56 protein-coding genes, 1 tRNA gene and 1 pseudogene (2 of these 58 cut by a window edge) are annotated in these 55,431 nt (G+C 61.5%); 18 read left to right on the forward strand and 40 right to left on the reverse strand.

Features of this window, described 5'->3' with window-relative positions; genetic code table 11:
• Positions 1-1,045 carry the 3' portion of an AGE family epimerase/isomerase gene (locus B5E41_RS05715; protein WP_088391773.1) on the forward strand. It extends 215 nt beyond the left edge of the window, so 1,045 of the gene's 1,260 nt are visible here — the last part of the coding sequence; its start codon lies beyond the left edge, outside the window; the stop codon is at positions 1,043-1,045.
• A 64-nt stretch (positions 1,046-1,109) separates the two neighbouring features.
• On the opposite strand, the gene B5E41_RS05720 is transcribed toward B5E41_RS05715, so the two are convergent.
• The 7 genes from B5E41_RS05720 to B5E41_RS05750 all read right to left on the reverse strand — a co-directional run bounded on the left by B5E41_RS05720 (position 1,110) and on the right by B5E41_RS05750 (position 7,522).
• Positions 1,110-1,604, reverse strand: coding sequence for a heme-degrading domain-containing protein (locus tag B5E41_RS05720; RefSeq protein ID WP_088391775.1), 495 nt, complete (start codon positions 1,602-1,604; stop codon positions 1,110-1,112).
• 88 nt (positions 1,605-1,692) lie between these two features.
• Positions 1,693-2,304 (reverse strand): flavin reductase family protein, encoded by a 612-nt coding sequence (locus B5E41_RS05725; RefSeq protein ID WP_085860073.1) that lies wholly within the window; start codon positions 2,302-2,304, stop codon positions 1,693-1,695.
• Positions 2,305-2,308: 4 nt separating this feature from the next.
• Complete coding sequence (locus tag B5E41_RS05730) at positions 2,309-3,052, reverse strand: aspartate/glutamate racemase family protein (protein ID WP_088391777.1); 744 nt, start codon at positions 3,050-3,052, stop codon at positions 2,309-2,311.
• Between the two features lies 1 nt (position 3,053).
• On the reverse strand, positions 3,054-3,875 hold the full coding sequence (locus tag B5E41_RS05735; RefSeq protein ID WP_085778834.1) for an ABC transporter permease: 822 nt from the start codon (positions 3,873-3,875) through the stop codon (positions 3,054-3,056).
• Position 3,876: 1 nt separating this feature from the next.
• Positions 3,877-4,782 carry an ABC transporter permease gene (locus B5E41_RS05740; RefSeq protein ID WP_088391779.1) on the reverse strand — a complete coding sequence of 302 codons (906 nt, stop codon included), beginning with the start codon at positions 4,780-4,782 and terminating at the stop codon, positions 3,877-3,879.
• A gap of 307 nt (positions 4,783-5,089) precedes the next feature.
• Positions 5,090-6,388: an ABC transporter substrate-binding protein gene (locus B5E41_RS05745; RefSeq protein ID WP_088391781.1), complete on the reverse strand. Its 1,299-nt coding sequence runs from the start codon at positions 6,386-6,388 to the stop codon at positions 5,090-5,092.
• A gap of 45 nt (positions 6,389-6,433) precedes the next feature.
• A complete protein-coding gene (locus B5E41_RS05750) occupies positions 6,434-7,522 on the reverse strand; it encodes an ABC transporter ATP-binding protein (RefSeq protein WP_088391783.1) in 1,089 nt (362 codons plus the stop codon).
• A gap of 268 nt (positions 7,523-7,790) precedes the next feature.
• Here B5E41_RS05750 and B5E41_RS05755 point away from each other — a divergent pair, with 268 nt between their 5' ends.
• A complete protein-coding gene (locus B5E41_RS05755; RefSeq protein ID WP_064822436.1) occupies positions 7,791-8,501 on the forward strand; it encodes a GntR family transcriptional regulator in 711 nt (236 codons plus the stop codon).
• Between the two features lie 28 nt (positions 8,502-8,529).
• On the opposite strand, the gene B5E41_RS05760 is transcribed toward B5E41_RS05755, so the two are convergent.
• Together B5E41_RS05760 and B5E41_RS05765 are read right to left on the reverse strand one after the other, a co-directional pair.
• Positions 8,530-8,940 carry a DUF4174 domain-containing protein gene (locus tag B5E41_RS05760; protein ID WP_041678707.1) on the reverse strand — a complete coding sequence of 137 codons (411 nt, stop codon included), beginning with the start codon at positions 8,938-8,940 and terminating at the stop codon, positions 8,530-8,532.
• A gap of 315 nt (positions 8,941-9,255) precedes the next feature.
• Entirely contained in the window at positions 9,256-9,639 is a 384-nt protein-coding gene (locus B5E41_RS05765; RefSeq protein WP_088391785.1) for a BRA0787 family protein, read from the reverse strand.
• Between the two features lie 349 nt (positions 9,640-9,988).
• On the opposite strand from B5E41_RS05765, the gene B5E41_RS05770 reads away from it, so the two are divergent.
• Both B5E41_RS05770 and B5E41_RS05775 read left to right on the forward strand, forming a co-directional pair.
• Positions 9,989-10,195, forward strand: a complete 207-nt coding sequence (locus B5E41_RS05770) for a hypothetical protein (protein WP_088391787.1) — start codon at positions 9,989-9,991, stop codon at positions 10,193-10,195.
• A 22-nt stretch (positions 10,196-10,217) separates the two neighbouring features.
• Complete coding sequence (locus B5E41_RS05775; protein WP_088391789.1) at positions 10,218-10,457, forward strand: DUF2934 domain-containing protein; 240 nt, start codon at positions 10,218-10,220, stop codon at positions 10,455-10,457.
• A gap of 781 nt (positions 10,458-11,238) precedes the next feature.
• Here B5E41_RS05775 and B5E41_RS05780 read toward each other — a convergent pair.
• Complete coding sequence (locus tag B5E41_RS05780; protein WP_020921837.1) at positions 11,239-11,433, reverse strand: hypothetical protein; 195 nt, start codon at positions 11,431-11,433, stop codon at positions 11,239-11,241.
• Between the two features lie 122 nt (positions 11,434-11,555).
• Here B5E41_RS05780 and B5E41_RS05785 point away from each other — a divergent pair, with 122 nt between their 5' ends.
• From B5E41_RS05785 to B5E41_RS05795, 3 genes are all read left to right on the forward strand, one after another.
• Positions 11,556-12,281, forward strand: a complete 726-nt coding sequence (locus B5E41_RS05785) for a LuxR family transcriptional regulator (protein WP_088392013.1) — start codon at positions 11,556-11,558, stop codon at positions 12,279-12,281.
• Positions 12,282-12,494: 213 nt separating this feature from the next.
• On the forward strand, positions 12,495-13,160 hold the full coding sequence (locus B5E41_RS05790; RefSeq protein ID WP_088391791.1) for an acyl-homoserine-lactone synthase: 666 nt from the start codon (positions 12,495-12,497) through the stop codon (positions 13,158-13,160).
• Positions 13,157-13,348 carry a hypothetical protein gene (locus tag B5E41_RS05795; RefSeq protein ID WP_088391793.1) on the forward strand — a complete coding sequence of 64 codons (192 nt, stop codon included), beginning with the start codon at positions 13,157-13,159 and terminating at the stop codon, positions 13,346-13,348. Before B5E41_RS05790 ends, B5E41_RS05795 begins: the two co-directional genes overlap by 4 nt.
• 132 nt (positions 13,349-13,480) lie before the next feature.
• On the opposite strand, the gene B5E41_RS05800 is transcribed toward B5E41_RS05795, so the two are convergent.
• Complete coding sequence (locus B5E41_RS05800) at positions 13,481-13,849, reverse strand: response regulator (protein WP_088391795.1); 369 nt, start codon at positions 13,847-13,849, stop codon at positions 13,481-13,483.
• A 199-nt stretch (positions 13,850-14,048) separates the two neighbouring features.
• Between B5E41_RS05800 and B5E41_RS05805 the strand changes: the two genes are divergently transcribed.
• Both B5E41_RS05805 and B5E41_RS05810 read left to right on the forward strand, forming a co-directional pair.
• Positions 14,049-14,124, forward strand: a tRNA-Ile gene (locus B5E41_RS05805).
• 170 nt (positions 14,125-14,294) lie between these two features.
• Positions 14,295-15,236, forward strand: coding sequence for a toll/interleukin-1 receptor domain-containing protein (locus tag B5E41_RS05810; RefSeq protein WP_064803930.1), 942 nt, complete (start codon positions 14,295-14,297; stop codon positions 15,234-15,236).
• 166 nt (positions 15,237-15,402) lie between these two features.
• Here the strand turns inward: B5E41_RS05810 and B5E41_RS05815 are convergent, their stop codons facing one another.
• The 3 genes from B5E41_RS05815 to B5E41_RS05825 form a co-directional block, all read right to left on the reverse strand.
• A complete protein-coding gene (locus B5E41_RS05815; protein ID WP_141098743.1) occupies positions 15,403-15,990 on the reverse strand; it encodes a hypothetical protein in 588 nt (195 codons plus the stop codon).
• Positions 15,991-16,279: 289 nt separating this feature from the next.
• The gene (locus B5E41_RS05820; RefSeq protein WP_088391799.1) at positions 16,280-16,906 is read right to left on the reverse strand and encodes an outer membrane protein; all 627 of its coding nucleotides are present in this window, start codon (positions 16,904-16,906) and stop codon (positions 16,280-16,282) included.
• A 139-nt stretch (positions 16,907-17,045) separates the two neighbouring features.
• Positions 17,046-17,240 carry a hypothetical protein gene (locus tag B5E41_RS05825; RefSeq protein ID WP_088391801.1) on the reverse strand — a complete coding sequence of 65 codons (195 nt, stop codon included), beginning with the start codon at positions 17,238-17,240 and terminating at the stop codon, positions 17,046-17,048.
• A 253-nt stretch (positions 17,241-17,493) separates the two neighbouring features.
• On the opposite strand from B5E41_RS05825, the gene B5E41_RS31615 reads away from it, so the two are divergent.
• Together B5E41_RS31615 and B5E41_RS05835 are read left to right on the forward strand one after the other, a co-directional pair.
• Positions 17,494-17,637: a hypothetical protein gene (locus B5E41_RS31615; protein ID WP_164517803.1), complete on the forward strand. Its 144-nt coding sequence runs from the start codon at positions 17,494-17,496 to the stop codon at positions 17,635-17,637.
• 316 nt (positions 17,638-17,953) lie between these two features.
• Positions 17,954-18,694: an SIMPL domain-containing protein gene (locus B5E41_RS05835; RefSeq protein ID WP_011426178.1), complete on the forward strand. Its 741-nt coding sequence runs from the start codon at positions 17,954-17,956 to the stop codon at positions 18,692-18,694.
• Positions 18,695-18,938: 244 nt separating this feature from the next.
• Here the strand turns inward: B5E41_RS05835 and B5E41_RS05840 are convergent, their stop codons facing one another.
• From B5E41_RS05840 to B5E41_RS05860, 5 genes are all read right to left on the reverse strand, one after another.
• Entirely contained in the window at positions 18,939-19,286 is a 348-nt protein-coding gene (locus B5E41_RS05840; protein WP_088391803.1) for a hypothetical protein, read from the reverse strand.
• Between the two features lie 172 nt (positions 19,287-19,458).
• Positions 19,459-19,764: a hypothetical protein gene (locus B5E41_RS05845; RefSeq protein ID WP_088391805.1), complete on the reverse strand. Its 306-nt coding sequence runs from the start codon at positions 19,762-19,764 to the stop codon at positions 19,459-19,461.
• 354 nt (positions 19,765-20,118) lie between these two features.
• Positions 20,119-20,541, reverse strand: coding sequence for a secondary thiamine-phosphate synthase enzyme YjbQ (locus tag B5E41_RS05850; RefSeq protein WP_088391807.1), 423 nt, complete (start codon positions 20,539-20,541; stop codon positions 20,119-20,121).
• Positions 20,542-20,640: 99 nt separating this feature from the next.
• Positions 20,641-21,240: a DUF922 domain-containing Zn-dependent protease gene (locus B5E41_RS05855; protein ID WP_088392015.1), complete on the reverse strand. Its 600-nt coding sequence runs from the start codon at positions 21,238-21,240 to the stop codon at positions 20,641-20,643.
• A 78-nt stretch (positions 21,241-21,318) separates the two neighbouring features.
• Positions 21,319-22,038: a Crp/Fnr family transcriptional regulator gene (locus B5E41_RS05860; RefSeq protein WP_088391809.1), complete on the reverse strand. Its 720-nt coding sequence runs from the start codon at positions 22,036-22,038 to the stop codon at positions 21,319-21,321.
• A 132-nt stretch (positions 22,039-22,170) separates the two neighbouring features.
• Here B5E41_RS05860 and B5E41_RS05865 point away from each other — a divergent pair, with 132 nt between their 5' ends.
• Positions 22,171-22,416, forward strand: coding sequence for a DUF6894 family protein (locus B5E41_RS05865; RefSeq protein ID WP_011426184.1), 246 nt, complete (start codon positions 22,171-22,173; stop codon positions 22,414-22,416).
• Positions 22,417-22,631: 215 nt separating this feature from the next.
• Here B5E41_RS05865 and B5E41_RS05870 read toward each other — a convergent pair whose 3' ends face one another.
• From B5E41_RS05870 to dnaG, 15 genes and pseudogenes are all read right to left on the reverse strand, one after another.
• A complete protein-coding gene (locus tag B5E41_RS05870; RefSeq protein ID WP_020921849.1) occupies positions 22,632-22,862 on the reverse strand; it encodes a DUF6894 family protein in 231 nt (76 codons plus the stop codon).
• 87 nt (positions 22,863-22,949) lie between these two features.
• A complete protein-coding gene (locus tag B5E41_RS05875; protein ID WP_088392017.1) occupies positions 22,950-23,348 on the reverse strand; it encodes a DUF427 domain-containing protein in 399 nt (132 codons plus the stop codon).
• A gap of 87 nt (positions 23,349-23,435) precedes the next feature.
• A pseudogene (locus B5E41_RS05880) lies at positions 23,436-24,125 on the reverse strand (B3/B4 domain-containing protein); the annotation flags it as partial.
• 2 nt (positions 24,126-24,127) lie between these two features.
• Entirely contained in the window at positions 24,128-25,018 is an 891-nt protein-coding gene (locus B5E41_RS05885) for a DMT family transporter (RefSeq protein ID WP_088391811.1), read from the reverse strand.
• A gap of 178 nt (positions 25,019-25,196) precedes the next feature.
• Positions 25,197-25,991: an AraC family transcriptional regulator gene (locus B5E41_RS05890; RefSeq protein ID WP_088391813.1), complete on the reverse strand. Its 795-nt coding sequence runs from the start codon at positions 25,989-25,991 to the stop codon at positions 25,197-25,199.
• A 60-nt stretch (positions 25,992-26,051) separates the two neighbouring features.
• Positions 26,052-26,837, reverse strand: coding sequence for an APH(3')-II family aminoglycoside O-phosphotransferase (locus B5E41_RS05895; protein WP_088391815.1), 786 nt, complete (start codon positions 26,835-26,837; stop codon positions 26,052-26,054).
• On the reverse strand, positions 26,834-26,995 hold the full coding sequence (locus tag B5E41_RS31620) for a hypothetical protein (RefSeq protein ID WP_176439342.1): 162 nt from the start codon (positions 26,993-26,995) through the stop codon (positions 26,834-26,836). The genes B5E41_RS05895 and B5E41_RS31620 overlap by 4 nt, the downstream gene beginning before the upstream one ends.
• Positions 26,996-27,096: 101 nt before the next feature.
• Positions 27,097-28,272 (reverse strand): DUF930 domain-containing protein, encoded by a 1,176-nt coding sequence (locus B5E41_RS05900; protein WP_088391817.1) that lies wholly within the window; start codon positions 28,270-28,272, stop codon positions 27,097-27,099.
• Between the two features lie 64 nt (positions 28,273-28,336).
• Positions 28,337-28,630, reverse strand: coding sequence for a GYD domain-containing protein (locus B5E41_RS05905; protein ID WP_004677701.1), 294 nt, complete (start codon positions 28,628-28,630; stop codon positions 28,337-28,339).
• Positions 28,631-28,833: 203 nt separating this feature from the next.
• Entirely contained in the window at positions 28,834-30,891 is a 2,058-nt protein-coding gene (gene rpoD / locus B5E41_RS05910) for an RNA polymerase sigma factor RpoD (RefSeq protein WP_011426193.1), read from the reverse strand.
• 468 nt (positions 30,892-31,359) lie between these two features.
• Positions 31,360-31,707, reverse strand: coding sequence for a GFA family protein (locus B5E41_RS05915; RefSeq protein ID WP_085860096.1), 348 nt, complete (start codon positions 31,705-31,707; stop codon positions 31,360-31,362).
• Positions 31,708-31,718: 11 nt separating this feature from the next.
• Positions 31,719-32,756 carry an L-threonine 3-dehydrogenase gene (gene tdh, locus B5E41_RS05920; protein WP_088391819.1) on the reverse strand — a complete coding sequence of 346 codons (1,038 nt, stop codon included), beginning with the start codon at positions 32,754-32,756 and terminating at the stop codon, positions 31,719-31,721.
• Positions 32,757-32,974: 218 nt separating this feature from the next.
• Positions 32,975-34,162 carry a glycine C-acetyltransferase gene (locus tag B5E41_RS05925; RefSeq protein ID WP_088391821.1) on the reverse strand — a complete coding sequence of 396 codons (1,188 nt, stop codon included), beginning with the start codon at positions 34,160-34,162 and terminating at the stop codon, positions 32,975-32,977.
• Between the two features lie 90 nt (positions 34,163-34,252).
• Positions 34,253-36,121, reverse strand: coding sequence for a DNA helicase RecQ (gene recQ / locus B5E41_RS05930; RefSeq protein WP_088391823.1), 1,869 nt, complete (start codon positions 36,119-36,121; stop codon positions 34,253-34,255).
• Complete coding sequence (gene dnaG, locus B5E41_RS05935; protein ID WP_088391825.1) at positions 36,121-38,118, reverse strand: DNA primase; 1,998 nt, start codon at positions 38,116-38,118, stop codon at positions 36,121-36,123. Before dnaG ends, recQ begins: the two co-directional genes overlap by 1 nt.
• Positions 38,119-38,784: 666 nt before the next feature.
• On the opposite strand from dnaG, the gene B5E41_RS05945 reads away from it, so the two are divergent.
• A complete protein-coding gene (locus B5E41_RS05945) occupies positions 38,785-39,675 on the forward strand; it encodes a hypothetical protein (protein WP_088391827.1) in 891 nt (296 codons plus the stop codon).
• 3 nt (positions 39,676-39,678) lie between these two features.
• Here B5E41_RS05945 and B5E41_RS05950 read toward each other — a convergent pair whose 3' ends face one another.
• Positions 39,679-40,134, reverse strand: a complete 456-nt coding sequence (locus B5E41_RS05950; protein WP_088391829.1) for a GatB/YqeY domain-containing protein — start codon at positions 40,132-40,134, stop codon at positions 39,679-39,681.
• A 269-nt stretch (positions 40,135-40,403) separates the two neighbouring features.
• Between B5E41_RS05950 and carA the strand changes: the two genes are divergently transcribed.
• Positions 40,404-41,609, forward strand: a complete 1,206-nt coding sequence (gene carA / locus B5E41_RS05955) for a glutamine-hydrolyzing carbamoyl-phosphate synthase small subunit (RefSeq protein WP_088392019.1) — start codon at positions 40,404-40,406, stop codon at positions 41,607-41,609.
• A 303-nt stretch (positions 41,610-41,912) separates the two neighbouring features.
• On the opposite strand, the gene B5E41_RS05960 is transcribed toward carA, so the two are convergent.
• The gene (locus B5E41_RS05960; protein WP_088391831.1) at positions 41,913-43,682 is read right to left on the reverse strand and encodes an adenylate/guanylate cyclase domain-containing protein; all 1,770 of its coding nucleotides are present in this window, start codon (positions 43,680-43,682) and stop codon (positions 41,913-41,915) included.
• Positions 43,683-43,989: 307 nt separating this feature from the next.
• Between B5E41_RS05960 and B5E41_RS05965 the strand changes: the two genes are divergently transcribed.
• The gene (locus B5E41_RS05965; RefSeq protein ID WP_088391833.1) at positions 43,990-44,310 is read left to right on the forward strand and encodes an antibiotic biosynthesis monooxygenase family protein; all 321 of its coding nucleotides are present in this window, start codon (positions 43,990-43,992) and stop codon (positions 44,308-44,310) included.
• A gap of 16 nt (positions 44,311-44,326) precedes the next feature.
• On the opposite strand, the gene B5E41_RS05970 is transcribed toward B5E41_RS05965, so the two are convergent.
• Entirely contained in the window at positions 44,327-45,730 is a 1,404-nt protein-coding gene (locus tag B5E41_RS05970; protein ID WP_088391835.1) for an MATE family efflux transporter, read from the reverse strand.
• Positions 45,731-45,876: 146 nt separating this feature from the next.
• Entirely contained in the window at positions 45,877-47,121 is a 1,245-nt protein-coding gene (locus tag B5E41_RS05975; protein ID WP_088391837.1) for a TCR/Tet family MFS transporter, read from the reverse strand.
• A gap of 370 nt (positions 47,122-47,491) precedes the next feature.
• Here B5E41_RS05975 and B5E41_RS05985 point away from each other — a divergent pair, with 370 nt between their 5' ends.
• Complete coding sequence (locus tag B5E41_RS05985) at positions 47,492-48,484, forward strand: aldo/keto reductase (protein ID WP_088391841.1); 993 nt, start codon at positions 47,492-47,494, stop codon at positions 48,482-48,484.
• Positions 48,485-48,647: 163 nt separating this feature from the next.
• Here the strand turns inward: B5E41_RS05985 and ypfJ are convergent, their stop codons facing one another.
• The gene (gene ypfJ, locus B5E41_RS05990; RefSeq protein WP_088391843.1) at positions 48,648-49,568 is read right to left on the reverse strand and encodes a KPN_02809 family neutral zinc metallopeptidase; all 921 of its coding nucleotides are present in this window, start codon (positions 49,566-49,568) and stop codon (positions 48,648-48,650) included.
• Between the two features lie 234 nt (positions 49,569-49,802).
• Between ypfJ and B5E41_RS05995 the strand changes: the two genes are divergently transcribed.
• Both B5E41_RS05995 and carB read left to right on the forward strand, forming a co-directional pair.
• Entirely contained in the window at positions 49,803-50,831 is a 1,029-nt protein-coding gene (locus B5E41_RS05995; RefSeq protein WP_088392021.1) for a zinc-dependent alcohol dehydrogenase family protein, read from the forward strand.
• 170 nt (positions 50,832-51,001) lie between these two features.
• Positions 51,002-54,490, forward strand: coding sequence for a carbamoyl-phosphate synthase large subunit (gene carB / locus B5E41_RS06000; protein WP_088391845.1), 3,489 nt, complete (start codon positions 51,002-51,004; stop codon positions 54,488-54,490).
• A gap of 55 nt (positions 54,491-54,545) precedes the next feature.
• On the opposite strand, the gene B5E41_RS06005 is transcribed toward carB, so the two are convergent.
• Positions 54,546-55,431, reverse strand: the 3' portion of a protein-coding gene (locus tag B5E41_RS06005) for a UdgX family uracil-DNA binding protein (RefSeq protein ID WP_088391847.1). 569 nt of this gene lie beyond the right edge of the window; the window shows 886 of its 1,455 coding nt (coding positions 570-1,455); its start codon lies off the right edge, out of view — the gene reads right to left on this strand; the stop codon is at positions 54,546-54,548.

Here is a 55,431-nt window from a genome sequence, read left to right on the forward strand (position 1 = left end):
TTGCTTCTCGATCGGCGCCCTGCTCGGCCGTCCCGGCGCCTCCGACGTCGTCGCCCACGGCATGGACTATCTCTGGTACCACCATCGCGACCTAGAGAATGGCGGCTATTTCTGGTCACTCGACAATAACGGTCCGGTCGATTCCAACAAGCAGGGCTATGGCCACGCTTTCGTCCTGCTCGCCGCCTCCTCGGCAAAGACGATCGGTCATCCGCTGGCCGACGGCATGCTGGCCGATATCACCGAGATCCTGAACAAGAAGTTCTGGGAACCGCGCCACGGCGCGATCACCGAGGAATTCACCGCCGACTGGCAGCCGCTCGACGGCGGCGCCTATCGCGGCCAGAACTCCAACATGCACCTGACCGAGGCACTGATGGCCGCCTTCGAAGCCACCGGCGACAGGGATTACCTCACCAAGGCCGAAAGCATCGCCGATCTCGTCATCCGCCGTGCGGCCGGTTCGGTCGACTGGCGCGTCGCCGAACATTTCGACGCCGAATGGAACCTCGATAAGCAATACTATCATCCGAACGAAATGTTCCGCCCGGCCGGTACGACGCCCGGCCACTGGCTGGAATGGGCGCGCCTAATCCTGCAGCTCTGGGTGCTCGGCGGCAAACGCATCGAATGGATGCCGGATGCGGCCAAGGCGCTCTTCGAGCAATCCATGGCGCTCGGCTGGGACAGCGACAAGGGCGGCTTCTTCTATACGCTCGATTGGAACGACAAACCCGCCAAGCGCAACAAGCTCTGGTGGCCGGCCTGCGAGGGGGCGGCTGCCGCGCATTTCCTCAACGAGCACCTGCCGAGCGACTACCACGAGGAATGCTACCGAAAGATCTGGAACGTCATCGAACGCGCCTTCATCGACCATAAGAACGGCGGCTGGCACGAGGAACTGACGGAGGATCTCGTTCCCTCGCATTCGCTCTTCCCCGGCAAGGGCGATATTTATCACGCCCTGCAGGCCTGCCTCATCCCGCTCTTCCCGGCAACCGGCAGCCTGACGAAGGGCATCGCCGAGGCCGGAGGCAGGCTCTGACGGCTGTCTCAGCAGCGAGCGCCGGCAGTCCGGCGCTCGGATTGTTCCGGCAGATGCGGCCGCGTCACAGCGGAGAGAGCCGCAATGTATCGAGGTCCTTCGCCAGCATCAACGCCAGGGCCTCGACCACAAGATTGTGGTCGTCGCGCTGCGGCAGGCCGGAGACGGTGACGGCGCCGATGCAGCCGGTGCCCTTGACGTTGATCGGAAAACTGCCGCCATGCGGCGCATAATCGGCGCCATCAAGGCCGTTGTCCTCGACGGTCTTGCCGTCCTTGCTGAGCTTCAGGCCAGAGGCATAGCTGCTGCGGAAATAGCGCAGCACCATATTGCGCTTGCGGCGAACCCAATTGATGTTGTCGGGTGTCACACCCGGGAGTGCGGCGTAAAAGACCGGCATCGAATGCAGGGTTACGTCGATCGCAATGCCGAGGCCGCGCTCGCTGGCGAGTTCCTGCAGAAGCTTGCCGAGCTGCCAGGCAGTGGTGAGATCGAAGGCGTCGAAGCTCAGCGCCTTTTCCTGCTCGGCGATCCGACTGAGATCGTTGTCGATTGTCATGATAGGCGCTCCTCTCCTGCGATGATCCGCTGCAGACCATTCTCATCAGGAGAGAAAAAGTAAAGCAAAACTTGGACCTACCCTGATGTCAGAGCTTCGGCGTCAGCATCTCGAAACGATCGCGGATGGTGGTGCAGGTATCGCCGCCCAGTCTCGCAATGGCATCGACCGCGGCCGGATCGACATGCAGCCGTTCCGGATCGACAACACCGTCGCGGTAATGCGCATAGACGATCTCGCCGAGGATAATCTGCCGCGAGCGGCCGAGCTCCAGCGTCACATGCCGCCGGCATTCGAAGGCAGCCGGCGCCTCGGCGATAAAGGGCGACGCCACCTTCGCGCCCGGTATCGCCGTCAGCCCCGCCTGCTTCAGCTCATCGACGCCCCGCGGATATTTCGCGCCGCAGACATGCATGGCCTCGGCGATCGCAAAGGAGACGATGTTGACCGTGAAGACCTCGGTCATGCGAATATTGTGGCCGGTGTCCTTGAACGACATGTCGGCATTGTTCTCGACGCCGATCGCCAGGATCGGCGGATCGGCCGACAGGCAGTTGAAGAAGCTGAACGGCGCCGCGTTGATCCGGCCTTGCTCGTCGACCGTCGTCACCAGCGCGATCGGCCGCGGGATGATCGTGCCGATCATCAGCTTGTAACGCTCGCGCTCCGAAAGCTCTTTGAAATCGAACGAGACGGCCATGGGTTCAGCCGATTTTCGGGATCGGCGAGAAACCGCTCATCGCGCCAATGAACGGTTTCGGCAGCGGCGAGGCGTAGGAGCCGCGCTTGCTGGTGGAAAGCCCGAGCGACACCAGCGCCTCGGCCTGCTTGACGGCGGCGGCCACTCCGTCGACGACAGGCACGCCGTAAATCTCCTGCAATTCCCTGGCCAGATCGGTCATGCCGGCGCAGCCGAGCACGATCGCCTCGGCCCCGTCTTCGGCAAGCGCCCGCTCGATCTCGGCCCTCAGCTTGCCGATCGCGCCCGAAGCCGCGTTTTCCAACTCCAGTACCGGGATGTCGGAGGCGCGCACCTTGGCGCGCTCGCCCATACCGTAGCGGCGCACCAGATTGTCGATCAGCACCCGCGACCGCTCCAGCGTCGTCACCACGGTAAAGCGCTGCGCCAGGAAACCGGCCGTGACGACGGCGGATTCACAAAGCCCGAGGATTGGCACATCGGCGAAGCTCCGCGCTGCGTCGAGCCCGGTATCGTCGAAACAGGCAATGACAGCCGCGTCGTAGCCCGCCGCCTGCCGCTCCTTAAGTTCCAAGAGCAAGCCGGGAATCGCCAGCGCCCCGTCGTAATGTCCCTCGATGGAGACCGGCCCCATGCTGGATGTCGCGGCGATGATGTCGGTGCCGGATGCCGCCACCGCACGCGCAGCGACCGCAGCCTTCTCGGTCATGGAGGCCGTGGTGTTCGGATTGACGATGAGGATGCGCATATCAGTCTATCTTTGCCTGCCGCCGCCCCAGCATGGTCATGATGCCGAGCGCAATGAGAATGATCGTGAAGGAAAACAGCGTCGTCACCGTGCCGAGCGCATAGAGCACCGGCGTCGTGACATTGGTCGTCATACCGTAGATTTCGAGCGGCAGCGTATTGTAGCTGCCCGATGTCATCAATGTGCGCGCGAATTCGTCATAGGACAGCGTGAAGCCGAACAGCCCGACGCCGATCAGGCTCGGTGCGATCATCGGCAGCACGACGTGCCGGAACGTCTGCCAGGAGGTGGCGCCGAGGTCGCGGGCCGCCTCCTCATAAGCCGGCGAGAAACGGTTGAAGACCGCAAACATGATCAATACGCCGAAGGGCAGCGTCCAGGTCAGATGTGCGCCGAAGGCCGAGGAATACCATGCGGGCTTGAGACCGCCCTCCTGAAAGACGACGCCAATGCCGAGCGAGATGATGATCGAGGGTACGACGAGGCTGGCGACCGTGGCGTAGAACAGCACCGTCGAACCGCGGAAACGGCGGCGGAAGGCAAGGCCGGCCAGCAGCGACACGACGACGGTCACCACCATCACCATCAGCCCGAGGGTGAAGGAGCGACGGAACGAGGCGCCGAAATCGCCGACCGCCTGCTTTTCGAACAGGTTGAAGAACCAGTGCGTGGAAACGCCGTTCATCGGGAAGGTCAGGCCGCCGTCCGGTCCCTGGAAAGAGAGGATCAGGATCGCCGAGAGCGGGCCGTAGAGGAACAGCACGAAGACGATGAAGAAGATCGCCAGCAGATAGAATTCCAGGCCGCGTTTTTCGTGGTTCATCTCAAAGCTCCTTGCGGATATCGACGACACGCAGGATGGCGGCGACCATCATGAGCACCACCACAAGCAGCACCACCGCATTGGCGGCGGCCGCCGGATATTGCAGCAGCGACATCTGGTTCTTCATCATCAGCGCCACCGAAGCGCTCTGGCCGCCGGACATGACCTGCACCGTCGAAAAGTCCGCCATCACGAGCGTCACTACGAAGATCGTTCCGATTGCCATGCCGGGCTTGGCAAGCGGAATGACCACGTTCCACAGCACCTGCCAGCCCGATGCGCCGGCATCGCGCGCCGCCTCGAACAGCGACCGGTCGATGCGCATCAGCGTGTTGAAGATCGGCGTCACCATGAACAAGGTATAGAGATGCACCATGGCGAGCACGACGGCGAAATCGGAATAGAGTAGCCATTCTATCGGCTGCGGAATGATGCCCATCTTGATCAGCGCCGAATTGACCAGGCCGTTGCGTCCGAGCACCGGGATCCAGGAGATCATGCGGATGATGTTCGAGGTCATGAACGGAACGGTGCAGACGAGGAAGAGGATCATCTGCGTCGAGGTCTTGCGGATATGGAAGGCCAGGAAATAGGCGATCCAGAAGCCGATGACGAGCGTCAGCGCCCAGACGATGGCGGTGAACTTCAGCGTGTTGAGATAGGTCTTCCACGTCACCCATGAACCGAGCGTGTCGGTGTAGTTCATGGTGAGGAAATCGGGATAGAGGCCGGCGAAGTCGTAATCCCAGAAGCTGACGACAGCGATCATCGCGATCGGCAGCAGGAAGAAGAAGCCGAGAATGACGATCAGCGGCGTCGCCTGGAGGTAGGAGATGGCCGAGGGGGAGAGGCGCAACGCGCGGCTGCGGCGGGCACCCTCTTCCGTGTCTACTGCGATCGTTGCCATATCCCGTTCTCCGTTCTGATTACGTCAGGTTGAACGCAGGCGCGTGCAGCCCCCTCATCCGCCTGCCGGCACCTTTACCTGGGTCGAGCCGCTGGTCTCGACCCGTCCTCCGGACCCCCGCTGGGGAGAAGAGGAATCGCAGCAACGTCTCGGCCACCGCGAACCTTGGTTTGCTTCGCAACGCAGCTGCAAACTCCCGCTTCTCCCCAGCGGGGAGAAGATGCCCGAAGGGCAGATGAGGGGGCGGAGCGAAGCGACGTCTTGAGCGATAGCGAAAGACAGCGGCTCTCCGCCCTCCCGGTAGGCCTTACGCCGCGATGAACTCGTTCCAGCGACGGACCATGTAGCGGTCCTCGTCCATGACCGAGTTCCAGCAGGCGACCGCGCCCATGCGGGCTTCGAAGGCGCCGCCGTCGCGCACCGCACCGGCCTTTTCCATGACCTTGCCTTCGGGAGAGAGGATGTCACCCTGCGCCGGCTTGCCCTCGATCCAGTAGCCCCATTCATCTGCCGTCATGAAGTTCTTGGCGGTCTCCATGCAGGCGGAATAATAGCCCTGGCGGTTGAGGTAGCCGCCGACCCAGCCCGACGTATACCAGTTGATATATTCGTAAGCCGCATCGAGCTGTGCGCCCTTGAGGTGCGAGGCGAGGCCGAGTCCGCCGCCCCAGGCGCGGTAGCCTTCCTTGAGCGGCTGGTATTTGCAGGCGATGCCCTTGGAGCGGACGGCGGCGACGGCCGGCGACCACATCGACTGGATGACGACCTCGCCCGACGCCATCAGGTTGACCGACTCGTCGAACGACTTCCAGAAGGCGCGGAACTGGCCGTCGCCCTTGGCCTTGATGAGGAATTCGATCGTCTTGTCGATCTCTTCCTTGGTCATGTTGCCCTTGTCGGCATATTTGATGTTGCCCAAGGCTTCCATGATCATCGCCGCATCCATGATGCCGATCGACGGAATGTTGAGGATCGAGGTCTTGCCCTTGAACTTCGGATCCATAATGTCGGCCCAGCTCGTAATGTCGCGGCCGACGAGATCGGGACGGATGCCGAGCGTATCGGCATTGTAGATGGTGGGAACCATCGTCATCCACTGCGTCGGCTCCTTGGCGAATTTCTTGGCGCCCTGCGCCTCGACGAAGCCGACCGTGTGCGGTGCGGTGCCCTGAGCGATGACGCTGTCCGGCTTCATCTTGCCGTTGATGAAGAGCGGCACGATCTTGTCGTAATATTTCAGCTTCTTGACGTCCATCGGCTGCAGCACGCCTGTCGGAAACACCTTCTTGGCGATCCAGTATTCGATGTCGGCGATGTCGTAGCTGTCGGGCTGGGTGACGGCACGCTGAGCGGCGGCGTCGGAATCGGTCGCCGTCATCTCAAGCGTGATGCCGAGGTCGGCCTTGCACTTCTCGGCGATGGCGTTGATGTTCGAAACGCCGGTGCCGAACTGGCGAAGCGTGATGTTCGTCTGCGCCCAAATTGTGGGAAAGCCGGTGATCGCTCCGGAGCCGGCGATGGCGCCGACGGCGGCGGCACCCGTCTTCAAGAGCGTGCGGCGGGAAAGACCCTTTTCCGCCTTGGTCGATGTCGTTTCAGTCGTCATGTCAGTTCCCCTTTTCTTGATGTGGAAGTCGATGTTTTTGATTGTTCATGCAGAGACGCGGCCGAGCAGCACCGCATCCTCACGTTCCCAGCTGAGCGAGACCGCGTCGCCGACGGCGACCGGACGGGCGAAATAGTCGTTGTCGTCTGATATGACGGTGAAGTCGTCGCTGCCGGCGCCGAGAACGGTGATCTTCACCGAGGAGCCGCGATATTCGACGTTGGTGACGATGCCGTTGAAGCCGAGCGTCCACTCGGTCGCCACCTGCAGGCGTACGCGATCGGTGCGGATGCCGATATCGACCGGCTCGCCGACTTCCCTGCCCTCGCCCCGCACGGAAAAGCTTTGCCCCTCCGGCACGGTCATGACGAGCATGCCGTCCGCGCTCGAGCTCACCCGCCCGGACAAGACGTTATGGTCGCCCATGAAGCGCGCGACGAAGGCAGTTGCCGGCTTCTCGAAAACCTCGCGGGGTGCCGCCGCCTGCTCGATGCGGCCGTCATTCATGATGACGATGACGTCGGCGAGCGCCATCGCCTCTTCCTGGCTGTGGGTGACATGGACGAAGGTGATGCCGAGCGATTTCTGCAGCTTCTTGAGCTCTGCGCGCATACGGATCTTCAGGAACGGATCAAGCGCCGACAGCGGCTCGTCGAGCAGCAGCGCCTCCGGATCGGTGATCAAGGCGCGGGCCAGCGCCACACGCTGCTGCTGGCCGCCGGAAAGCTGAGCCGGACGCCTGTTGGCATAGGGCTCCATCTGCATCAGCTTCAGCATCTCGAGCGCCTTGGCCCGCCGCTCCGCCTTGTCGACGCCCTTCATCTTGAGGCTGAAGGCGACATTATCGACCAGGTCGAGATGCGGAAACAGCGCATAGGACTGGAACATCATCGCCGTGCCGCGCCGGGCGGGCGGAAGATCGGTGACGACTGCTTTGCCGAGCCTGATATCACCGGAAGAAATGCTCTCATGGCCGGCGATCATGCGCAGCGTCGAGGTCTTGCCGCAGCCCGACGGGCCGAGGAAGCAGCAATAGGAACCGGCCGGAATCTTCAGGCTGATCCCATGCACCGCCGTCGTCGCTCCGTAGACCTTCGAAACGGATACTATATCGATCTCTGCCGCTTTCGACATCATGCCTTCCCCTGTTCGAGAAAGATGATGCATCTGCCGTGCCAATCGCCTCCAACTTCGGTTAAGCTCTTACCAGGAAAGGACTTTAACACTCGAAACCGTGCAGGCGCATTTTATGAGCACCGCATCGTCTGCACATCATTTAGGCTATCGTCTGCAATTTGCGCAGAAAATCGTATACAATTTAACCGCTGTTTCGATGACAAATTCCGTTTAACTTTTGCCGCGAAGCCGGGTATGGTTTGCCCGCCATCAGGGAATAGTCTTCATGAAATCCGCCGCTAAGGCCATGCAGGCCGAAGAAGTCGCCGAAACCGGCGCGCACCAGATCCGCGACGCCATTCGAGAGGCGATCGTCGAGCGCAGGCTTTCCCCCGGCACCAAGCTTTCCGAAAGCGATGTCGGCAATCTTTTCAATGTCAGCCGCACACTTGCCCGCGCAGCGCTGCAGGCGCTTTCCTATGAGGGCCTGGTCAGCGTCGAGAAGAACCGCGGCGCCTTCGTTGCCTATCCCTCCCCTGATGAGGCCCGCCAGATCTTTTCTGCCCGGCGCCTCGTCGAGCCCGGCATATTACGCGAGGCGGCGGCGCGGATCACCGCTGACGATATCAGGAATCTGCGAGAGCTTTTGCAGGAAGAGGGCCGCCTGATGAGCGAGCGCGGCCAGACGGCCCGGCGCGCGGAGATCAAGGCATCCGGCGATTTCCATCTGATGCTGGCGGAACTTTCAGGCAATGCGATCATGCAGCGCTTCATGGAGGAGCTTGTCGCCCGCTCATCGCTTGTCATCGCGCTCTACGGCCAGTCGACCGCTTCCAGCTGCGGCCATTCCGAACATGGCGACATCATCTCTGCGATCGAAGGCAACGAACTCGACCGCGCCTGTCAGCTGATGCTGCATCACATCGCCCATATCGAGGCCGACCTCGACCTGCGCGAACGCAAGAGCCTCGGCCTCAAGGAAGCCTTCGAACTCTGAACGGGTGAGCGCACGTCTCTCGCAGCTATCACGACGCCTTCTTCGGCAGCTTGTCCAGCGCGGCGAAAATTTCTTCCGCCGTGCGCGGCTCGCTGGAGCGCAGCTTCACCGTGCCGTCACGCCCGATCAGGATAAGTCCGAACTCGCTGTAAGGCGGCCCCTGCAGCCGCTCGCGAATATCGTCTGCATCAAGCTCCCAGCCATCGTCGAACAGCGAGAAAGCGCCGCCGCCGGCGATGATGAAGACTTCGACGTCTTCCTCGATGAGGCGCATCTGTGCATTCCGGAGCCATTCGTCCTGGATTGCTGGGCGGTCGTCCTGCGCATCGGCGAAGATGATCAGCACCCGTTTGCTGTCTCGAAACCGCTCGAGCGATTGTGGAAGTTCCGGCTCACGTCGCGGTGTGCCGATGATTTCATGAACGATGGATCTCAGCATGGTGCTATTCCTCGCCCGTTATCTCACGGGCTGTAACTGCGCCATTGCAGCGGCCGCGCATTTCAAGCTGCGCGAGAACGCTGTAACGCGCTGAATAACTGAATAATTCCCAATCCGGTACGAACTGGGAACATGCAGTAAACGGCTGGCAATGGGGGAGGTTCCGACGAAGCGGAAAAGGATCGCAACTCCTAAAGCGCATCGCGATCTTTCAGAATCGCTTCTTGCGCTTTAGGTCTTTGTTTGCCGCACGTCGTTATCGCAAAACCGCAGCACACTTTTGCGCGACATGCTTTGGCCGCGATCCCCTCCCCGTCAGTCGCGGTTCTGGTCCTCGGCCGCATGCGCCGAGACGGCGACGAGGTCCGCTGTGCCGTTGGCAAGCAGGCGTTTGCGCACCAGCACGCGCATGACGCGTGCCGCCGTCGAGAAGGTCATCTGGTCGAGGGGACCTTCGCCCTCCCACGGCTTGGTCAGCCGCTCGGTGACGGCGCCGACGATATTCATCGGCACGATGTCGGTGCATTCACGCATGGCTTCGAAAACGAAGCTGATCGGGATGACCCTTCCTTCATGGGTCACGATCGGTTCGGTCAACTCACTGTCCCATTCCTCGAAAGCGTAAAGGGCTTCGCGAAACAGCTGCTGGAGGGTAAACGGCGCGTGGCCGTTATGAAGTGGCGGCAGGGCATTCATCATGTCTGTCTCCTCTTGATGGATTAAGCCAAATCCTCCTGGATCGGTCGGCATGAACGCGGGGAACGCAGCGTTTTTTGCCCCTGCGGACCGAATAACACGATTGATTCTATAGAGTAACCTTTCGTGAATAAAGCCCATTTCTCGGCCGAGGCGGCACCCGTTTTCCTAAACGCATGAAATTCCTGCATGTTTTAGGCGAAATTTTCTCAGCGAGCCGGGTTCTTGAAAATTCATGCCAGCCGCGTGACAATGCTGCGGGAGCGGAAAAAACCCCGAGAAATCACGGAACTTTTGCCGCTGTAATCTGTTTTGTTCGCGCACTTCGTAAAAGCAGATGGGGTTACCACCAATGACGCAGATCCGTGAACCGGAGCGGCGGACCAAAGTCCTGCGCGGCCGTCCATACAGCCTTGACGAATTCGCCTCCAAATATGGCCTGCGCAGCGACCAGGCCGAGAGCCTGTTTACCCGTTTCGGGCCTTCCTCAATCGAACTCGATTTGCTGATGGCAGCCAAGCGCCGCGCGCCTGTTCTGCCGGACAGAATTGCCGAATAACGCCTTTCACGGGAATCGATAGATGAGCGACAGACGCCATGAGTGGATCAGCAAACGGGCCTATGCGATCTGGGAAGAACAGGGCCGCCCTGACGGCCGGGATGGCGAACATTGGCGCCAGGCAGTCGCCGAGCGGGACGCGCTGGAACGCACGCAGGCCTCCGTCGATGGACGCGAGGTGCTGGTAAAGTTCCGCCCGAAGCCGCCACGGCCAGAACTGCCGCGCGACGGCTGGCTCACCCCGCCTGCCAAGGCCGGCTGATCCGACGGCCAACCGCGAGATTCTGCACGGCGCCGCCCAATTGCACTGCATCCCGGATGCCGGTGGCCGGCCTCGTCCTTCAAGGCCCCCGCGGGGCGCCTCAGGATGAGGGCGGAGAGAGGGTGCGGGTTGTGGCACCGGAACGCGGAGTGGCACGCCAGAACCCCACTCTGTGGGACATGGCACATAAGGTAACCGCTTCTGCGGTGTGCCAACACCTAGCCGCGACCCGCCGCAGCCGCTTGGCAACCATCCGACACATCGATCAGCCCGCCACGGCACAGGATGGCCCACCAGCCACACGGCACACCGACCAACCCTCATCCTGAGGTGCGTAGGCCAAAGGCCGGAGCCTCGAAGGACGGGGGCGGTGATCAGCGGCACCCTTGCGGAAGAGGCGCCGGTGGATGAGGGCGGAGAGAATGTGTGGCTTGTCTGACGATGGCGGAAAGAGGCGCGGTTTGCCTCACCGCAGAACGGAGCGGCGCGCCGAAGGGGAGCGTCGATAATGGCACAGTCCAACCCTTTCCCCGAACAACGCTGTTTCCGCTTGAAACACTTCGTCAAGCATATTGGCACAAATCCATGGAGTACGGGTTTTTCTTTCACCCGCCCCCGACATTGCCGCTCGACACTCCCCTCGCAAAATCGGAAACGGAACAGGGATGAAAAACTGCGCAAGCGCGAAGCGTGATTCCATCCGGCCGCGGCGCTGATTGATGCCCGGCCGGAGCCTCTCAGGTCGGGGAAAACCTCACACTGCCCGCCGGGGCGGACCATGTCAGAAGGCGTTGTTTTCCTGGCAAAGCGCCCGGTGGACCTCGGTCCAGAACAGCGCCAGCGGGGTGTCGCCGTTGCGTTCGGCAACAAGGGCGCGGATCAACGCTTCGGAACCTGCCATGTCCTGCCAGCTGGATTTCAGGCCTTTGGCGGCCTGTCGGCATTCGGCAATCTCGAACGGTCTCTTGCTGTCCATATGAGGTCTCCTCATGAAGGCGCTAGCAGGCGGCGGCCGGATTGTCATTCCCCGCATATGTGGGGATGCCTTGTATTTATGACGGTCCTCGCGGTAGGATTGAGGGAACTGGGACAATGGAAATGATCGAGAATACCTACAGCGACAAGTTCGAACCCGCTTTCGAACAGATCAAGGCTGCAACCAATGTGGATGCCGCCATTCGTATTCTCCAGGCGGAATATGGCCTCGATTTCGTGACCTACCATCTCGCCCAGACGATCGCGAGCAAGATCGATTCGCCCTTCGTGCGCACCACCTATCCGGATGCCTGGGTCTCCCGCTACCTCTTGAACAGCTATGTGAAGGTCGATCCGATCGTCAAGCAGGGTTTCGAGCGCCAGCTGCCCTTCGACTGGAGCGAAGTCGAGCCGACGCCGGAAGCCTATGCCATGCTGGTCGACGCCCAGAAGCACGGCATCGGCGGCAACGGCTATTCCATTCCCGTCGCCGACAAGGCGCAGCGCCGCGCGCTCTTGTCGCTGAACGCCCGCATACCGGTCGAGGAATGGGCCGAGCTTGTGCGCCGCTGCCGCAACGAATGGATCGAGATCGCCCATCTGATCCACCGCAAGGCCGTCTACGAGCTGCATGGCGAGAATGATCCGGTGCCGACATTGTCGCCGCGCGAGATCGAGTGCCTGCACTGGACCGCGCTCGGCAAGGATTACAAGGATATCTCGGTGATATTGGGCATATCGGAGCACACGACGCGCGATTACCTGAAAACCGCCCGCTTCAAGCTCGGCTGCGCCACGATTTCGGCCGCCGCCTCGCGCGCCGTGCAGTTGCGCATCATCAATCCCTGAGAATCGGAATCGATTTTCCGAAAATACGACGTGTCGATTCAAAAGCCGAAGGAGCGCGATCTTCCCGGCTGCGCCTCGTCTTCGCCTGTCGCGACCCAATCCTCATACTTTTGGGCTAATCCCCCCATCTGAGGGGGCCCATCTGAGGGAATTTCCGATCCGGCCTGCCTGAACCATTCTGCTCTCCACGAACTGCAAACGCTGGAGGGCAAAATGTTCGTTATCATTCAGGCACATGAGTATCAGAAACACGCCGCCGTACTCGAGCAGATGTTCCGCCTGCGCAAGAAGGTTTTCGCCGACCAGCTCGGCTGGGACGTTCCCGTCATCGGCCCCTACGAACGCGACGGCTACGATTCGCTTTCTCCGGCCTACCTCGTCTGGTGCAACGACAGCCGCACGCGCCTTTATGGCGGCATGCGCCTCATGCCGACGACCGGTCCGACGCTTCTCTACGACGTCTTCCGGGAGACCTTTCCGGCTGCCGCCGATCTCGTCGCCCCGGGCATCTGGGAAGGCACGCGCATGTGCATCGACGAGGAGGCGATCGCCAGGGATTTCCCCAATATCGATGCCGGCCGCGCGTTCTCGATGATGCTGCTTGCGCTGTGCGAATGCGCGCTCGATCACGGCATCCATACGATGATTTCCAACTACGAACCCTATCTCAAGCGCGTCTACAAACGCGCAGGCGCCGAAGTGGAAGAACTCGGCCGCGCGGACGGCTACGGCAAGTATCCCGTGTGCTGCGGCGCCTTCGAAGTGTCTGACCGCGTGCTGCGCAAGATGCGCGCCGCCCTCGGCCTGACCCAACCCCTTTATGTCAGACATGTTCCGGCCCGCTCGGTCGTGACCCAATTCCTGGAGATGGCAGCATGAAACGCCTCGTTGAAACCGCAACACCGAAAGACATCACCGCCCTGGAGCGCCATGTCCTCGCATCCCGCGACATCGCCACGCAGATAGGGGATCCCTTCCTCTCCTATCTGCTCTCGATGGCGCTGTTCACGATCTACGAAAAGAAGGCTCAGCATGAGAATGAGGCGCTGAAGAGCAGCTTCGGCTGAGGGCGCGGGCCCCCTCCGCCGCGCCTGAAGAGGGGCACGCCTCGCAGCGCCTCGCGCGCGGCCGCAAAACCTGTCCCCGTTTTGCGGCTGCGCGCCCCGCTCACCTCGGGTCGCCAACGCATCAGGGACACATCAAGCCATCAGTGAATCGATCGTCGCAATCAGCGTGTCGTGCAGATAAGGTTTGGGCAAGAAGGCGGCATTGGCAGGCAGCGCCAAGGGATCGAGCCGCACCATGCCTGAGGTGATGATGATGCCGATATTCGGCCGCATCGCCCTCACCCGCTTGGCAAGCTGGATCCCATCCATCGACCCGGCCATATTGACGTCTGTGAACAGGATATCGACGTCCTGCCGACCCTTCAGCACGACCAGCGCCTCATCCGCATTCGCCGCCTCCAGCGCCACATGGCCGACATCCTCCAGCACATCGAGGATATTGAACCGGATCAGCGGCTCATCCTCCACGATGAGCACCACGGCACTGTTCGAAGCCACCATCTGCAATCGCCCTTTTCATGCGGAATCTGATTCGAATAAGTCTTTCCGCCATGCGAAGGTTCCAGTCCTTTTGCCCACGAAATACGCATCATCCACAGATGTTGTCCTGCCCGCTTGTGGCTCCCTGCAATTTGGGCTAGAGCGAACCGATGCTGCGGGAACCATTGCCCTAGCATCCAGGTGCCGTCACCGGCGCCAAGGGCCTGTAGCTCAATGGTTAGAGCCGGCGGCTCATAACCGCTTGGTTGGGGGTTCGAGTCCCTCCGGGCCCACCAATTCATCTATCTCGCCAACTACCCGGCAGCGTTTGAATTAAGCTGGACGATTCACGGCGGCCTCCGCCTAGCAAATAAACGTGTGGGATCGATTTCAGACTACTTGGTGGCGAACGCGCAGATCGCTACACTAGACCTTCCGCTGACGAACTATATCCGCGAGGTCAACCTTGGCTATCACCGCCTTCATTTCCTACTCGCACGCCGACTCGAAGCATCTCGAAAGGCTTCACAAGCATATGGCCCAGCTTCTCAGAGACGAAGTCTTCGAGACGTGGACGGATCACGCCATCCTCGCCGGGTCGAAACTCGACAACGAGGTCTTCACGGCCCTCCGGTCAAGCCAAGTCTTCATAGCACTCGTCAGCCCCGACTATCTAGCCTCTAACTATTGCTATGAGAGAGAATTCGAAGAGGCGCAGAAGCTCGAAGCGGCTGGAAAGCTGCACATTGTGCCCGTGATCGTTGAACCCTGCGACTGGCTATCTTCGCCCTTCAGTACGCGCATGGCGCTGCCAACGGATGGCAAGCCGATACCGGAGTGGACGAACGAAAATGTCGCGTATCTGAACGTCATCCAAGGGCTTCGAGCCGTCGCGACATCCACGTACAAAAAGACTTCGAATCCTCTTGGCGAGCGCGCTACACCGGAAGTGGGCGGTCGCCGCTTGAAGATCAAACAAGAATTCGACACCATCCAGCGGCGAGATTTCGCGGACGAGGCGTTCCGCGTCATTCGAGAGTATTTCAAGACGTCGTGTGAGGAACTAGATCAGGCCGAGGACCTCCGCGCCCGTTTTGAAAACATGGGCGATAATTCATTCACATGCACTGTAGTCAATCGCGGCTACAAGGGCGGCCGAGACGCACACATCACTGTCCACAACAGCAAGGGCAGCCGCCATCACTTCGGCGACATCAATTACTCATGGCAATCTCATGGCGAATCCAACACGTCGAATGGCTCCGTTCAAGTTGATGCTGACGAGTACAACATGTTCCTGTCATTGAACGAATTCATCAGCAACGACAAGAAGCGATACGATGCGAAGCAGGTAGCAGACGCTCTCTGGCTCGAGTTCACCAAACAGGCAGGAATTGAATATGACTGAGGTCAAGCGCTTCCAATGCCTCAACTGCGGGCATCGATTTGAAATCGATGTTTTGACCACTGAGGAGAAGAAAGAGGCGAAGCGGAAGGACGAACCTGTCTATCCTGTCGCTTGCGCGCAATGCCGCAGGACGGATGTGAGGCCGGGTTGGGGTTAGATACTCGGCTCAAGCCTCCCCGATATACTGAATGGACCGATTTCCCTTTGTGACGGCATCAAAGACTTCTAGACCGGATGCCGCCAACATATCGTTCCAGATGGCATTCATGTCGTCGAAAGCTTGGTCGAGGAAGTCCTTTGTGACATACTTCTCCCATGATGCCTGCTGGAAAGGAAGGGCTTCCAGTTCCTCGTGTGTGGTGATCAGCTCGTCTTCCTTGCGCGTAATGATCTCAGGTTTGCCGTGAGCGAGCTGATCCCGTAGCGCCTTGAGGTCTTTCACTGTCTTGTGGGGGCGTTTCCCGAAATCCACCTTCAAGCCCACATGCTTGGCGACGATCTTAATCTTGGCTTTGATCTGATCCCGTTCGTCCCACTTCGTCGGGGCAAGCTTCCATCCGAAGAAATTCACATGGGCCTCCATCGCGAAGGCGATTATGATGAGGCATGCGGTCATCTCTAAGCCGACGCCTTCGCGGTCATCCTTCGCAAGCCGCTCCGCGATCCGCTGACGAAAATAGAAGGCCGTGTTGGCGAGATTATTGTGCACGAAGATTTCTTGCTTGTGGTGCAGCTTCACCTTTATCTTGCGCACGCGATCCCCCCGGTCTTCTGAAAGCGGTCATAGCATCCTTCGCCACCTTTATTGCGCCGCTGCGGGGAAGAAAATTGGATGAGTTGATCTTCCGCGGAATGATGGTTCAAACACCAGCGCTAGATCGTTGGTGGCGTCTGACCGAGCGCTTTTCAACCAGCTCCTGCCATCAGGCTATGAGATCGGGGGCCGATGCTACTGAGCAATCAGAGGATTTTGCTGACATTGCCATGGAATGCAAAAGCCCCTCATGGCGGGGCTTCTTATCGCTGATCCAACTGAACACTTCTTAGAACTTCACGCCGATCCCGAACTTGAGTTCGTGCTGGTTGAGGTCGACATCAACACCGAGAATGTCCTTCTCACCGAAGTCATTATACCGATACTCGCCGCGGGCGAAGATATTGTTGGTGATCGCAAAGTCGACGCCGGCGCCGACGGTGTAGCCGTTGAAGGTCTCCGTTTCCTTGTCTAGCCCCGGCAGGTCCACGTATCCACGCGTGGCGGTCCAACCAGCCGCGCCATAAAGCAGCGCTCTGTCAAAGGCATAGCCGACACGACCACGAACAGCGCCAGCCCAATCGGTGCCGACATCCGCCCCCAGCGCTTCCTCTTCGTTCCAGTTGTATTCGAGGTTGCCCTCGATACCGACAACGATATTGTTGTCGAACTGGAAATTGTAACCCGCAAATGCACCGAAAACGCCGCCGTTAAAATCCTGAGAATCGCTGGCGCCGCCGGCGCTGAAGTCACCGTTTAGCCAACTGGCGCCGCCATCGATGCCGAGATACGGGCCTGACCAGGTGAAAGCTGGCGCAGCCGCAACAGGTGCGGCCGGCACGTCCTGCACGGCATCCGCTGCAAATGCGCTCGTTGCGACAAGTGCTAGAAAAGTGGTGGCGATCGTGAGCTTCATGTTCGTGACCCCATGTCTTACAACACAACTGCAGGCTACAGCCTAACTCAACAAATAGCTGTAACGCCAAAGACACACTCGCAGAACCATACGGTAGAGAACATATCCGACGAAGCGGTCATGGCAAGTATCGCACCTTCTAATAACTGCAAGACCGCCCATCGCCAGGTCTAAACCCATCGGCGCAGGCAGGGTTCAGGGGACGACTCTCCTGATAGTAACCGCCGCTGATCGACGACGTCTGATCGACGCTTTCGGTCGACGTACAGGCCGAAATGATCGTCGAAAGGGTGATCAGCGTTCCGGTCGCGATAAAGGCGAAAAATCGGTTCATCTGAGGCTCTCCTTCGGAGGGGCATGGCTTTGCCCCAAGCCGGCAATCTACCACGCCGCGGCGGGAAGCGGCGTTGATTCATGGCATTGGCTGCTCTTGCCGGCCTCTTGTAACGCTAAAGTGATCGCCTCTTCGCCCATGTTTTCAAGCCCATGCGCTGTCACATAACTGTCATGCAAAATTGCCCATTGTTATGGCAGCCTGCGCAAAATATATGCCGCCGGCTAACAAAAAAAAGAATGAGTGAACTGCCATGAGCATACAGAAACTTTTCAACCGCAATCTCCTCACCCGTTTCGTCGCCGGTCTCGGTGCGGTTCCCCAGCGCATTCGCGAAGCCCGCGAAGAGCGCAAGCCCGCGATTCATCCCTCCTTCATGGATGATTTCGGCGCCTGACGCGCGGCAAGCCGCCGCCGGCGGCTCCTTCGAGCGGCGGCGGACAATTCTTTTCGGAACCAGATTCGATCGATCGGCCGGCCTTCGGCCCGCCCGCCGATCCTGCCGAACTCGACATAGCCGAGTGTCGGATAAGGACGACGCTTTACTGTGGCCTCCGTCTGCCGCGGGCCTACTGGGGCCGGCGCAGCACCCTCTCCTCCCGCACCCTCACATTTTTCTCCCGATCCGCATCCGCCCCTTCCCTTCCGCCGCAATAGCTTCACAATCAACCGACAGAAAGCTGATCCGGGAAACGACAACTAGGGAACGAAACATGGCGCCGATTCTGTCCAAGACACTTGTGATGACTGCTCTTTTGGCCCTGCCGCTCGGCAGTGCCGCACCCGCCTTGGCGCAGGAAGCAAAGCCGCGTGAGGCGGTGATTTCGGTAACGGGCGATGGCGAATCGGCCGTGGCGCCCGATATGGCCATCGTCAATCTCGCCGTCGTCAAGCAGGCGAAGACCGCCCGTGAAGCGCTCGACGAGAACAACAAGGCGATGAACGATGTGCTGAAGGCGCTGAAGGACGGCGGTATCGCCGAGCGCGATCTGCAGACATCAGGCTTCTCCATCCAGCCTCAGTATAATTATCCGCAGCCGGTCGACGGCCAGCAGCAGCAGCCGCAGCTGATCGGCTACCAGACGATCAACTCCGTCACCGTGCGCCTGCGCGACCTTTCCAAGCTCGGCCAGGTGATCGACCAGTCCGTCACCCTCGGCATCAACCAGGGCGGCGACATCCAGTTCACCAACGACAAGCCGGAAGCGGCGTTCGAAGAGGCGCGCAAGAACGCCGTCGCCGAGGCCGTCAAGAAGGCGAAAACGCTGAGCGAAGCCGCAGGCGTCAAGCTCGGCCGCATCCTCGAGATCAACGAGAATGTGCCGCGCCCGCTGCCGCAGCCCGCTTATCGCGCCACGATGATGAAGGAAGCCGACGCAGCTGCCGTCCCCGTCCAGGGCGGCGAGAACAATTACACTGTCAGCGTCACCGTGACCTTCGCCATCGAGCAGTAAATGGAAGCGGCAGCGCGTCTTTTTGCGGGCGCGCGATAGGCCGCAGATCCGCGGCAGGTTGATGCTTGCGCGGTTCGCGCCGGTGCTGCCGAAGACCCCTCCCCACAAGGGGCGGGGCTTAGATGCCGCAAACTGCGCGCAAAGGAATCCCACAAAAAAGAAAACCGCCCTTGCCGATCGGGGAGACTGGCAAAGGCGGTTCTGGTGGCCGCACCGGGGAGACGAGGCCGGTGTTCTGCAAAAATCAGCGGCGCAAAGCGGGGCAGCCGCGGACGTTGGCGAAGCTCATTTCGTCGGGGCCGCGGCGGGTCCAGCCCTGGACGATGACGCGGCGCGGGGTGATGTCGACGACGCGCGGACGGCGGAAACCCCAATCGCGGGCGAGATCTTCCGCCAGCCGCGGATCGCAACCGCGCGGGCGGCGCCGCTCGAAGCCCGGCGGCGGAGGCGGACGGCGATAATCGCGCGGCGGATCACGATCCTGATCGCCGATAATGATACTGAATTGGGCGGCCGCCGGGACCACGGTGCCGGCAAGAGTACCGGCGGCAAGCATGGCGGCAAGACCCGCCTTTGCCAGAAACTGCATCATCGAAAAACCTTTCGTTCTATAGTCGGTGCGGTCGAGCCGCCCTCCCCACTCTCCGCATCACGCCGAAGCGTCAGTGGAATCACTTATACAAATCAGAGAAGAGACGGCTGAAAGTGTCGCCGTCAAGGCAAAAGGGGCGGCAAGCGCATGTCGGCGCTTGCCGTTCCGGTGTTCAGCGCCGGATCAGCGGGCAACCTCGGACATTGGCGAAGACCATCCTGTCCCAGCCGCGACGGTCGCGCCCGGCGACGACGACGACACGCGGCGACATGCGGGTAATGTGGGCTCTGCGCAGGCCGAAATCGCGCGCCTTGCGCACGGCGTGCATCGGCGAGCAGCCGCGGATCGGACGATGATATTGCGCCTCGACGATGAAGTTCGTCTGCGGCCCTGCGGCTGCCGCCGTGGAAACAGTGGCCGGAACGGATGAGAGGGCGAGCACTGCGGCAAGGCAAGCCTTGGTGAGGAAATGCGTCATGGAGTGTCTCCGTCGATTGGTCTTTTAAGCTCTCCCGTTGGGGATTGCCTCGAGACTAAACGCGGCAATCTGAATGCTGTTCGAACCGGCCATTCAGTTTGCATTCACAAGAAGATGAGCGGTTTTCGACGGCTCTTCTTTCGATCGGGATTGGCATGATCGTCTGGACCTCTCGTCCGACGGAGACCGCTCATCGCCCGCCCCGTCCTTCGAGGCTCCGGCCTTCGGCCTGCGCGCCTCCAGGATGAGGGCTGATACGGGGTGCCGTGTGGCTGAGGCGCTGATCGGGTGTGCCGTGCGGATGGTGTTTGATGGTGTGCCATGGCCTCAGCGAGGCAAAGACGCGCGGCGCTCTCAGGCCCCGAGATGCAGCACGATTTCACGCCGGTGCGGCCGGTCGCGATGTTCGAAGAGGTAGAGGCCCTGCCAGGTGCCCAGCGTCAGGCGCCCTCTGGAAACGGGAACGCCGATCGACACCTGCGTCAGCGCCGCCTTGATATGCGCCGGCATGTCGTCCGGCCCCTCGGCCCTATGCACGACCCAGCCCATCGATGGATCGGAGGCCGGCGGCACGAGGCGGCGGAAGAAGGAAAGAAGGTCGCTGCGCACGTCTGGATCGGCATTTTCCTGGATCAGCAGCGAACAGGATGTGTGGCGCACGAAGACGGTGAGAAGCCCCTCCTCCCGTCCCGAGGCGCTGACGAACGCCTCCGCCTGATCGGTGAATTCGTAAAGTCCCTGGCCGCGTGTGGACAGGGTGAGGATTGTCTGGGGCACGGGCGCTCTCCGTCTCGCAATGACTTCTCCCGCGAGTTGGCGCGCCATGACGGCCAAGTCAATGGCCGTCGCACGGGCAGATTGATGCCCGCCACCCGGTCAGGGCCCGTTCACCAGCTTGAGGATGAGCTGCTGGATATTGCCGCCGTCGCCCATTTCGACCTTGTCGAAGTCGCGGCCGCGCTGGCGCTGCCGTGCGGAAATCTCGCCGAGGCGCCGGGTCAGCTCAACCCTGATTTTCTGGCAATCGGGGTCGTCGGCAACCGTGAAGCCGACGCTCATCGCCTCGATTTCCTTGACCATGTCCTTGATGGTTTCGCCATGCACCCGCTCATGCGCGGCAACGCCTGAAATGAAACCATCCCAGCTGCTCTTGACGGCTGACGGCAGCGCGGCCGAGGGCTTGGGCAGCGTATAAGTGATGATGAGCTTCGGCTTGTTGGTCGTGATAACGCAGGCGTTGCCCTGCGGCTCGTATTTGCGGGTCCAGGTCAGCTTGAACGTCGTATGCGCGACAACCCGGCCCGTCACGCCGGCCTTGGGGCCCTGTGCCCCGATCGATTGATAAAGTTCGGCACCGGTCTTGCCTGAAATCGAATAGGGCCGCACTTCCTCGATCGCCTGCCATTCGGTCTGCGCCGCGGCAGGTCGTGCGGCGAAAACTGCTGCCAATAGGTAGGGTAGAAAAGTCTTCGTCACGCTCCGCCCCGTCAAGTGATTCCCGCCACCCTAACGGCGCCGTTCCTCCCTTTCAACGCGCATGCGATGCGGCAGATATCAGCGCGGCTCTCTGGAGATGCTGAGATAGGCGGGGTCGAATTCGGCGATCTCCTGCAGGCGTTCCCAATCGACGATGGTGATCGTTCGGTTCTCCCAGGTGAAGACGCCCTCGCGCCTGAGAGCCTGCAGCGTCTTGTTGAGGTGGACCACCGATATACCGAGCACGTCCGCCATCTCGATCTGCGTCAGCGGAAACTGAAAGCTTTCGCCCCGAGTGCGCCTGACGACCTTCAGCCGCATGAAGAGTTCGCAGACGAGATGGGCGATCTGGGCGCGTTTGGAGCGCCGCCCCATGGCGACGATCCATTCCCGGTGAATGGCGCCGTCGACCAGCGTGTCGAGCCAAAGCAGCCGCGTCAAATGCGGCATGCGCTCGGTGATCGCCCTCAAGTCGGCATGATCGGCTAAAGCGACGTGGCAAGGTGAGAGCGCAACGATGCCATGATCCATTATCTTGACGGGAAAAGCATGGAGGTCGACAAAGTCGCCGGCAACATGAAGTGCGGTGATCTGCCGGCTGCCGTCCGCCATCACCTTGTAGCGCGCCGCGAACCCGTCGAGCAGCAGCGTGCTGAAGGGCGGCCGGCTGCCTTGGGAAACGAGATCTTCTCCGACGGCGAATTGCCTGTCCTTGACGAGGATCGACCGAAGAAGGTTTTCCTCCTCGTTCGACAGCACATCACGGCTTCCAAGGTTCAGCAACAAGGGTTCAATCACGGTCCTGTCTCCCGCTATCGCAAGGGCTCGGGGCCGTCTCGGTGCAACCTGTATTTTCTATAGGAATCAAGGCCTAGCCTCGGGAACAATTGTCTTCATTGGTTATTTCCTCTCTGACGCGCAGGAAAGAACATGGCTCGCTACTATTTCGATCTACACAACGGGGAAGGTCCGACCCGCGACGAGCACGGCACCGAGCTCAAATCTCGTGAAGACATCCCCAAAGAGGTGACCCGCATCCTGCTGGACGTGGCGCGAGACGAATTGCCGGCAGGTGACCGCATGACGATTGCCGTTACCGTCCGCGACGAGCGCGGCGATCCTGTCACAGTCGCCAGTCTCGTCTTCAGCAATGAATGGGTCGACGTCATTCGATGACGGCCTCTGGATGCCGGCGGGTCCCATATACGCATCAATCCAACTGGTCGATGGATGCGCTCTAGCTCCTTGCTTTCATGCATGTCGTCATCCGCACACTTCCGGGAGCGACATGCATTAAGACCCACCCCGGCGGGCGGCAATTAAATTTGACATAGTTCCGCGAGTGGCCCGAAAGCGTCGACAGGCATTTCTCCGGTGAGGTCCGATCGCTTCTATTTCGCGATCTCTTCCAGAATCAGCCGAATTTCCGCAAGCGGTTTGCGGCTTTCGTCGAAAAGTTCGACCGAAAGCATGTTCAAAGGCGCAGTGGGCAGGCCTTCGGCTGCCATTTCCGCGAGGACCCTTCGCGCCTCTGCCTTCGCAGCCTCGACGGATTCGAATTCGTATCCGGTCTCGGTGCCGACACCATCGCGATCGAAGAGCTGGAAGTGGAATTTCGGCACGGCATGCTCCTTCGATGATACCCCTAACGATGCTGAAGGCGACAGGTTCCGGCCGAACGATTTTCTGCGCCCGCCATCCGGCGATCCTCAGAAAGCGCCGGCCTCGGGCGAAGCCAATTCCTCGATTGCGTCGACACGGTCGGGATAGAAGGCGAGATGGTCTTTGATGTTGCTGACGGCGGCATGCGGGGCTTCGTAGGTCCAGGCCGCGTTCTCGGAGCGTTTGCCGCCCAAAGCAATACTGTAATAAGAGGCATCGCCCTTGTAAGGGCAATGCGTGCCGTGATCGGTGCGCTGAAGCAACGACATGTCGACATCCCTGCGAGGGATATACTGGACCGGTGGATAGGAAGCCTCGCGCAGCGTCAGCGCGTTGCGGCTATCGGCGATCGTCCTGCCGGCGACGGTGACGACGACGCGGCAGGGATTGTGCTCGACGGTGATCGGATGGTCCGGCCCCGGAATCTTGATCGACTTGTCCAACATGGGTTCGTCTCCAGAAGATGAGGATGCCCCTGAGATAGGGCGCTCATGCCGCCGGCCCAAGCCGCGAGCGTTTCCTTCCCTCACCTGGAATGCGAAACGCGGCGATGCCTGACTGAGGGCGGCGGTCGCCGCTGTCACCGACCAGTGACGCGCGAATGCATCCGCGAGCGTCGCAACCAAGCTGGCGGTATCCTCGCCGGCCCCGGCATGCAGCGCCTCGGCGACGACCAGCACCGAGCGCGTCGTCTCGCGCACCGCCGAGAGCCCGCTCTGCCGGTTCGTCCAACGGCGGGCATGAGCCCTACCCTCATCATCCGCGAAGATCACCTCGCCCGGCTCAGGATGTTCGCTTTGACCGCTGAAGGTGAGATAGGTCTCATGCCCCGTTGCATGCCGCACCTGGAGATCGCCGGCAATTTTTTCCGTGTCGAAGACGGCGACAGGAATGGCAAAGGCGAGTGAAATCGCATTGCAGAGATCGACGAGCGGATGAAGGCGCGGCAGCGCGTGCTCCTGGCGGAAGCGGCGCAGCAGCGCCTCGGAGGCCGAGCGATATTGCGTCGGCTTCAAGCCCATGCGGGAAAAGCCGCGCCGCCAGGCCTGGATCTCCGGAAACTCGCTTTCCTGGGCTTTCGCGAGGCGGGCCACGGCGATCGCGCTGAAACTTGCGATCGCCTCTTCCACGTCTGCCGACGCGTCAATGCCATCGGCATAAAACGCGCCGGCGGCAAGCTCCGGAAAAGCCTGCCATATCGCGTCGGAATGGCTGAACTGCATGATCATTTCCCTTCGATGAATTTCCTGTGGCTTCCGGCAAAGGCAAGCCCGGACACCGCCGCCAGCACGCAGGCGATGCCGGCGATGTGGTTGAAGCCGATCGGCTCGCCGAGGAGGACGAAGGCGAGCATGACGGCCGAAACCGGCGCAAGCGCGGTGAAGAGCGCGGCTTCGGTGCCGCTCACCCTCTCTGCCCCCGCATACCAGAGCAAAAAGCCGCCGACGGTCGGCACCAGGGCGTAATAGACGACGGCAGCGGCAGCGCTTTCGGCAAACCCATGAACGGGCGCCTCGAAAATGGCCGGAACGATCGAGAAGACGAAACCGATGCCGGTCATCAGCGTCGACTGGGCAAGCGGGGCAATGTCGGCCGTCAGCCGCTTGTTCAAGAGAATGAACAAGCCCTCGCAGATGACCGCGAGGAAAATCAGCAGATTGCCGGCAAGCGACCCGCCAGTCGCCCCCGGCGTGAAGGCGATCGAAAACACGCCGGCGCTCGCCAGCGCCACCGCCAGAAGCAGGGCGCGCCCCGGCCGTTCGCGCAGCAGCAGGATCGAAACCGCCGCCGCGACCACCGGCAGCGTGCCGATGATGACGCCCGCATCGGCGGCCGAAGTCAGGCTGAGGCCCGATATCAGCAGCGTCGTATAGCCGACACTGCCGGCGCCGGCCTGAATGACGAGGATGAGACGGTCGTGGCTGGAGAGCTTCGGCACCCGGGCGCCGCTTGCCCGCATCAGCAGGAAAAAGACGGGAAGAGCGAGGGCGAAGCGCAAGGCGGTGGCCGTGAAGGGCGGCAGTCCTGACGCGATGATCTTGCTCGCAATGACAGTGCTGCCGACCGTCAGCATGGCCAGCACCAGATAGAAATAGCCTTGAACCTGTCTCGACATTCCGCGCCTCCGATTGGATGCGCCGAAGAAACAGCAGCGACAGGTCGGGGTCTTGAACGAAATTGCAGAGCGTATGACCAAAGCTGGCCAGCCCCGTCCTTCGAGGCCGCTTACGGGGCTCAGGATGAGGCTGGAGAGAGGTCGCAGCCTGCGGCACCACGAATCAGCCTTCCACCGCTCAGAGAAAAGCGCCGGCATAAAGCCGCGGCGACAGGCCGTATTTGCGCACGAAGACGCGCGTCATGTGGCTCTGGTCGGCAAAGCCGCTGGCAAAGGCGGCTTCCGCAAGCGGCATGCCCTCAGCGATCAGCCGCCGGGCGAGATGGATGCGGGCCTGGACGAGATAGGCATGCGGCGTCAGTCCCGTCGCCTTGGCGAAGCCGCGCAGCAGCTGGAAACGGCTGAGGCCGCTTTCCCGGGAAAGATCGGCCAGCGAGACGTCAGCAAGCGGATCGTCGTCGATCAGATCCCGCGCCGCGCGGATGGATGACGGCACCGGCGGCCTCTCCTCGCTGCCGTCGCCTTCCCGCATGACATCGGCGACGAGGTGCAGAAGCAGTTCCTCGCAAAGCAGCCCGTCGGCAGCACCTGTGGTCGCCGCGCGAAACAGCGTTTCGAAGCGGGTGGCGATCGCCGCATCGCGAATGACGGGATGCGGGATTTCCGAGCGCCCTGCGCCGATCTCTTGCGAAAGGCCGGTGACGATCTCGGGATCGAAATAGAGGATGCGCCACGACCGGCGCTCGCCGATCGGCGCGCCGTCATGCACCTCATTCGGATTGACGGTGATGATATCGCCGGCCTCGGCCTCCACCACGCCGCGCCCGCTGAGCGATTTCTGTGCTCCCGATGAGACGAGGCCGATGCCGAACTGCACATGCGTGTGCCTGGCGAAACTGTGAGGCGTTTCGGCTTCCACCGCTTCGACGCCGGTCAGCGCCGAGCGCAGCATCCTGAACTGGTTTTTCGGCATTTCACATCCGCAGGTCCGATGCCGGCAACTCTGCCAGCCTCGCCTTGATGACGCAACCGTCTAGAAGAACTCATCGAGCAGCTGATAATAATCGAGCTTTGCCGGATCAGGCGCCGGCAGGCCGTAACGATCGAGAAAAGGCTGCACCAGCGCCTCGCCGAAATTATAGGCGATGCTGCGGCAGGCCAGCGCAATATCCTGATAGCGGTCGGCGACGCCGAGGCGGCTGCAATCGATATAGCCGGAGAATTGGCCGCCGGAAGCGACGAAGTTCGGCAGGCAGGCGTCGCCATGGGTGACGACGAGATCCTCGCTGGTTGGCCTCATACTTTCGAGCGCGGCGAAAAGTTCAGCAGCCCTTTTCCCAAGCCGCGCCGGATCGAAATCCTCCTCGTCGACGATTCCCGCTTCCATATGCGCCTTGGCCACCGGCAGGCGCTTTTCCAGGCGGTGATCGAACGGACAGGAAGTGATCGGCAAGCGATGAAGATCGAGCAGTGCCTCCGCCAGCAATTCGACGCGCGCGCGCGGCGTCAGCGCCGAAGCGCTGGCAAGATCGCTTCCCGGCAGGGCGCTCATCAGCAGCCAGATACGCTCGCCGTCGCTTTCTCGCGCGATCACCTCCGGGCATGGCAGGCGGCAAGCCTTGAGCCAGGCAAGCCGGGCCGCCTCATCGGCGAGCTCGCCGAACGGCCCTGCCGCCTCGGCCTTCAGATAGAGCGCCGGCAGACCCTCGCCTTCGAGCCGAAAGACGCTCGCGGCGGAACGGCCGAGCGCATCGCGTTCGAACCGATAGCCGGCCAGACGGGCAGCAAGCGGGCCAGGCAATCTCTCGAAAGATGTCAATGCAGCGTTTCGGCGGGCGCAGTTTCAAGAAGGATCTCGAAGGCCTCTTCGAGGGCCGCCACCAGAATATCGGTCAGCTCGTCGCCTTTGTTTTCCAGGAACAGCGCAGCCACGGCTTCATCCTGACGCTCCAGAAAACGCTCGATCTCGTTCGACATATCATTGTCCCTTCTTCACCGTACCATCACGGCCATAGGGAGAGGCTAGATGCGGTTCCTTGCGTGTGGCTTGTTGCGGGCAGGCTCGTGCCACGAGACGATCAGTACTTCAGAAAGCCCCGGCTTTTCCATTGGCTTTTTGGAATCTTGTCTCCAACGTCGAAACGGAAGGATATTACCTTCCTGGCATCATTGTCGACTTGGCATATGAGGGTAACGTCGTACCACCAGCCTGAACTCTGGAAGGCGCCGCCCGTACCATTAAGAATATTCCCCTTGCTGACACGCGGAAAAGAAGGCAGGAAATCCGGCTTATACCCCTCCGGAGCATGGATCAATTGCTGCTGAAGTTCGGTCTGGCAGAGCACATTGATGCGCGCAGCTCGAGGTAGATTCTTAATGGCGTTCCTAATCATCGGATCAGCCGTAGCCTTCTCGGAATATAGTATCTTTGCCTCTGTAAGCTCTTCCGATTTGCTGACCTTAGCTTCCGCGGTAACAGGAGGCGTCGGCGCCGTTTCCTTTGGGTGCTCCGCTTGCTCCAAATTCGTCCTTGCCTCGTCCAATCTGACGCCGTCCGGCTCGGTTTTTTCCGCATTGACTTCAGCAATTTGCACCTGTGGCAGTTCGATATCCTGAGGCACGGCATTCGCCGCAGGCATTGTCTTCGAAACCTCGGATTTTTCTGGCTGCGGCGGCTCGACGGGTGCGCTTGCCGGTTTCACGTCGGCAATGGATGGCTTCGGTGCATCCGCATGCCGCGGCAATGCCTGTTCCTTTTGTTCCGGCGCAGTATCCTTGTCGGCAAACTCAGGGACTGAATGCGAGATGCTTTGCATCGGGGTGCTCGGCTCAGGCTTTACAGCGTCTGACGGCGGCGGCGGTGGCGCGGGCGGAGGAGGCGGTGATGGCGGCGGTTGCTTCTTGGCCTGTTCCGGCGGCTTCGGCTCCGGCGGCTTCTCGGGCTTCTTTTCTTCCGGCTTCTTCTCCTCCGGCGGCGGGACGAGCTCCACCTTCACGCTCTCGTCTTCAGGCGGCTTCGGCTCGATCTTCGGCAGGCCGAAAATGAGAAGGGCGATGAGCGGCACGTGCAGAAGCACGGACGCGCCGACGCCCCAGCGGATTTCAGGCCGCTGTTCTGGCGCTTCATGCGCTTCTGCCGGTTCGACGTCTTCTTCTGCCACAGCAGCGATGTGGCCTTTAAAGCCGGCAGCATCAAGCCACAAAAGCAAAAAACCGCGTGACCGCTGCCGCAGCTGTGGCCAGCAGGCCGTCATCAGTCAGCGCCACGCGGTCTCCGGCGCGCCGTGCCTTGGTATCCGAACCGGCTTTAAGCCGCAGTCAGCCGAGCGAGCCGATGAGATCCCGATAGGCGGCCTCCGGGAACGCCTTCAGCGTCTCGGTGCGGACATTCCCCGCCATGGCGAGCGACAGCGTAAAATGCGCCATCACCGCGTCATCGGGCGCCTCGCAGACGGCGACCATGTCATGTCCGCCCATCGTCAGATAGAACTGGTTGAAGGAGCCGCCGACGCCGGCGAGCAGTTTTTTCGCCGCGTCCAGCCGTTTTGTCGAGTCGCGAACAGTGCGGATGCCTTGGTCAGTCCAATCGATCAAGAGAATGTAAGTGGTCATGTCGCACCTCCTAACGGAGGATTGGCCGACAGGTACACATCGACCTCGCTCGCGAGTCGCGATCGATCCTTTCCCCCGTGGGCGGCGATTATAGCCTTGTCACCACCGAGGGACAAGAAAGCCGCCGTGATCATTGGTGTTAATCACAAAAGCAAAAGCCGGGCGTAAAGCCCGGCTTTTTCAAATCGCAACGGCATTAAAACTTAGCTGTCGAGGAACGAGCGCAGCTTGCGCGAACGGCTCGGATGCTTGAGCTTGCGCAGCGCCTTCGCCTCGATCTGGCGGATACGTTCGCGGGTGACCGAGAACTGCTGGCCGACCTCTTCGAGCGTGTGGTCGGTGTTCATGCCGATGCCGAAGCGCATGCGCAGCACGCGTTCCTCGCGCGGCGTCAGCGAGGCGAGAACGCGAGTGGTCGTCTCGCGCAGGTTCGCCTGGATGGCGGCGTCGATCGGCAGCAGCGCGTTCTTGTCCTCGATGAAATCGCCGAGATGCGAATCCTCTTCGTCGCCCACCGGGGTTTCGAGCGAGATCGGCTCCTTGGCGATCTTCAGGACCTTGCGGACCTTTTCGAGCGGCATGGCGAGCTTTTCGGCCAGTTCTTCCGGCGTCGGCTCGCGGCCGATTTCATGCAGCATCTGGCGCGAGGTGCGGACGATCTTGTTGATCGTCTCGATCATATGCACCGGAATGCGGATCGTGCGGGCCTGGTCGGCGATCGAACGGGTGATCGCCTGCCGAATCCACCACGTCGCATAGGTCGAGAATTTGTAACCGCGGCGGTATTCGAACTTGTCGACCGCCTTCATCAGACCGATATTGCCTTCCTGGATGAGATCGAGGAACTGCAGGCCGCGGTTCGTGTACTTCTTGGCGATCGAGATGACGAGGCGAAGGTTCGCTTCGACCATTTCCTTCTTGGCGATGCGGGCTTCGCGCTCGCCCTTCTGCACCATGTGCACGATGCGGCGGAATTCCGAGATCGAAATGCCGGTTTCCGTCGCGAGATTCTGGATCTCCTGGCGGATGTCGCGGATCGTCGTATTCTCGGCCTTGGCGAATTCCTTCCAGCCGCGAGCGGCCAGATTGCCGATCGACTTCATCCAGTTCGGATCGAGCTCGGCACCCTGATACTGCTCCAGGAACGAGTCGCGCTTGACGCCGTAGGATTCGGCCAGACGCAGCAGGCGGCCTTCGTTCTGCACGAGGCGCTTGTTGATGTCGTAGAGCTGCTCGACCAGTGCATCGATGCGGTTCTGGTTGAGCGACAGCGACTTGACCGCCTTGATCAGCTCGTCCTTGAGCTCCTTGTAGCGGCGCTCCTGGGCGGACGACAGCGTGCCGGTGGCGGCAAGGCGCTGCTCGACCTGCTGGTCCTGCAGCTTGCGCAGTTTCTTGTAGGTCTCGGCAATGATGTCGAGCGTTTCCATGACCTGCGGACGCAGCTCGGCTTCCATCGCGGCGAGAGAGAGGTTGGATTCGTCCTCGTCCTCTTCCTCCTCTTCGGGAGGCAGGCCTTCGCCGCCGACATCGGTGATGTCGTCGTCGCCGGAGCGGGCGCGCCGGGTCTTTTCCTTCTCTTCCGCCGCCTTGCGGTCGGCCTCGATCTTCTCAGGACTCTGGAACTGCGGCGCGGCCTTGGCTTCCGGACCGGAATAGGTCGTTTCGAGATCGATGATCTCGCGCAGAAGCGTCGTGCCTTCGTTGAGTTCGTCGCGCCAGATGATCAGGGCCTGGAAGGTCAGCGGGCTCTCACAGAGGCCGGCGATCATCGTCTCACGGCCGGCTTCGATGCGCTTGGCGATCGCGATTTCGCCTTCGCGCGACAGAAGCTCCACCGAGCCCATCTCGCGCAGATACATGCGCACCGGGTCGTCGGTACGGTCGGTCGGCTCTTTCTTCTTGGCGGTCGCAAGCGCGGTGCCGGCCGAAGGCGCGAGCTCGCCGCCTTCGCTGTCCTCATCACCGCCGGCGTCGTCGTCATCGCCACCGCCGGAAGCACCAGCCTCTTCGGCCTCCTCGTCCTCGATGACGTTGATGCCCATGTCCGACAGCATCGACATCGTGTCTTCGATCTGCTCGGAGGTCACTTCCTCGGACGGCAGGACGGCGTTCAGCTCGTCCATCGTCACATAGCCGCGCTTCTTGGCGGCCTTGATCATTTTCTTGACCGCATCGTCGGAAAGATCGAGAAGAGGGCCGTCGCTTGCGCCGTCGCGTTCGACTTCCGCGTCTTCGTTCTCTTTGACCTTGGTTGCCATTTATATCGTCGCCTTCCTGACGCTATCCAATCTCGCTACGGTGAATGGGCCGTCTCAGGGCCTGACGCGCCGCTCGCGTCGCCCTTCAAATCACCTGAGCCCACCTAACGGGATGACATTTAAAGTCTGATTAACCACGATCGCCGGTACCGGACAGCAAAGCTTTCTTGCCTTTGGATTTCCGGCCATGGTTGCGCGATCCGCCTTGACCCTGTTCACCGTTTCAACAAGTCGAACGGTGATTCCCACATTTTTTGTTCTCGTCAAGCTTTTCCAGCAAAAAAGCCCGCGAAAACTCGGAAAAAGCCTTATCCACAGGCTTTGAACCGCGGCTGCGATTGCGAACCTTATTTAAGAAGCAGCAAACAAAAGACAAGGGCGGCCGGAATTTTGCCTGCCGCCCCGTTGTTCCGGCCATTTCCTGCAATTGTGCCGACGTTATATTCGCCCTCTCCGGGTAGATATTGGCTAACGTGCCTGGCCGTCGTAAGGCGTCACCTTCAGCGCGCCGAGATCGATCGCGGGAATGCAGCGCAGATTGATCGAAGCCATCGCCGCACCGTTCGGCGCCACGCCCTCGCCGAAGGGGGCGATGCCACAATTGGCGCAGAAATGATGCTTGATGACATGCCGGTTGAAAGTATAGGTCGAAAGATCGTCTTCCGGTGTCTTCAGCACCAGTTTCTCGCGCGGCACGAAAGCGAGAAGCCCTCCCCGCCTGCGGCAGAGCGAACAGTTGCAGTCCAGCGCCTCGGTGAATTCGCCTTCGACCGCGAAAGCAACGTTGCCGCAATGGCAGCTTCCTTCGTAGAGCATGTTGTCCTCCCTCACATCCAGTCCATCACGACCTTGCCTGAATTGCCCGACCGCATCGCCTCGAAACCATCGCGGAAATCGTCGATCTTGATGCGATGGGTGATGATGGGCGAAAGGTCGAGGCCGCCTTGCACGAAGGCGATCATCTTGTACCAGGTTTCGAACATCTCGCGGCCATAGATGCCCTTGAGATTGAGCATCTTGAAAATCACCTTGTTCCAGTCGATCTCGAATCCGGCGGGCGCAATGCCGAGAATGGCGATCTTGCCGCCATTGTTCATCTTGTCGATCATGTCGCGGAAGGCGGGTGCTGCGCCCGACATTTCGAGCCCGACGTCGAAACCCTCCGTCATGCCGATCGCCTTCATCACGTCGGCGAGGCTTTCCTTCGATGCATCGACGACATGGTCGATGCCGAGCTTGCGAGCCAGGTCCAGACGGTGCGGATTGATGTCGGTGATAACAACCTTGCGGGCGCCGGAACGCTTGGCGACGAGCGCTCCCATGATGCCGATCGGCCCGGCGCCGGTGACGAGCACGTCCTCGCCGACGAGATCGAAGGAGAGCGCGGTATGCACAGCATTGCCGAACGGATCGAAGATCGCGGCGATCTCGTCTGATATATCGTCCGGGATCGGCACGACATTGCTTTCGGGGATACAGACGAACTCGCCGAACGAGCCCGGCCGGTTGACGCCGACGCCGAGCGTGTTGCGGCAAAGATGCCCCCTGCCCGCCCGGCAGTTGCGGCACTTGCCGCAGACAATATGCCCTTCGCCGGAGACCCGCTCGCCGACATGATAGCGGGTGACCGCCGATCCGATCTCGGCAATCTCGCCGGAGAATTCATGGCCGACGACCATCGGCACCGGAATGGTCTTCTGCGCCCACTGGTCCCAGTTCCAGATATGCACGTCGGTGCCGCAGATCGCCGATTTCTTCACCCGGATCAGCACATCGTTCGGCCCGACCTCGGGCACCGGCACATTCTCCATCCAGAGCCCGACTTCCGCCTTCGACTTGACCAGCGCCTTCATCATGTTCGACATCGACAATATCCCGCCCTTGTTCTGGTGCCGGACCTTGCGACTCCCTCTTCTCCCCAACGGGGAGAAGGTGCCCGTAGGGCGGATGAGGGGGCCACACGGCACGCCATAGAGACCTTTTGTTTCTCGCTTACCGCTCGAAACGTCGCTTTTCTCCGCCCCCTCATCCGACCCTTCGGGCCACCTTCTCCCTACTGGGGAGAAGAGGGAGCAAGCCTCGCTCAAATCACACCCAGCTCCCGCCCAGCTTCCGCAAAAGCCGCAATCGCCCGCTCCACATCCGCTCTCGAATGCGCCGCCGACATCTGCGTGCGGATACGGGCCTGGCCTTTCGGCACCACGGGGAAGGAGAAGCCGATGACATAGATCCCCTTCTTCAGCATCAGGCTTGCCATGTCCTGCGCGAGTTTGGCGTCGCCAAGCATGACCGGGATGATCGGATGGCCTTCGCCGGCGAGTGTGAAGCCGAGCTTGGTCATCTCGGTGCGGAAGAGATCGGCATTGTCGGAAAGGCGCTTGCGCAGGGCATCGCCGTTTTCGATCAGGTCGAACACTTTCAGCGAGGCAGCGGCGATGGCCGGGGCCAGTGTGTTCGAGAACAGATAGGGCCGCGAACGCTGCCGCAGCCATTCGACGACTTCGGCTCTTGCCGACGTGTAACCGCCGGACGCGCCGCCGAGCGCCTTGCCGAGCGTTCCGGTGATAATGTCGATGCGGTCCTCGACGCCGCAATATTCCGGCGAGCCGCGGCCATGCTTACCGACGAAGCCGACAGCGTGGCTGTCGTCGACCATGACCATGGCACCGTATTTCTCGGCGAGATCGCATACGCCGCCCAAATTGGCGATGATGCCATCCATCGAGAAGACGCCGTCGGTGGCGATCAGCTTGAAGCGGCTACCTTCGGCCTTCTTCAATTCTTCTTCGAGTGCCGCCATGTCGTTGTTGGCGTAGCGGAAGCGCTTGGCCTTGGAAAGACGCACGCCGTCGATGATCGAGGCATGGTTCAGTGCGTCGGAAATGATCGCATCCTCTTCGCCAAGCAGCGTTTCGAACAGGCCGCCATTGGCATCGAAGCAGGAGGAATAGAGGATCGTGTCCTCCATGCCGAGAAAGGCAGAAATGCGGGCCTCGAGCTGCTTGTGTTCTTCCTGTGTGCCGCAGATGAAGCGCACCGAGGCCATGCCGTAACCGTAGCGGTCGAGCGCCTGCTTGCCGGCCTCGGCCAGTTCCTCGTTGTCGGCAAGACCGAGATAGTTGTTGGCGCAGAAATTCAGCACCCGCTCGCCGGTGGAAATCGCAATCTCGCCCGCCTGCTTGGAACTGATGACCCTCTCCGACTTGTAGAGGCCGGCATCCCTGAGCGCCGAAATCTCGGCCCGGAGATGGGAAAGAAATGGCGAGGTCATGGGCGGCCCTTCCTGACGTTTTTTATAGCAATCGGGTTAGCATATCGCTGCTTGCTTGTCTTCTCGCCGCACCAAAATCAGCGGGGCCGTTCAATCCTTATCGTGCGAGAGAATGATCTCCAGGAAAGCGTCGCCATAGCGCTCGAGCTTCGATTGCCCGACGCCCGATATGCCGAGCAATTCCTTGCGGCTGCGCGGCCGTTCCGTCGCAAAAGCGATCAGCGTCGTATCGGGGAAGACGACATAGGGCGGTACGCCGAGCGATTTGGCGATCGACATGCGCTCGGCTCTCAGCGCCTCGAAAAGCGTGCCGTCGGCGCCCGACAGGCCCGACTTGCGCTCGCTGCGCTCGGCCTTCTTCGTACGCCGTTCGGAGGCCGGCCGGTCCTTGCGGAAGAAGACCTGCCGTTCCTGCTTGAAGACGGCGCGCGCCTCCGACTCCAGCTTCAGCGCCCCATAGGCCTCATGATCGATACGGATCAGCCCCATGGCGAGCAGCTGGCGGTAGACGGATTGCCATGTGCGCGCCGGAATGTCCTTGCCGGCGCCGAAGACCGGCATATTCACATGGCCGAAACGCTCGGTCTTTTCGTTGATGTTACCGACCAGCACATCGATGACATGACCGGCGCCGAACCGCTCGCCGGTGCGATAGATGGCGGCGAGCGCCTTGATCGCCGCTTCCGTGCCTTCCCAGGTCTCGACCGGCTTCAGGCAGGTGTCGCAATTGCCGCATTGGCCGGCATGCGCCTCGCCGAAATGGGCAAGGATCGCCTGCCGGCGGCAGGAGGCGGTTTCGCAGATCGCCAGCAAGGCGTTGAGCTTGGCGCGCTCGACCCGCTTGATTTCGTCTGCAGCGTTGCCCTCATCGATCATGCGGCGGCGCTGGATGACGTCGGCCATACCATAGGCCATCCAGACCTCGGACGGCAGCCCGTCTCGGCCGGCGCGCCCGGTCTCCTGATAATAAGCCTCCACCGAACCCGGCAGGTCGAGATGGGCGACATAGCGCACATTCGGCTTGTCGATGCCCATGCCGAAGGCGACGGTCGCGACCAGGCAGAGGTTCTCTTCTTTCAGGAAAGCATCCTGATTGCTGTCACGCAGCGCCCGGTCCATGCCGGCGTGATAAGGCAGCGCGCGGACGCCCTGCCCGTTCAGCCACTCGGCTGTATCCTCGACCTTGGCGCGCGACAGACAATAGACGATGCCACTGTTGCCCTTATGGCCGGAGAGGAAGCGCAGGAGCTGCTGGCGCGGCTGGTCGCGCTCGACAATTTCATAGGCAATATTCGGCCGGTCGAAGCTGGTGGTGAAGATTTCGGCATTGCCGAGTCCCAGCCGCTCGATGATATCGTCACGCGTATGCGGGTCGGCCGTTGCCGTCAGCGCCACGCGAGGCACGCCCGGATACTGTTCGCCGAGCCGGCCGAGCTCGCGATATTCCGGGCGGAAATCATGGCCCCATTGGGAGACGCAGTGGGCCTCGTCGATCGCAAACAGCGCGATCTTCTCACTGGCGATCAGCTCGCGGAAACCATCCGTCAGGATGCGCTCGGGCGTCACGTAGAGAAGATCGAGCTTTCCCGCCGAAAGCGCGCGACGAACCTGGACGAACTCCTCGCGCGACAGCGACGAATTCAGCGCCGCAGCGCGAATGCCGAGCTGCTTCATCGCCTCCACCTGATCGCGCATCAACGCAATCAGCGGCGAGACGACGATGCCGACGCCGTCGCGGCAAAGCGCCGGGATCTGGAAGCACAGCGATTTGCCCGCACCTGTCGGAAAAAGCACCACGGCATCGCCGCCGGAAACAATATGCTCCACCACCTTCTGCTGTTTGCCGCGGAAGGAGGAATAACCATAGACCTGCTTCAGGACGTCGAGCGGTGAGCGGCCAGCGGAAAACAGCGCATCGGAAGCGGAAAAGCCTGGTTCATTGCGTTCGCTGAACGGCATCAGTGGTTCGCCGCCCCTTTGACACGGCCAGAAAGTACGCCGAAGCCGTCGATGATCGCCTCCTGGTTCTCCAGGCGTACGCCTTCGAGATGCACTTCCTGCTGTGCCCGTATCAGCTGAACGATCGCCTCGCCGTCGCCGGCCTCGGTCGCCAGCGCAATCTCGCGTTCCAGCTCCATCTTCTGCCGGCGCAGCGCCTTTGCCCGTTTGTGGAAGGCGAGCGCCTGGCGATAGCCCTCACGCGCATCCTCCATCGCCGCCTCCTCGGTCGCCGTCCAGAGCCTGGCATTGCGCACCTGCTGGTCGAGGCTTTTGATCAGCGAACCGAAGCCTTCGAATTCCAGCCTTTCGGTCAGATAGTCGCGCGTCAGGTGCGGGCCGGCAACGGCAGCGGCTGCGCCGAGCATCGCCGACCAGAGCCGCTGCAGCTCGCGGCTGTCATATTCGATCGCGGCGATTTCATCATAATCGTCGATCATCAGGGCCGGATGATTGACGATGGTGAGCGCCAGCACGCTTTCGCGCAGCGCCGTATTGTCCCGGTGTCCGCGCACGGGGCCTGAGCGGGCGAGCCGGTCGGAAATCAGGCTGGGGCTTTTCGGTCCTGCCTTGGACGCATTGACGCGGCCGTTCCGGGAATTGCCGCTAAAACCGCGCCGCTCGCCATTGTTGCGGTTCTGGAACTGCGGCTGGAAGAAGGCGTTCAGCCGGTCGCGAATATCCTGCTGGTAATGGCGGCGCACATTTTCGTCGGCGATGACGGCGACGAGCTGCTTCAGCCGTGCTTCGAGCTCAGCGCGCGCCTCGGGCGTATCGAACTTGCCGGTGTTGATTTCCCGGCTCCACAGCATCTCCGAAAGTGGCTTCGCCTGGCTCATCACCTTGTCGAAAGGCGCGCGTCCCTCGTCACGCACGAGATCATCCGGGTCCTTGCCATCAGGCAGAAGCGCGAAGCGGACGGAGCGGCCGGGCTTCAGATGCGGCAGCGCCAGTTCGGCGGCGCGATTGGCGGCGCGAATGCCCGCGCCGTCTCCATCGAAGCAGAGTACCGGCTGCGGCACCATCTTCCAGAGCAGCTCGAGCTGGTTTTCGGTGAGCGCCGTGCCGAGCGGCGCAACGGCGTTTTCGATGCCGGCCTGATAGAGCGCGATCACGTCCATATAACCTTCGACGGCGATGATGGTGCCGCTCGCACTGTCATCCTGATCGCCGCGGCCGGGACCCTGTATGGCGCGGCGCGCGCGGGCGAAATTGTAAAGGACATTGCCCTTGTGGAAGAGCTCCGTCTCGTTGGAGTTCAGATATTTCGCCGGCGCATCTGATGACATGGCGCGCCCGCCAAAGGCGATCACCTTTTCCCGCGACGAGAGGATCGGGAACATGATGCGGTCGCGAAAGCGATCGTAGGAAACCGGCACGTTCTCATGGACAACAAGGCCGCAGGCCTCGATCTGGTCCTTCGAGACGCCCTTGCCGGCGAGGAATTCCTTCAGCGCATTGCGGCTGTCGGGCGCATAACCGAGACGGAAGGTCTCGATGGTACGCCCCGTCAGCCCGCGATCGCGCAGATAGGCGCGCGCCTTTGCGCCATTGGCCGTCTGCAGCTGGTCCTGGAAGAAGCTGGTCGCCATTTCCATGACGTCGATCAGCGAGCCGCGTTCTTTTTCGCGTTTCTCCATGACGGGATCGGCAAGCGGCATCGGCACGCCCGCCATGTCGGCGATCTGCTGCACCGCCTCGGGAAAACTCAAGCCCTCCAGCTCGGTCAGGAAGCGGAAGTGGTCGCCGGTGACGCCGCAGCCGAAGCAGTGATACCGACCCTTTCGGTCCTCGCAGTGGAAGCTCGGCGATTTCTCGCCATGGAACGGGCAGCAGGCCCAGTAGTCGCCACGCGAGACATTGGTCTTACGCTTGTCCCAGCTGACGCGGCGCGCGATCACGTTCGAAATCGGAACGCGGTCGCGGATCTCATCGAGAAAGGTGTTGGAAAAGCGCATTTATCCCTCTTGGCCAAGCTCCATATAAGCTGCTTTGCCGCACCATGCCACGAAACTCCTCAGCAAAACCCGCTATTCACAGGCAAGTGCACCCAATGTCGATGGCGTCGGTTATCCAATCAACAACGCGTGAGCACCCCCTGCGACAGGGGTGCGACACTATTAGCGCCGAACGGCCTGGGGTCGGTCGCCGCAAGAGTTGCGACATAAGTGCTGGCGAGACACGGAATCGAATAGAACGTTTAAAAACAGCCCCTTATCGGCACGGTCGATCGCGCGTCGTGATCCTCGCGGCGCCTGCCGAACCTTCGCCTCGAGGCGCTCAAAGCGCCGTTTCCGGCAATCATTATTTTTTTGTAATTTGAACAAACAGCCGCACCGCCATAGGTTCGATCTCAACAAAGCGATCCCCGAGCGAAGCACCATCCCTACCCCCGGCGCCGCTTCGCAAGGGTGCCTTTGCAAATACCCTCCGGCTTGGGCCTCAGCCCTGCGTTGCCGGCGGAAGCAAAGAGCAAGAAGGCAGGAGCGCCCCCAGCTCCTGCCTTCTTAAATTTTAGGCTCTGTTGCCAACTCTCCCTTTGAAATTAACCGCTTATCGACAAAATCGTTGACATCAGGCGGGTGCATAAAAGATGTATGCGCCGAACTCCTGGACCCTTCCCAATGGCTTTCACCGCGGAAAATCTTGCAGCAGACGATCGCTTTCTCGCTGCGATCCTACATTGCGCCAATCAGCTGCTTGCGATCTATCGCGAGAGCCCGCGCATCGCATCGATTTTCGCCGCGCAGCAGCGCTGGCTGATGGCCCATGCCGGCTTCGCACTTCATTACGGTCATCCCGATGACGGCCAGAGCGGTGGCCTCTATTCCGGCCGCTTTGTCGATTTCGCAGTCAAGAACGACATCGCCAGCCGCAACACGGCCGCGGCCTTCATGCAGGAAATGCTGGCCTATCGTTTCCTGCGTGTGGTGCCCGGACCTGACAAGCGCACACGCTATCTGGAACCGACCGAAATTGCCGAACAGCATTTCACCCGATGGCTCGTCACCCATATGATGATCCTCGACAGCCTCGACGGCGGCGAACGGGCCGACCAGATCACCGCCGCCCCCTCCGCAACAATGGCTGCGATTCAGCCGCGCATCGCAAGGGCGATCATCGGCAGTGACTCCGTGCGCAATCCTGGCCCCACCTTCAACCTCTTCAACTGGGCGAATTCGGGCGGACTGGTGATGGATTACCTGATCTCCCGCCTTCCGCAATTTCCTCGGACGTCCGAGCGCGTCGTTATCGGTCCCCTGTCGCTCCGGGAGCTTCGCGAACAATTCATGATTTCCAATACCCACCTGAAGCGGCTTCTGACCCAGGCTGCGACCATGGAAAGCGTCGGTTGGACAGAACCTTCGCGCAAGGGCGACTTCTGGCTGTCCCGCCGCTTCATCCTCGAATATTGGAACTATCAGGCGGCGAAGTTCGCCATCGTCGATGCCGCCGCCGAGGCCGTGCTCGGACCTGCGGTCCGTCAAGAACCGCTGGCGAGACGGGCCATCTGAGGCTTATCCGTTCAAAAGTTCCTTGACGGTTGCCGATGCCTTGGCGAAATCCATTTGCCCGGCATAACGCTCCTTGAGCGCCGCCATCACCTTGCCCATGTCCTTGACGCGGGCAGCACCCGTCTCGGTGATGATCGCCGAGATATTGGCGCGCACTTCGCCGTCCGAAAGCTGCTTCGGCATGAAGTCCTGGATCACGGCGATTTCCGCACGCTCCTTGGCCGCAAGCTCCGGCCGGGAATTCTCCTCATAGATCTTTGCCGATTCGTCGCGCTGCTTCACCATCTTGGCGAGGATCTGCAGGATCTCGTCGTCGCTCGCCTGCTCCTTGCCGGTTCCGCGATTGGCAATGTCGCGGTCCTTGATCGCCGCCTGAATCAGCCGAACGGTCGACAGCCGCTCCGTATCCTTGGCCTTCATCGCCTCTTTCAGCTGGGTGGCGAGTTGATCGCGCAGCATGTCTTCACTCCTTTTTTGATGCCGCTTCATAAACCACGCCGATGCGACGGATCAAATAAATTGCGCGATCGTCGCGATAAAGCGCAGGAAAACGGCCGCAATTCCGGCTACAAAGATTGACGCTAAGCGATTGCGTGGCTATTTACCGCCACCTGCACCAAAATTCGTGATCAGGCCTGAAGCGCGCGGCATTGCCGTGCCCACACGTCTGCGAGATCAAATGGCGACGAGCGCGGCTAAGCGCATCGGCCGCCGGAAACGGGATGAAGATGACCGCAACAGCACCCTGGACAACCGAAAAGCCGACCGCCCTGCTCGTTCTTGCCGATGGCACGGTGATCGAAGGCAGGGGCGTCGGCGCCACCGGCAAGGTCCAGGCCGAAGTCGTCTTCAATACGGCACTGACCGGCTACGAAGAGATCATGACCGACCCCTCCTATCTCGGCCAGATCGTCACCTTCACCTTTCCCCATGTCGGTAATATCGGCACCAACGACGAAGATATCGAGGACCTGACGCCTGCCGCCCGCCACGGCGCCGTCGGCGTCATCTTCAAGGCCGACATCACCGACCCCTCGAACTACCGCGCCGCCAAGCATCTCGACCAGTGGCTGAAGGCCCGCGGCATCATCGGCCTTTGCGGCATCGACACGCGTGCGCTCACCGCCTGGATCCGCGAGAACGGTGCTCCGAACGCGGTGATCGCCCACGACCCCAGTGGCGTCTTTGACATCGAGGCGCTGAAGGCCGAAGCCAAGGCCTGGAGCGGCCTGGAAGGTCTCGATCTTGCCAAGATCGCCTCGTCCGGCCAGTCCTCCCAATGGGCGCAGACGCCGTGGGTCTGGAACGAAGGTTACGGCGAACTCGGCGCGGCGGATGCGAAATATCACGTCGTCTGCCTCGATTACGGCGTCAAGCGCAACATCCTGCGCCTGTTTGCCGGCCTCGACTGCAAGGTGACCGTTGTGCCGGCAACAACGAGCGCCGAAGACGTGCTCGCCTTGCAGCCGGACGGTATCTTTCTCTCGAACGGTCCGGGCGATCCGGCGGCAACCGGCGAATATGCCGTGCCTGTCATCAAGACACTTGTTAAGACCGATATCCCGGTCTTCGGCATCTGCCTCGGCCACCAGATGCTCGGCCTCGCCTTGGGCGCCAAGACAGAAAAGATGCATCAGGGCCATCATGGCGCCAATCACCCAGTCAAGGATCACACGACGGGCAAGGTCGAGATCGTTTCGATGAACCACGGCTTCGCGGTGGACTCGAAGTCGCTGCCCGACGGCGTTGAAGAGACTCATATTTCCCTTTTCGACGGCACCAATTGCGGACTACGCGTGCTCGGCAAGCAGGTCTTCTCCGTGCAGCACCATCCGGAAGCCTCTCCCGGCCCTCAGGACAGCCACTATCTCTTCCGTCGATTCGTCAACATGGTGCGCGAGAAGAAGGGCGAACCGGCGCTCGCCGAACGCTGATTTCAAGAAGCGCCGGTTTCGCAAGGCCTGTTGGACGGGCAGCCACCAACGTAATGCGGCATCTCTTGAACTTGAAAGACAGCTATCAGAGAAAGGACGCTATCTGCCCATAGCGGCCTTTTTTCGTTGCCGAAGAACAGGGCTGCTTTGCGTTCGCAAGTGGAGGGCGGCTTCGCAGCTTTCTCAAAGCAGACCTTGCCGGCGATTACGCTGAAGGGGGGCGTGGTTGCGCCGGCACTGGCTGTTACTCAGCTCCGTGCAAACGGCGGCAACGGTTCAAGATCGGACATTAATCATCCGTCATTATACGACACCGGCCTTGCGTAGCCCCTCCACGACAAGCTCGAAATCGGCGGGGTTCTTGAAGGGCAAGACTTTGCGACGGTATTCCAGGGAGTAGTCGGGATTGACCCGCAGCACTTCTTGCCACGTCGCGCGAGCCTCTTCGAAACGGCCGAGGTGCCCGTAACATGCGGCGAGAAGCGCGCGCGAGACATCGGTAACGGGGTTGCGGCTCACGCGCTGCAGCAACAGCTCGACGGCCTCTCGGTACCTTCCCAGTTGAAACAGAGCCAAAGCCTGAAAGTGGAGGACGACATCCGGAAAGTACGGATTCAGGACCCTTGCCCGATCGAAACAGGCGAGCGCCTCCTCGGCTCTGCCTGAATAGATGAGTGCCTCGCCGAGGCTGACCCGCCCTTCGGCGAAGTTCGGATTGAGGACTATCGCACGCTCGGCCTCGCTGATGGCTCTATCGTGCTGTCGCGAGTAAAGCTTGACCAAGCTCAGCGCCCAATGCGCAACTGGATCATTATCATCCCGCGCTACCGCCAGCGTCGCAGCCTCTTCGGCTTGCTCGATCGAGCGCTGCGGCGACGCGCTCCACCGGTTCAGGTAGTCGAGCCCGTGGGTAAGGGCGACAAAGGCGTGCGCCGAGGCGAAGTTCGGGTCCAGGTCGACGGCGCGTTGCAAAAGCTCGCGGGCGTCGCGGTTCGTTTGCTTCGTCAGGCGGTGCCACAGCTCCCGGCCACGCAGGAAGCAGTCATACGCCTCAGGGCGCCCGGTCTGCCCCGGCACCAGCCTTTTTCGATCGCCCTCTGTCAGACTGACCGCCAGCGCATCGACGATTTTCTGCGTTACATCGTCCTGAACCGCGAATATGTCGGTCAGGTCGCGATCGAACCGCTCCGCCCATATGTGCCCGCCGGTGGTCGCGTCGATGAGCTGCGCGGTGATGCGTACCCTGTTCCCCGATTTGCGCACACTGCCCTCAAGAACATACCGCACGCCGAGCTTCGTGCCCACCTCCTGCACCTGCACGTTCTTGCCCTTGAAGGTAAACGACGAATTGCGGGCGATGACGAAGAGCTGCGACAACTTCGATAGCGCCGTGATGATGTCTTCCGAGATGCCGTCGGCGAAGTAGTCCTGTTCGGCGTCACCGCTCATGTTGGCGAAGGGCAGAACGGCGATCGACAGCTTCGGCGACGTTGCCGTCGCCGGTTGGATCGTGGCGGTTTGCGAGGTCGCGGCTGTCTTGGTCCCGGCGCTGCCGACTTGCAGCGAATAGACCCGGATCGGTTCGGCGATATTCTTGAGTTGCGTGTTGCCGAGATCGCTGACCGAGAGGTCGAGCCTCGCCTTGACCTGGCGATAGGCATCCTCGGACAGGCAGATCGCGCCCGCCGCGGCGACGCCCTCCAATCGCGAGGCGATGTTGACGCCGTCGCCCATCAGATCGCCATCGCTTTCCTCGACGACGTCGCCCAGATGGATACCGATCCGGAACTCGATGCGACGGTCCTGCGGCACGCCGTCATTGCGCTCCACCATACCGTTCTGCACCTCAATGGCACAGCGCACGGCGTCCACCACGCTGCGGAACTCGACCAGCGCACCATCGCCGGTGCGCTTCACCACCCGGCCATGATGCACGGCGATCGTCGGATCGATGAGATCGCTACGCAGTGCCCGTAACCTCGCCAGGGTGCGGTCCTCGTCGGCGCCGGCAAGCCGGCTGTACCCGACCACGTCTGCGGCCAGGATTGCAGCCAGCTTTCGGTTCTCGCTCATGGCGCCGTCTCCTCACTTCCAGGATAGCAGGGAGACAGAGGGCAAGAAAGAACTTCTAGCCGCGGCTTGGAGCGATCTTGGTTGATATCGACTTGTCCAATGGCTCATGGACGCACCCGACGTTGAAGCTCCACGCAATGATGTCGAGCCAGCGACCGCTTCTGGCGCACCGCTGCATCAAGCTTCGAGAATGTCCCCGAAACAGGAGAGCAATGGACATTCGGCCGGCCCCTCCCTTTTCACTATTGACCTCAACCATGCTTGAGGAATTACAGAACTGCCTGCAGATCCGATGCAGGAGATATAGATGAGCGGAGCCTTCTATCGTGTCGACAAGTTCATCGTGCCGGCGGCGGCGCGTGAGGAATTTCTTGTCAAAGTGATGATGACCCACAAGCTGCTGGAGGCACAGGAGGGTTTCATCGATCACCGGGTGCTGGAGCAGGTCGCAGGTCCCGGCGAATTCAATTTCGTCACGATCGCCGAATGGAAAAATACCGAGGTCGTTGAGCGTGCGCGGGCAGCCGTGACGGACGCCCATAAGGCCGCAAATTTCGATCCGCAGGAAATGTTCTTGCGTCTCGGCATTCGAGCCGATATCGGCGGTTACAAGCCTGTCGCGGCCTGAGGGTAAGGACGCCGGCTCAGACGCCGGCGATCGCGCCCTCCCGGCGAACGAGAAGATAGAACCGTCCGCAGAGCATGGCGGCCGCCGCCGCCAGCCCGACGAGGAAGCCGAACCAGATGCCGATGCCGCCCAGACCCAGCGGAAAAGCGAAGGCCCAGGCCAGGAAGAAGCCAATCGGCCAGTAAGCGATCAGCGCCATGATCATCGGCACGCGCGCGTCCTTCAGGCCGCGCAGCAATCCGTTGGCGATCACCTGCAGCCCATCGACCAGTTGGAAAAGCCCGGCAACGACGATCAGCGGCCCGGCATAGGCGAGCACCTCGGGCGCCTCGGGCGAACTGACGTCGAGGAACCAGCTGCCGAGGAATTGCGGCATGGTGGCAAAGAGCACCGAGCCCACCGCCGAAATGGCGCAGCCGAGGATGAACACCATGATGGAAGCTCGCACCAGCCCGTCATAATCGCCCTGCCCGTGCGCGACGCCCACGCGCACCGTCGCCGCCTGGCTGAGGCCGAGCGGGATCATGAAGGCGATCGATGCCCATTGCAGGGCGATCCCGTGGGCGGCAAGTTCGATCGTGCCGATATAGCCCATCAGCAGCGAGGCCACCGTGAACAGGCTGACCTCGGCAAGGATGGTGACGCTGATCGGGAAACCGAGCCGGATGACTTCCAGCAGCGCATGCCAGTCGGGCTTCCAGAACCGCACGAAGATTTCGTAGCGGCGCGTCTCCTCCCGCCTCTGCACGAAGGCAAGGATGAAGAGGAAACCAGCCGTCTGTACCACGACCGACACGATCGCCGCACCCTCGAGCCCCATCGCCGGAAAGCCGAAATGGCCGAGCACGAGGGCATAGGCGAAGAACGCGTTCATCACCAGCGTGACGATGGTGACGTTGAGGATGATACCTGCCTTGCCGATGGCGCTGACCAGCGCGCGCATCACGTTGAAGAGCAGTGCCGGCAGCACGCCGAATTGACCGATCATGATATAGCCATGCGCGAGCTTGGCTACCTCCGGCTTCTGCTGCGCGAAGAGCAGGATTTGCTCGGAATTGAAGAAGGCGGGCTGCATGACGGCCCAATATCCAATCACCACCCACAGACCCATGCGCAGCGATCGGCGCACAGAGACGACGTCGCCGCGGCCATAGGCCTGCGCCACCATCGGAATGACGGCGATGGCGAAACCCGAACCGAAGATGAGGATGGTGAAGAGGAATTGAGCCGACAGCACCATTGCCGCCAGATGCTCGGCGCCGAGGCGCCCGACGATCATCACGTCGGTGGTATTGATGCCGAGCTGAGCGAGCTGTGCACCGATCAGCGGAATGCCGAGCGCCAGTGTTGCACGGAAATGCGCACCCCAACGATTATCGTTTGTCGGCGCAAGGCTGCGCGCGTCGATCGGCGTGTCCATTGACACCAGTCCTGTGATTGAGATCTGCAACGCCGCGTAGTGGGCGCCAAAATATCACTCGGGCTTAAATCAAAGCCGCGCAAAGAACTACCCCAAAACAGGCAGATGATGAAAAATTCATCATACCATCACCATTTCTGATCGGTTCAGCCCACGCCTTCCAGCGCCTCGGCCGGCTCCCGGGCTCGAACCCTCATAAGAAACACCCCGGCGGCGAGAACGATGAGCACGGCAGCCGCGAGATAAGGCGCACCGGCAAAGGTGACGGGCGCCTCAGGCCGCGTGAAATAACCGAACATCTGCGTGAAGATCAGCGGCCCGACAATGGTGGTGATGCTGCTGAGGCTGGTCAGCGCGCCCTGCAACTCGCCCTGGGCCGAAGGCGGCACCTTGCCGGCGGCAATACTGCGCAGCGCCGGATCGGCGACGTTTTCGATGACGGTCGCCACGATGACGACATAAACCACCCAGCCTTCCCAGGCGAAGGCATAGCCGGTCAGCCCCGCAGCGGAGAAGCATAGACCGAGAAGCGCGGTCTTCCATTCGCCAAGCAGAGGCACGATGCGCGGCAGGACCAGCCCCATGACGAGCGCGGCGCCGATGCCGTAAATGCCGAGCGACACGCCGATCTGCCCCTCGCTCCAGCCGTAGCGGTAGGTGGAGACGAAGGACCAGACCGAGGGATAGACGGCATGCGCCAGGAAAAACAGGAACATGACGAGGCTGACCCCGCCGATGCCAGGGTAATGGCGCATCTGGCGCAACGCGCCGAGCGGATTGGCGCGTTTCCACTCGAAGCGACGGCGGTTCTTCGCCTCCAGCGTTTCCGGCAGCAGAAAGCAGGCGGCGACGAAATTGAGAAGCGACAAAGCCGCAGCGCCGAGGAAGGGCACGCGCGGGCCGAATTCCCCGAGGAAGCCGCCGATGACGGGGCCGATGGTGAAGCCGACGCCGAAGGCGATGCCGATCAGTCCGAAGTTCTTGGCGCGGTTCTCCTCCGTGCTGATATCGGCGATATAGGCCGAGCAGGTGGCGAAGCTGCCGCCGCTGATGCCGGCCAGCACACGGCCGACGAACAGCATCCAGAAACTGGTGGCGATGCCGCAAATGAAATTGTCGATCGCGAAGGTCAGCACCGAAAGCAGGAGGATCGGCCGGCGGCCGAAACGGTCGGACAGGTTTCCGAGCAGCGGCGCGAACAGGAACTGCATGCTGGCATAGACGAGCATCAGCCAGCCGCCGTCGATCGCCGCATCGCTGACGCTGCCGCCGGTCAGTTGCTCCAGATAGGCGGGCAGCACCGGCATGATGATGGCGATGCCGATAATGTCGAGGAAGAGGATGACGAAGACCAGGAAAAGGCCGCGGCGAACGAATTTCGGATCAAGCATGAGGCATCTCTACAGCGGCTGTTTCTGAAAAGACGATCTCCGTCGCCGGAAAATGACATAGCTCAGAAAAGAAACTGAAACAATCCGTGAACATCTGAAAGCATCTCAGGAGTTTGTACGGGAGAATCGTCAGGGCCTCAACCGGTAGACGCGCGCCGTCTTTCCGGCGGATCCCAGCGATAAACTCCCTTGCAATCGCCACAAAGGCATCCAGATCAATCCAAACAGAACACTCATTGTGCATTTCCCCGCACAGCCTGTTCCACTTCGTCCGATTATCGCCCGGATGCGAAGACGGTAGAACAGCCTCGACAGCGGCGCTCGGCGCGGATGCCCGATCACGCCGCACGGCGCAATAAAGGAGAAGACGATGCAGATCTATCGTTTGGGACAGACCGGACCCGATGTCTCGGCCATCGGCCTCGGCTGCATGGGCATGTCGGGCATGTATGGTCCGGCCGACCGCGCCGAGAGCATTGCGACAATCCATGCCGCGCTCGATGCCGGCATCAATTTGCTCGACACCGGCGATTTCTACGGCATGGGCCACAATGAAATGATGATCGGCGAGGCATTGAAGGGCCGCAGGCGCGAAGACGCCGTCATCAGCGTCAAGTTCGGCGCGCTGCGCGATCCTGCAGGCGGATGGAGCGGCATCGATGCCCGCCCGGCGGCTGTGAAGAACTTCCTCGCCTACACGCTGCAGCGCCTCGGCGTCGACTATATCGACATCTACCGCCCTGCCCGCCTGGATCCGAATGTGCCGATCGAGGACACCGTCGGCGCCATCGCCGATCTGGTCAAATCAGGCTACGTCAGACATATCGGTCTGTCGGAAGTCGGCGCCGACACGATCCGCCGCGCCGCCGCCACCGCCCCGATCGTCGACCTTCAGATCGAATATTCGCTGATCTCGCGCGGCATCGAAGAGAAGATCCTGCCGACGACACGTGAACTCGGCATCTCGATCACCGCTTACGGCGTGCTCTCGCGTGGCCTGATCAGTGGCCATTGGCAGAAGGGCCAGGCGGCCGCCGGCGACTTCCGCACCGACAGCCCGCGCTTTCAGGAAGGCAATATCGATCAGAATCTCGCGCTGGTGGAAAAGCTGCGCGAGATCGCCCAGGCAAAAAGTGTCTCCGTCGCCCAGATCGCCATCGCCTGGGTCGCCGCCAAGGGCAAGGATATCGTCCCCCTCATCGGCGCCCGTCGCCGCGACCGACTGACCGAGGCCTTCGGTTCACGCGCCGTCGACCTGTCGCCGGAGGATTTCGCCGCGATCGAACGCGCCGTGCCGAAGGACGCGGCGGCCGGCGGGCGTTATCCGGAGCATATGCTCCAGCATATGGACAGTGAGAAGTAACAGGGTGGATTGAAAGGCGGAAGCGTCCTGCCGTGCAGCCCCCTCATCCGCCCGCGGGGGAGAAGAGGGAATCGAGACGTCGCGGCAAGTCCCCTTCTCCCTTCGGGGAGAAGGTGGCCCGAAGGGTCGGATGAGGGGGCGACACCCGCAAACCTTTGCAACCTCAAACCGGCCCCGACAACGTATTGCAAGCCGTTAGCTGTCCGCTGTCGAACCCGCGCTTGAACCATCGGACGCGCTGCGCAGAAGTACCGTGGTTGAAACTCTCGGGCACGACGTAACCCTGCGTCCGCTTCTGCAGCGTATCGTCGCCGATCTGCTGCGCCGCATTCAGCGCCTCCTCCAGGTCGCCGGCCTCCAATATGCCCTTCTGCTGGGTATATTTGCCCCAGATGCCGGCGAAGCAGTCGGCCTGCAACTCGATGCGCACCGACATCTCATTAGCACGCTCCTCGCTCATCCCCTGGCGAGCCTTGTTGAACTGCGGCAGGATGCCGAGCAGGTTCTGCACGTGGTGGCCGACCTCGTGGGCGACGACATAGGCTTCGGCGAAATCGCCCGATGCGCCGAAGCGATCGGACAGCTCCTGGAAGAAATCCGTGTCGAGATAGACCTTATGATCGCCGGGGCAGTAGAACGGTCCGGTCGCTGCCGATGCCGAGCCGCAGGCCGATGCCGTCGCGCCCGAGAACAGCACGAGGCGCGGCTCCTCGTAGGTCCGACCCTGCGACTGAAAGATCCCGTTCCACGTATCTTCGGTCTCGGCGAGCACGGTGCGCATGAAGGCGGTCATTTCGTCACTGGCTGGCGTGCGCGTGCCTTCGGATTCGCTCTGCTCGTAGCCGGGGCCGCTCGTCATGCTGCCGGTGTCGAGCACCTGCAGCAGGTCAATGCCCATCATCTTGAAGATGAAATAGATGACGACGAGGAAGATGATCGTGCCGATGCTCAAGCCGCCGCCGGCGCGGCGAACGCCGCCACCCGAGGGAAAGTTGAAGCCGCCGCCGCGGCCGAACCCGCCGCTGCTCGGCTCGCCGCGGCGATCCTCGATATTGTCGGACTGACGCCGGCCTCTCCATTCCATTTTCGTTCTCCCCGGCAATGCCCGTGCTTGCACTTAAGGAGTTTATATAACCGCCGGCGGGAGGAATTCCAGCGGCTTCATCCGCATGCAAAAAGGCGGTTGAAAGGCTCGCTAGGTCTGCCGCAGCCATGCCTCGACATGCATCTCCCACGTAAAGAAGATGCGTCAACCGCTTGACGCGACTCCTGCTTTCGCTCTTCCTGATAGAAGAGGAGAATGCCGGAGGGGATGACGATGAAGGCGGTGCGTCTGCAAGCGACAGGACAGTTGCAGCTTTGCGAAGTGGAAAAGCCGGTGCCAGGCCCGGGTGAACTGCTCGTCCGAATCGAGGCCTGTGGCATCTGCGGCACCGACCGCCATATCTTCCACGGCGAATTTCCGTCGAAGCCGCCGGTGACGCTCGGCCATGAATTCGCCGGCATCGTCGAGACGGTCGGACCGGGTGTGACCGATTTCCGCCCCGGCATGCGCGTGACCGGCGATCCGAACATTTCCTGCGGCAGCTGCGAGGAATGTCGGCGCGGCCGTGTTAATCTCTGCCGGAACCTCCGGGCGATCGGCATTCACCGCGACGGCGGCTTCGCGGATTATGTCTGCATGCCGCAAAGCCAGGCCTTCGCGCTGCCGGCCGATCTTGACCCGCTCCACGGCGCCTTCTGCGAGCCGCTCGCCTGCTGCATTCACGGCGTCGATCTCGCCGGATTGCACGCCGGCGCCTCAGTCATCGTGCTCGGCGGCGGCGTGATCGGTCTGCTCACCCTCCAGCTGGCCACGCTCGCCGGCGCGACTCGCGTCGTGCTAGTGACGCGGAGCGATGGAAAACGCCGGCTGGCCGAAAGCCTCGGCGCCACGGCAACAGCGGATCCGGGCGACGGCGATATCATTGCCCGTCTCACCGACGCGGACGGACTGCTGCCCGGCGGCGCCGACGTCGTCTTCGAATGCGCCGGCGTCACTGACACCGTGCAGCAGGCGCCGCGGCTTGCCCGCCGCGGCGGCAGCGCCGTCATTCTCGGCGTCATGCCGCAGGGGGCAAAGATCGAGATCGAGCCCTTTGACCTGCTGTTTCGCGAAGTCCGGCTGATAAGCTCCTTCGTCAACCCTTTCACCCATGGCCGCGCCGCCGATCTGATTGCCACCGGCAGGATCAAGGTCGAGCCGTTGATCTCCCGCAGGATCGGGCTCGCAGAAGCCCCGGACGCGATCATCAATCCGGCGCGCGGCGGCGAAATCCGGGCGCTCGTCATCCCCGGACGGGAATAGCCGTTCGCGCCGGTTCGGATTCCTGTCGATTCCGTGATTTATGGGGTTCCGTTTGCAAATACATTTGCCTATAAGCCGCTTCTAGCCTGAAAAGACCCAGCATGCGCAACCGACCCGGTGATCTCCCACCCTGGCCGGTTTTCTGCGCAGCCAGAAAATGGATATCGCCCATGCCGAAGCGCCAAGACATCAAATCGATCCTCATCATCGGCGCGGGACCGATCGTCATTGGCCAGGCTTGCGAGTTCGATTATTCCGGCACCCAGGCCTGCAAGGCGCTGAAAGAGGAAGGCTACCGCGTCATCCTCGTCAACTCCAACCCGGCGACGATCATGACCGATCCGGGCTTGGCCGACGCCACTTACGTCGAGCCAATCACCCCCGAGGTGGTCGCCAAGATCATCGCCAAGGAGCGCCCGGATGCGCTGCTGCCGACCATGGGCGGCCAGACGGCGCTAAACACTGCGTTGTCGCTGAAGCGCATGGGCGTGCTCGACCGCTACAATGTCGAGATGATCGGCGCCAAGCCGGCGGCCATCGACATGGCCGAAGACCGCGCGCTGTTCCGCGAGGCGATGGCCCGCATCGGCCTGGAAACGCCGCGCTCGATGCTGGCGAACGCCACCGACATCAAGGATCTCGACCGCAAGACGCACGAGGCCGAGCGCAGCAAGCTGCGCGAAAGCCTTTCCGGTTCCGACCTCGACAAGGCATTGGACGAGCTGGAAAACCAGTGGAACCTCGGCGAGAGCGACCGCAAGCAGCGTTATTTGAACCACGCCATGGCGGTCGCCGCCCAGGCGCTCGACCATGTTGGACTGCCCGCCATCATCCGCCCCTCCTTCACGCTCGGCGGCACCGGCGGCGGCATTGCCTACAACCGCTCGGAATTCTTCGAGATCGTCAGCGGCGGCCTCGATGCCTCGCCGACCACCGAAGTGCTGATCGAAGAATCCGTGCTCGGCTGGAAGGAGTATGAGATGGAGGTCGTCCGCGACAAGGCGGATAACTGCATCATCATCTGCTCGATCGAGAACATCGATCCGATGGGCGTTCATACCGGCGATTCCATCACCGTCGCCCCGGCGCTGACGCTGACCGACAAGGAATACCAGATCATGCGCAACGCCTCGATCGCGGTGCTGCGCGAGATCGGCGTCGAGACCGGCGGCTCAAACGTCCAGTTCGCGGTCAATCCGAAAGACGGCCGCCTCGTCGTCATCGAAATGAACCCGCGTGTGTCGCGCTCTTCGGCACTGGCGTCCAAGGCCACCGGCTTCCCGATCGCCAAGGTCGCCGCCAAGCTCGCCATCGGCTATACGCTCGACGAACTGGAAAACGACATCACCGGCGGCGCCACACCTGCCTCCTTCGAACCGTCGATCGATTATGTCGTCACCAAGATCCCGCGTTTTGCCTTCGAGAAATTCCCCGGCGCCTCGCCGGTGCTGACCACCGCGATGAAGTCGGTCGGCGAAGTCATGGCGATCGGCCGCACCTTCGCCGAATCGCTGCAGAAGGCGCTGCGCGGCCTGGAAACCGGCCTCACCGGCCTCGACGAAATCGAGATCCCCGATTTCGAGGAAGGCGAATCCAGCCAGAACGCCATCCGCGCCGCCATCGGCACGCCGACACCGGACCGCCTGCGCATGGTCGCCCAGGCGCTGCGCCAGGGCCTCAGCATCGAAGAGGTACATGAGGGCTGCAAGATCGATCCCTGGTTCATTGCCGAGCTGAAGAACATCGTCGACATGGAAGCCCGCATCCGCGAGCATGGGCTGCCGAATGATGCAACGAACCTGCGCATGCTGAAGGCCATGGGCTTCTCCGACGCGCGTCTGGCGACGCTGACCGGCAAGCGCCCGAAGGAAGTCGCTGAGCTCCGCAACGGCCTGAACGTCCGCCCGGTTTTCAAGCGCATCGATACCTGCGCGGCCGAATTCGCCTCGCCGACCGCCTACATGTATTCGACCTATGAAACGCCCTTCGTCGGCGTCGCCCGCTCGGAAGCGCAGGTCTCCGACCGCAAGAAGGTTGTCATCCTCGGCGGCGGTCCGAACCGCATCGGCCAGGGCATCGAGTTCGACTATTGCTGCTGCCACGCCGCTTTCGCGCTGAAGGATGCGGGCTATGAAGCGATCATGATCAACTGCAACCCGGAAACCGTCTCGACCGACTACGACACCTCGGACCGCCTCTATTTCGAGCCGCTGACGGCGGAAGACGTGATCGAGATCCTGCGCGCCGAGCAGGAAGAGGGCGAAGTCGTCGGCGTCATCGTCCAGTTCGGCGGCCAGACGCCGCTGAAGCTTGCCGAGGCGCTGGAAAAGAACGGCATCCCGATCCTCGGCACCGCGCCTGATGCGATCGATCTCGCCGAAGACCGCGACCGCTTCCAGAAGCTGCTGATGAAGCTTGATCTCAACCAGCCGAACAACGGCATCGCTTATTCGGTCGAGCAAGCCCGCCTCGTCGCCGCCGAAATCGGCTTCCCGCTGGTCGTGCGCCCGTCCTACGTGCTCGGCGGCCGCGCCATGCAGATCCTGCATTCGGAAGGCCAGCTGCAGACCTATCTGCTCGACACGGTGCCGGAACTGGTGCCCGAAGACATCAAGCAGCGTTATCCCAACGACAAGACCGGCCAGATCAACACCCTGCTGGGCAAGAACCCGCTGCTCTTCGACAGCTATCTCACGCACGCCATCGAGGTTGACGTCGACTGCCTCTCCGACGGCACCGATGTCTACGTCGCCGGCATCATGGAGCATATCGAGGAAGCCGGCATCCACTCCGGCGACAGCGCCTGTTCGCTGCCGCCGCGCTCGCTGCCCGTCGAACTGCTCGACGAGCTGGAGCGTCAGGCAAAGGCGATGGCCAAGGCGCTTAATGTCGGCGGCCTGATGAACGTCCAGTTCGCCATCAAGGACGGCACCGTCTACGTGCTCGAAGTCAACCCCCGCGCTTCGCGCACCGTGCCTTTCGTCGCCAAGACCATCGGCGCGCCGATCGCCAAAATCGCTGCCCGCGTCATGGCCGGCGAGAAACTCGATGCGACCTTTGCCGCCTACGGCACGAAGCCCGATCCGCGCAAGCTCACGCACATCGCCGTCAAGGAAGCCGTCTTCCCCTTCGCCCGCTTCCCCGGCGTCGATACGCTGCTCGGGCCCGAAATGCGCTCGACCGGCGAAGTGATCGGCCTCGACACGGATTTTGCGCTGGCCTTCGCCAAGTCGCAGCTCGGCGCTGGCGTCGAACTGCCGCGTGACGGCACGGTCTTCGTCTCCGTGCGCGACGAGGACAAGCCGCGCGTGCTGCCGGCGATCCGCATCCTGGTCGAACAGGGCTTCAAGGTGCTGGCGACCGGCGGCACCGCCCGTTTTCTCGGCGAAAACGGCATCACCGCCACCAAGATCAACAAGGTGCTCGAAGGCCGTCCGCATATCGAGGATGCGATCCGCAACCGCCAGGTCCAGCTCGTCATCAACACCACCGACGGCAACAAGGCGATCTCGGACTCCAAGTCGCTGCGCCGCGCGACGCTGATGCAGAAGGTGCCCTATTACACGACGATGGCCGGCGCCGAAGCCGCCGCCCAGGCGATCAAGGCGCTGAAGGCAGGCAATCTCGAAGTACGGCCGCTGCAAAGCTACTTCGCCTGAGACAGGGCAGCGCTACCGCCGGACGGGCGGTGGCGCGACCTTGACCGGAATCGGTTTATCCGACTTCCGTCATAAGCCGCTGAATTTCCAGCATGTCCTCGCGAAACCGTACCATTTCCTCCGCCTTCAGCCGCTCGTCGGGAATACGCAGCAGATAGGACGGATGCACTGTCACGAACAGCGTCCGCCCGCCTTCGATCGCCATCGCTCTTCCCCTGATATCCTGGAGACGCTGCTTCACATCGGTCAGCGCCGCAAGCGCCGTCGCCCCCATGGCGACGATCAGCTTCGGCTTGACCAGTTCCATTTCCAGACCGAGCCACCAGCGGCAATGCTTCACCTCGCCCATATTGGGCTTCTGGTGGATGCGGCGCTTGCCGCGCGGCTCATATTTGAAATGCTTGACGGCATTGGTGACATAGAGCCTTGAGCGGTCGATACCCGCCTCTGCTATCACCTGGTCGAGCAACCGGCCGGCCGGACCGACGAAGGGGCGGCCGGCAATATCCTCCTGGTCGCCCGGCTGCTCGCCGACAAACATCACCTCCGCATCGCCCGGCCCGTCTCCGAATACCGTCTGGGTCGCATTGGCGTGAAGGGGACAGCGCGTGCAGACCGCAGCCTCCGCGCGCAGTGCTTCGAGTGTGCCCACCGGAGCCTCCGGTTCTGCGGGAAAATTTCGCGCGGCCTGCTGCAAGCGGTCGTGAAAAGGCAGCGATTGCGTCGCTTCCCGCGCCGCCATGTCGCGCACCTTGCTCTCGGCCGATGCGATCAAGCCGGGAATGAGATCGGCTTCCGGCAGGTTCTTCCAGTATTTCTTCGGCATCTCCGCCTGCATCGCCTTCACCTTCAATCGCGCCGGGTTGAAGATGCTGGCATAGTAGGTGCGCCAGAGTTCGTCCGTGGCATCGCTGAGATTGAGCCTTTCGCATGGCTCGTCG

Origin of the sequence: Rhizobium esperanzae (assembly GCF_002204185.1) — a bacterium.
In the GTDB taxonomy this organism is placed as follows: domain Bacteria; phylum Pseudomonadota; class Alphaproteobacteria; order Rhizobiales; family Rhizobiaceae; genus Rhizobium; species Rhizobium esperanzae.

Excerpts from the sequence above, each read along its gene's own strand:
- B5E41_RS05720 (WP_088391775.1), bottom strand. The coding sequence starts at position 1,604 with ATGACAATCGACAACGATCTCAGTCGGATCGCCGAGCAGGAAAAGGCG.
- B5E41_RS05725 (WP_085860073.1), bottom strand. The coding sequence starts at position 2,304 with ATGGCCGTCTCGTTCGATTTCAAAGAGCTTTCGGAGCGCGAGCGTTAC.
- B5E41_RS05730 (WP_088391777.1), bottom strand. The coding sequence starts at position 3,052 with ATGCGCATCCTCATCGTCAATCCGAACACCACGGCCTCCATGACCGAG.
- B5E41_RS05735 (WP_085778834.1), bottom strand. The coding sequence starts at position 3,875 with ATGAACCACGAAAAACGCGGCCTGGAATTCTATCTGCTGGCGATCTTC.
- B5E41_RS05740 (WP_088391779.1), bottom strand. The coding sequence starts at position 4,782 with ATGGCAACGATCGCAGTAGACACGGAAGAGGGTGCCCGCCGCAGCCGC.
- B5E41_RS05745 (WP_088391781.1), bottom strand. The coding sequence starts at position 6,388 with ATGACGACTGAAACGACATCGACCAAGGCGGAAAAGGGTCTTTCCCGC.
- B5E41_RS05750 (WP_088391783.1), bottom strand. The coding sequence starts at position 7,522 with ATGTCGAAAGCGGCAGAGATCGATATAGTATCCGTTTCGAAGGTCTAC.
- B5E41_RS05755 (WP_064822436.1), top strand. The coding sequence starts at position 7,791 with ATGAAATCCGCCGCTAAGGCCATGCAGGCCGAAGAAGTCGCCGAAACC.
- B5E41_RS05760 (WP_041678707.1), bottom strand. The coding sequence starts at position 8,940 with ATGCTGAGATCCATCGTTCATGAAATCATCGGCACACCGCGACGTGAG.
- B5E41_RS05765 (WP_088391785.1), bottom strand. The coding sequence starts at position 9,639 with ATGATGAATGCCCTGCCGCCACTTCATAACGGCCACGCGCCGTTTACC.
- B5E41_RS05770 (WP_088391787.1), top strand. The coding sequence starts at position 9,989 with ATGACGCAGATCCGTGAACCGGAGCGGCGGACCAAAGTCCTGCGCGGC.
- B5E41_RS05775 (WP_088391789.1), top strand. The coding sequence starts at position 10,218 with ATGAGCGACAGACGCCATGAGTGGATCAGCAAACGGGCCTATGCGATC.
- B5E41_RS05780 (WP_020921837.1), bottom strand. The coding sequence starts at position 11,433 with ATGGACAGCAAGAGACCGTTCGAGATTGCCGAATGCCGACAGGCCGCC.
- B5E41_RS05785 (WP_088392013.1), top strand. The coding sequence starts at position 11,556 with ATGATCGAGAATACCTACAGCGACAAGTTCGAACCCGCTTTCGAACAG.
- B5E41_RS05790 (WP_088391791.1), top strand. The coding sequence starts at position 12,495 with ATGTTCGTTATCATTCAGGCACATGAGTATCAGAAACACGCCGCCGTA.
- B5E41_RS05795 (WP_088391793.1), top strand. The coding sequence starts at position 13,157 with ATGAAACGCCTCGTTGAAACCGCAACACCGAAAGACATCACCGCCCTG.
- B5E41_RS05800 (WP_088391795.1), bottom strand. The coding sequence starts at position 13,849 with ATGGTGGCTTCGAACAGTGCCGTGGTGCTCATCGTGGAGGATGAGCCG.
- B5E41_RS05820 (WP_088391799.1), bottom strand. The coding sequence starts at position 16,906 with ATGAAGCTCACGATCGCCACCACTTTTCTAGCACTTGTCGCAACGAGC.
- B5E41_RS05825 (WP_088391801.1), bottom strand. The coding sequence starts at position 17,240 with ATGAACCGATTTTTCGCCTTTATCGCGACCGGAACGCTGATCACCCTT.
- B5E41_RS31615 (WP_164517803.1), top strand. The coding sequence starts at position 17,494 with ATGAGCATACAGAAACTTTTCAACCGCAATCTCCTCACCCGTTTCGTC.
- B5E41_RS05835 (WP_011426178.1), top strand. The coding sequence starts at position 17,954 with ATGGCGCCGATTCTGTCCAAGACACTTGTGATGACTGCTCTTTTGGCC.
- B5E41_RS05840 (WP_088391803.1), bottom strand. The coding sequence starts at position 19,286 with ATGATGCAGTTTCTGGCAAAGGCGGGTCTTGCCGCCATGCTTGCCGCC.
- B5E41_RS05845 (WP_088391805.1), bottom strand. The coding sequence starts at position 19,764 with ATGACGCATTTCCTCACCAAGGCTTGCCTTGCCGCAGTGCTCGCCCTC.
- B5E41_RS05865 (WP_011426184.1), top strand. The coding sequence starts at position 22,171 with ATGGCTCGCTACTATTTCGATCTACACAACGGGGAAGGTCCGACCCGC.
- B5E41_RS05875 (WP_088392017.1), bottom strand. The coding sequence starts at position 23,348 with ATGTTGGACAAGTCGATCAAGATTCCGGGGCCGGACCATCCGATCACC.
- B5E41_RS05885 (WP_088391811.1), bottom strand. The coding sequence starts at position 25,018 with ATGTCGAGACAGGTTCAAGGCTATTTCTATCTGGTGCTGGCCATGCTG.
- B5E41_RS05890 (WP_088391813.1), bottom strand. The coding sequence starts at position 25,991 with ATGCCGAAAAACCAGTTCAGGATGCTGCGCTCGGCGCTGACCGGCGTC.
- B5E41_RS31620 (WP_176439342.1), bottom strand. The coding sequence starts at position 26,995 with ATGTCGAACGAGATCGAGCGTTTTCTGGAGCGTCAGGATGAAGCCGTG.
- B5E41_RS05900 (WP_088391817.1), bottom strand. The coding sequence starts at position 28,272 with ATGACGGCCTGCTGGCCACAGCTGCGGCAGCGGTCACGCGGTTTTTTG.
- B5E41_RS05905 (WP_004677701.1), bottom strand. The coding sequence starts at position 28,630 with ATGACCACTTACATTCTCTTGATCGATTGGACTGACCAAGGCATCCGC.
- rpoD (WP_011426193.1), bottom strand. The coding sequence starts at position 30,891 with ATGGCAACCAAGGTCAAAGAGAACGAAGACGCGGAAGTCGAACGCGAC.
- B5E41_RS05915 (WP_085860096.1), bottom strand. The coding sequence starts at position 31,707 with ATGCTCTACGAAGGAAGCTGCCATTGCGGCAACGTTGCTTTCGCGGTC.
- tdh (WP_088391819.1), bottom strand. The coding sequence starts at position 32,756 with ATGTCGAACATGATGAAGGCGCTGGTCAAGTCGAAGGCGGAAGTCGGG.
- B5E41_RS05925 (WP_088391821.1), bottom strand. The coding sequence starts at position 34,162 with ATGACCTCGCCATTTCTTTCCCATCTCCGGGCCGAGATTTCGGCGCTC.
- recQ (WP_088391823.1), bottom strand. The coding sequence starts at position 36,121 with ATGCCGTTCAGCGAACGCAATGAACCAGGCTTTTCCGCTTCCGATGCG.
- dnaG (WP_088391825.1), bottom strand. The coding sequence starts at position 38,118 with ATGCGCTTTTCCAACACCTTTCTCGATGAGATCCGCGACCGCGTTCCG.
- B5E41_RS05945 (WP_088391827.1), top strand. The coding sequence starts at position 38,785 with ATGGCTTTCACCGCGGAAAATCTTGCAGCAGACGATCGCTTTCTCGCT.
- B5E41_RS05950 (WP_088391829.1), bottom strand. The coding sequence starts at position 40,134 with ATGCTGCGCGATCAACTCGCCACCCAGCTGAAAGAGGCGATGAAGGCC.
- carA (WP_088392019.1), top strand. The coding sequence starts at position 40,404 with ATGACCGCAACAGCACCCTGGACAACCGAAAAGCCGACCGCCCTGCTC.
- B5E41_RS05960 (WP_088391831.1), bottom strand. The coding sequence starts at position 43,682 with ATGAGCGAGAACCGAAAGCTGGCTGCAATCCTGGCCGCAGACGTGGTC.
- B5E41_RS05965 (WP_088391833.1), top strand. The coding sequence starts at position 43,990 with ATGAGCGGAGCCTTCTATCGTGTCGACAAGTTCATCGTGCCGGCGGCG.
- B5E41_RS05970 (WP_088391835.1), bottom strand. The coding sequence starts at position 45,730 with ATGGACACGCCGATCGACGCGCGCAGCCTTGCGCCGACAAACGATAAT.
- B5E41_RS05975 (WP_088391837.1), bottom strand. The coding sequence starts at position 47,121 with ATGCTTGATCCGAAATTCGTTCGCCGCGGCCTTTTCCTGGTCTTCGTC.
- B5E41_RS05985 (WP_088391841.1), top strand. The coding sequence starts at position 47,492 with ATGCAGATCTATCGTTTGGGACAGACCGGACCCGATGTCTCGGCCATC.
- ypfJ (WP_088391843.1), bottom strand. The coding sequence starts at position 49,568 with ATGGAATGGAGAGGCCGGCGTCAGTCCGACAATATCGAGGATCGCCGC.
- B5E41_RS05995 (WP_088392021.1), top strand. The coding sequence starts at position 49,803 with ATGAAGGCGGTGCGTCTGCAAGCGACAGGACAGTTGCAGCTTTGCGAA.
- carB (WP_088391845.1), top strand. The coding sequence starts at position 51,002 with ATGCCGAAGCGCCAAGACATCAAATCGATCCTCATCATCGGCGCGGGA.